The 56313-nt window shown below is 64.0% G+C and carries 56 protein-coding genes and 1 tRNA gene (2 of these 57 running past the window's edge); 16 read left to right on the forward strand and 41 right to left on the reverse strand.

Going from position 1 to position 56313, the window contains the following annotated elements; genetic code table 11:
* The 6 genes from ugpC (P9272_RS12120) to P9272_RS12145 all read right to left on the reverse strand — a co-directional run.
* On the reverse strand, positions 1-542 hold the 5' portion of the coding sequence (gene ugpC / locus P9272_RS12120; RefSeq protein WP_278160721.1) for a sn-glycerol-3-phosphate ABC transporter ATP-binding protein UgpC. The gene continues 526 nt to the left of window position 1, outside the view; only the first 542 of its 1068 coding nucleotides appear in the window; the start codon lies at positions 540-542; its stop codon lies beyond the left edge, outside the window.
* A gap of 3 nt (positions 543-545) precedes the next feature.
* Positions 546-1394 carry a carbohydrate ABC transporter permease gene (locus P9272_RS12125; RefSeq protein WP_128257117.1) on the reverse strand — a complete coding sequence of 283 codons (849 nt, stop codon included), beginning with the start codon at positions 1392-1394 and terminating at the stop codon, positions 546-548.
* Positions 1394-2317, reverse strand: a complete 924-nt coding sequence (locus P9272_RS12130; RefSeq protein WP_278160722.1) for a sugar ABC transporter permease — start codon at positions 2315-2317, stop codon at positions 1394-1396. The genes P9272_RS12125 and P9272_RS12130 overlap by 1 nt, the downstream gene beginning before the upstream one ends.
* Positions 2318-2560: 243 nt before the next feature.
* On the reverse strand, positions 2561-3838 hold the full coding sequence (locus P9272_RS12135; protein ID WP_278160723.1) for a sugar ABC transporter substrate-binding protein: 1278 nt from the start codon (positions 3836-3838) through the stop codon (positions 2561-2563).
* A gap of 27 nt (positions 3839-3865) precedes the next feature.
* On the reverse strand, positions 3866-5068 hold the full coding sequence (locus P9272_RS12140) for a PLP-dependent transferase (RefSeq protein WP_278160724.1): 1203 nt from the start codon (positions 5066-5068) through the stop codon (positions 3866-3868).
* A complete protein-coding gene (locus P9272_RS12145; RefSeq protein WP_278160725.1) occupies positions 5065-5796 on the reverse strand; it encodes a FadR/GntR family transcriptional regulator in 732 nt (243 codons plus the stop codon). The genes P9272_RS12140 and P9272_RS12145 overlap by 4 nt, the downstream gene beginning before the upstream one ends.
* Positions 5797-5812: 16 nt before the next feature.
* On the opposite strand from P9272_RS12145, the gene P9272_RS12150 reads away from it, so the two are divergent.
* Complete coding sequence (locus P9272_RS12150; protein WP_278160776.1) at positions 5813-6037, forward strand: hypothetical protein; 225 nt, start codon at positions 5813-5815, stop codon at positions 6035-6037.
* On the opposite strand, the gene P9272_RS12155 is transcribed toward P9272_RS12150, so the two are convergent.
* The 11 genes from P9272_RS12155 to P9272_RS12205 form a co-directional block, all read right to left on the reverse strand.
* Positions 6032-6691 (reverse strand): DUF2161 family putative PD-(D/E)XK-type phosphodiesterase, encoded by a 660-nt coding sequence (locus P9272_RS12155; protein WP_278160726.1) that lies wholly within the window; start codon positions 6689-6691, stop codon positions 6032-6034. The genes P9272_RS12150 and P9272_RS12155 overlap by 6 nt on opposite strands.
* A 66-nt stretch (positions 6692-6757) precedes the next feature.
* Positions 6758-8035, reverse strand: coding sequence for an L-fuconate dehydratase (locus P9272_RS12160; protein ID WP_278160727.1), 1278 nt, complete (start codon positions 8033-8035; stop codon positions 6758-6760).
* A 48-nt stretch (positions 8036-8083) separates the two neighbouring features.
* Complete coding sequence (locus P9272_RS12165) at positions 8084-8815, reverse strand: SDR family oxidoreductase (protein WP_278160728.1); 732 nt, start codon at positions 8813-8815, stop codon at positions 8084-8086.
* A gap of 16 nt (positions 8816-8831) precedes the next feature.
* A complete protein-coding gene (locus P9272_RS12170; protein ID WP_140687220.1) occupies positions 8832-9278 on the reverse strand; it encodes a MaoC/PaaZ C-terminal domain-containing protein in 447 nt (148 codons plus the stop codon).
* A gap of 12 nt (positions 9279-9290) precedes the next feature.
* On the reverse strand, positions 9291-10364 hold the full coding sequence (locus P9272_RS12175) for a Gfo/Idh/MocA family oxidoreductase (RefSeq protein WP_278160729.1): 1074 nt from the start codon (positions 10362-10364) through the stop codon (positions 9291-9293).
* On the reverse strand, positions 10357-10686 hold the full coding sequence (locus P9272_RS12180) for an L-rhamnose mutarotase (RefSeq protein WP_278160730.1): 330 nt from the start codon (positions 10684-10686) through the stop codon (positions 10357-10359). Before P9272_RS12180 ends, P9272_RS12175 begins: the two co-directional genes overlap by 8 nt.
* A 10-nt stretch (positions 10687-10696) precedes the next feature.
* Positions 10697-11809 carry a mandelate racemase/muconate lactonizing enzyme family protein gene (locus P9272_RS12185; RefSeq protein ID WP_278160731.1) on the reverse strand — a complete coding sequence of 371 codons (1113 nt, stop codon included), beginning with the start codon at positions 11807-11809 and terminating at the stop codon, positions 10697-10699.
* A gap of 1 nt (position 11810) precedes the next feature.
* Complete coding sequence (gene ugpC, locus P9272_RS12190; RefSeq protein WP_278160732.1) at positions 11811-12908, reverse strand: sn-glycerol-3-phosphate ABC transporter ATP-binding protein UgpC; 1098 nt, start codon at positions 12906-12908, stop codon at positions 11811-11813.
* Between the two features lie 5 nt (positions 12909-12913).
* Positions 12914-13780: a carbohydrate ABC transporter permease gene (locus tag P9272_RS12195; protein ID WP_278160772.1), complete on the reverse strand. Its 867-nt coding sequence runs from the start codon at positions 13778-13780 to the stop codon at positions 12914-12916.
* Between the two features lie 2 nt (positions 13781-13782).
* The gene (locus P9272_RS12200) at positions 13783-14679 is read right to left on the reverse strand and encodes a sugar ABC transporter permease (protein ID WP_128257130.1); all 897 of its coding nucleotides are present in this window, start codon (positions 14677-14679) and stop codon (positions 13783-13785) included.
* Between the two features lie 119 nt (positions 14680-14798).
* Entirely contained in the window at positions 14799-16115 is a 1317-nt protein-coding gene (locus tag P9272_RS12205) for a sugar ABC transporter substrate-binding protein (RefSeq protein WP_128257131.1), read from the reverse strand.
* Between the two features lie 167 nt (positions 16116-16282).
* On the opposite strand from P9272_RS12205, the gene P9272_RS12210 reads away from it, so the two are divergent.
* Positions 16283-17071, forward strand: coding sequence for an IclR family transcriptional regulator (locus tag P9272_RS12210; protein ID WP_095817630.1), 789 nt, complete (start codon positions 16283-16285; stop codon positions 17069-17071).
* Between the two features lie 65 nt (positions 17072-17136).
* Positions 17137-17976: an amidohydrolase gene (locus P9272_RS12215; protein ID WP_278160733.1), complete on the forward strand. Its 840-nt coding sequence runs from the start codon at positions 17137-17139 to the stop codon at positions 17974-17976.
* 9 nt (positions 17977-17985) lie between these two features.
* On the opposite strand, the gene P9272_RS12220 is transcribed toward P9272_RS12215, so the two are convergent.
* From P9272_RS12220 to P9272_RS12255, 8 genes are all read right to left on the reverse strand, one after another.
* Entirely contained in the window at positions 17986-18951 is a 966-nt protein-coding gene (locus P9272_RS12220) for an ABC transporter permease (RefSeq protein WP_278160734.1), read from the reverse strand.
* Positions 18952-18955: 4 nt separating this feature from the next.
* Entirely contained in the window at positions 18956-19897 is a 942-nt protein-coding gene (locus P9272_RS12225) for an ABC transporter permease (RefSeq protein ID WP_278160735.1), read from the reverse strand.
* On the reverse strand, positions 19894-20631 hold the full coding sequence (locus tag P9272_RS12230; RefSeq protein WP_278160736.1) for an ATP-binding cassette domain-containing protein: 738 nt from the start codon (positions 20629-20631) through the stop codon (positions 19894-19896). Before P9272_RS12230 ends, P9272_RS12225 begins: the two co-directional genes overlap by 4 nt.
* Entirely contained in the window at positions 20624-21361 is a 738-nt protein-coding gene (locus P9272_RS12235) for an ATP-binding cassette domain-containing protein (RefSeq protein ID WP_278160737.1), read from the reverse strand. The genes P9272_RS12230 and P9272_RS12235 overlap by 8 nt, the downstream gene beginning before the upstream one ends.
* Before the next feature lie 156 nt (positions 21362-21517).
* Entirely contained in the window at positions 21518-22702 is a 1185-nt protein-coding gene (locus tag P9272_RS12240) for a substrate-binding domain-containing protein (protein WP_278160738.1), read from the reverse strand.
* A 25-nt stretch (positions 22703-22727) separates the two neighbouring features.
* Positions 22728-23855, reverse strand: a complete 1128-nt coding sequence (locus P9272_RS12245) for an extracellular solute-binding protein (RefSeq protein ID WP_278160773.1) — start codon at positions 23853-23855, stop codon at positions 22728-22730.
* A 20-nt stretch (positions 23856-23875) separates the two neighbouring features.
* Positions 23876-25036, reverse strand: a complete 1161-nt coding sequence (locus P9272_RS12250; RefSeq protein WP_278160739.1) for a CaiB/BaiF CoA-transferase family protein — start codon at positions 25034-25036, stop codon at positions 23876-23878.
* Positions 25037-25039: 3 nt separating this feature from the next.
* Complete coding sequence (locus P9272_RS12255; protein ID WP_278160740.1) at positions 25040-25591, reverse strand: MaoC family dehydratase; 552 nt, start codon at positions 25589-25591, stop codon at positions 25040-25042.
* A 207-nt stretch (positions 25592-25798) separates the two neighbouring features.
* Between P9272_RS12255 and P9272_RS12260 the strand changes: the two genes are divergently transcribed.
* Positions 25799-26911 (forward strand): lactonase family protein, encoded by a 1113-nt coding sequence (locus P9272_RS12260; RefSeq protein ID WP_128257142.1) that lies wholly within the window; start codon positions 25799-25801, stop codon positions 26909-26911.
* A 13-nt stretch (positions 26912-26924) separates the two neighbouring features.
* On the opposite strand, the gene P9272_RS12265 is transcribed toward P9272_RS12260, so the two are convergent.
* The 3 genes from P9272_RS12265 to P9272_RS12275 all read right to left on the reverse strand — a co-directional run bounded on the left by P9272_RS12265 (position 26925) and on the right by P9272_RS12275 (position 28083).
* Entirely contained in the window at positions 26925-27419 is a 495-nt protein-coding gene (locus P9272_RS12265; protein ID WP_278160741.1) for a hypothetical protein, read from the reverse strand.
* Between the two features lie 15 nt (positions 27420-27434).
* Positions 27435-27510 (reverse strand) — tRNA-Ala (locus P9272_RS12270).
* 177 nt (positions 27511-27687) lie between these two features.
* Positions 27688-28083 carry a TIGR02300 family protein gene (locus P9272_RS12275; RefSeq protein WP_128257143.1) on the reverse strand — a complete coding sequence of 132 codons (396 nt, stop codon included), beginning with the start codon at positions 28081-28083 and terminating at the stop codon, positions 27688-27690.
* 194 nt (positions 28084-28277) lie between these two features.
* Here P9272_RS12275 and aroA point away from each other — a divergent pair, with 194 nt between their 5' ends.
* From aroA to rpsA, 4 genes are all read left to right on the forward strand, one after another.
* Complete coding sequence (aroA, locus tag P9272_RS12280) at positions 28278-29636, forward strand: 3-phosphoshikimate 1-carboxyvinyltransferase (protein ID WP_278160742.1); 1359 nt, start codon at positions 28278-28280, stop codon at positions 29634-29636.
* A gap of 332 nt (positions 29637-29968) precedes the next feature.
* A complete protein-coding gene (locus P9272_RS12285) occupies positions 29969-30319 on the forward strand; it encodes a hypothetical protein (protein ID WP_128257145.1) in 351 nt (116 codons plus the stop codon).
* A 58-nt stretch (positions 30320-30377) separates the two neighbouring features.
* A complete protein-coding gene (cmk, locus tag P9272_RS12290; RefSeq protein WP_128257146.1) occupies positions 30378-31043 on the forward strand; it encodes a (d)CMP kinase in 666 nt (221 codons plus the stop codon).
* Between the two features lie 195 nt (positions 31044-31238).
* Complete coding sequence (gene rpsA, locus P9272_RS12295) at positions 31239-32936, forward strand: 30S ribosomal protein S1 (protein ID WP_128257147.1); 1698 nt, start codon at positions 31239-31241, stop codon at positions 32934-32936.
* Between the two features lie 132 nt (positions 32937-33068).
* Here the strand turns inward: rpsA and P9272_RS12300 are convergent, their stop codons facing one another.
* The 4 genes from P9272_RS12300 to P9272_RS12315 form a co-directional block, all read right to left on the reverse strand.
* On the reverse strand, positions 33069-33776 hold the full coding sequence (locus P9272_RS12300) for an SDR family NAD(P)-dependent oxidoreductase (protein ID WP_128257148.1): 708 nt from the start codon (positions 33774-33776) through the stop codon (positions 33069-33071).
* Positions 33777-33964: 188 nt separating this feature from the next.
* The gene (locus tag P9272_RS12305; RefSeq protein ID WP_278160743.1) at positions 33965-35545 is read right to left on the reverse strand and encodes a 5-guanidino-2-oxopentanoate decarboxylase; all 1581 of its coding nucleotides are present in this window, start codon (positions 35543-35545) and stop codon (positions 33965-33967) included.
* A gap of 87 nt (positions 35546-35632) precedes the next feature.
* Positions 35633-36310 carry a TetR family transcriptional regulator C-terminal domain-containing protein gene (locus tag P9272_RS12310; protein WP_278160744.1) on the reverse strand — a complete coding sequence of 226 codons (678 nt, stop codon included), beginning with the start codon at positions 36308-36310 and terminating at the stop codon, positions 35633-35635.
* Positions 36280-37152 (reverse strand): dimethylarginine dimethylaminohydrolase family protein, encoded by an 873-nt coding sequence (locus P9272_RS12315; RefSeq protein ID WP_128257151.1) that lies wholly within the window; start codon positions 37150-37152, stop codon positions 36280-36282. The genes P9272_RS12310 and P9272_RS12315 overlap by 31 nt, the downstream gene beginning before the upstream one ends.
* A 210-nt stretch (positions 37153-37362) precedes the next feature.
* On the opposite strand from P9272_RS12315, the gene P9272_RS12320 reads away from it, so the two are divergent.
* From P9272_RS12320 to P9272_RS12345, 6 genes are all read left to right on the forward strand, one after another.
* The gene (locus tag P9272_RS12320) at positions 37363-38178 is read left to right on the forward strand and encodes an ABC transporter ATP-binding protein (RefSeq protein WP_112128289.1); all 816 of its coding nucleotides are present in this window, start codon (positions 37363-37365) and stop codon (positions 38176-38178) included.
* A gap of 56 nt (positions 38179-38234) precedes the next feature.
* Positions 38235-39032: a transporter substrate-binding domain-containing protein gene (locus P9272_RS12325; RefSeq protein WP_128257153.1), complete on the forward strand. Its 798-nt coding sequence runs from the start codon at positions 38235-38237 to the stop codon at positions 39030-39032.
* A 195-nt stretch (positions 39033-39227) separates the two neighbouring features.
* Entirely contained in the window at positions 39228-39893 is a 666-nt protein-coding gene (locus P9272_RS12330) for an ABC transporter permease (RefSeq protein WP_278160774.1), read from the forward strand.
* Complete coding sequence (locus tag P9272_RS12335; protein WP_128257155.1) at positions 39893-40702, forward strand: ABC transporter permease; 810 nt, start codon at positions 39893-39895, stop codon at positions 40700-40702. The genes P9272_RS12330 and P9272_RS12335 overlap by 1 nt, the downstream gene beginning before the upstream one ends.
* Before the next feature lie 156 nt (positions 40703-40858).
* Entirely contained in the window at positions 40859-41860 is a 1002-nt protein-coding gene (locus P9272_RS12340; RefSeq protein WP_278160745.1) for an Ldh family oxidoreductase, read from the forward strand.
* Positions 41861-42236: 376 nt separating this feature from the next.
* Positions 42237-43220: a complex I NDUFA9 subunit family protein gene (locus P9272_RS12345; protein WP_278160747.1), complete on the forward strand. Its 984-nt coding sequence runs from the start codon at positions 42237-42239 to the stop codon at positions 43218-43220.
* Positions 43221-43228: 8 nt separating this feature from the next.
* Here P9272_RS12345 and P9272_RS12350 read toward each other — a convergent pair whose 3' ends face one another.
* On the reverse strand, positions 43229-44599 hold the full coding sequence (locus tag P9272_RS12350) for a cytochrome P450 (RefSeq protein WP_278160748.1): 1371 nt from the start codon (positions 44597-44599) through the stop codon (positions 43229-43231).
* 180 nt (positions 44600-44779) lie between these two features.
* On the opposite strand from P9272_RS12350, the gene P9272_RS12355 reads away from it, so the two are divergent.
* Together P9272_RS12355 and gyrB are read left to right on the forward strand one after the other, a co-directional pair.
* Positions 44780-45352 carry an NADPH-dependent FMN reductase gene (locus tag P9272_RS12355; RefSeq protein ID WP_128261425.1) on the forward strand — a complete coding sequence of 191 codons (573 nt, stop codon included), beginning with the start codon at positions 44780-44782 and terminating at the stop codon, positions 45350-45352.
* Positions 45353-45591: 239 nt separating this feature from the next.
* Positions 45592-48063 (forward strand): DNA topoisomerase (ATP-hydrolyzing) subunit B, encoded by a 2472-nt coding sequence (gene gyrB / locus P9272_RS12360; RefSeq protein ID WP_128261424.1) that lies wholly within the window; start codon positions 45592-45594, stop codon positions 48061-48063.
* Between the two features lie 90 nt (positions 48064-48153).
* Here gyrB and P9272_RS12365 read toward each other — a convergent pair whose 3' ends face one another.
* The 8 genes from P9272_RS12365 to P9272_RS12400 all read right to left on the reverse strand — a co-directional run.
* Positions 48154-49551, reverse strand: coding sequence for an NAD(P)(+) transhydrogenase (Re/Si-specific) subunit beta (locus P9272_RS12365; RefSeq protein ID WP_278160749.1), 1398 nt, complete (start codon positions 49549-49551; stop codon positions 48154-48156).
* Position 49552: 1 nt separating this feature from the next.
* On the reverse strand, positions 49553-49975 hold the full coding sequence (locus P9272_RS12370) for a proton-translocating transhydrogenase family protein (protein ID WP_112128301.1): 423 nt from the start codon (positions 49973-49975) through the stop codon (positions 49553-49555).
* Positions 49975-51228: a Re/Si-specific NAD(P)(+) transhydrogenase subunit alpha gene (locus tag P9272_RS12375; protein ID WP_278160750.1), complete on the reverse strand. Its 1254-nt coding sequence runs from the start codon at positions 51226-51228 to the stop codon at positions 49975-49977. The genes P9272_RS12370 and P9272_RS12375 overlap by 1 nt, the downstream gene beginning before the upstream one ends.
* A gap of 86 nt (positions 51229-51314) precedes the next feature.
* Positions 51315-51539 (reverse strand): aa3-type cytochrome c oxidase subunit IV, encoded by a 225-nt coding sequence (locus P9272_RS12380; protein ID WP_128261295.1) that lies wholly within the window; start codon positions 51537-51539, stop codon positions 51315-51317.
* 148 nt (positions 51540-51687) lie between these two features.
* Positions 51688-51837 carry a DUF3096 domain-containing protein gene (locus P9272_RS12385; RefSeq protein WP_278160752.1) on the reverse strand — a complete coding sequence of 50 codons (150 nt, stop codon included), beginning with the start codon at positions 51835-51837 and terminating at the stop codon, positions 51688-51690.
* A gap of 193 nt (positions 51838-52030) precedes the next feature.
* A complete protein-coding gene (locus P9272_RS12390) occupies positions 52031-52723 on the reverse strand; it encodes a hypothetical protein (protein ID WP_278160753.1) in 693 nt (230 codons plus the stop codon).
* 419 nt (positions 52724-53142) lie between these two features.
* Complete coding sequence (locus P9272_RS12395; RefSeq protein WP_128261298.1) at positions 53143-55458, reverse strand: EAL domain-containing protein; 2316 nt, start codon at positions 55456-55458, stop codon at positions 53143-53145.
* Between the two features lie 150 nt (positions 55459-55608).
* A protein-coding gene (locus P9272_RS12400; protein ID WP_278160754.1) for an indolepyruvate ferredoxin oxidoreductase family protein crosses the window boundary here: on the reverse strand, positions 55609-56313 show its 3' end. It continues 2769 nt past the right edge of the window; 705 of the gene's 3474 nt are visible here — the last part of the coding sequence; its start codon lies beyond the right edge, outside the window; it ends in the stop codon at positions 55609-55611.

Below are 56313 nucleotides of genomic sequence, written 5' to 3' on the forward strand. Positions count from 1 at the left end.
TGATGCAGCGCCTTGATCTCGGCCCGCATATGGACGCGCAATTTGGCGTCGAGGTTGGAAAGCGGCTCGTCGAAGAGGAAGACTTTCGGATCGCGCACGATGGCACGGCCCATGGCGACGCGCTGGCGCTGGCCGCCGGAGAGCTGGCGCGGAAGGCGGCCGAGATAGGAGTCGAGGCCAAGCCGCTTGGCCGCGGCGCCCACTCGGCCATCGATCGTCGTCTTTTCGGCCTTCTTCAGCATCAGGCTGAAGCCCATGTTCGAAGAGACGTCCATATGCGGATAAAGTGCGTAGGACTGAAACACCATGGCAATGTCGCGGTCCTTGGGTGCGACGTCGTTGACGAGGCGTTCACCGATGTGGATCTGGCCGCCGGTGACCTCTTCGAGGCCGGCAATCATCCGCAGGAGCGTGGACTTGCCGCAGCCGGACGGGCCGACCAGCACGACGAACTCGCCATCGGCGATCTCCAGATCGACGCCATGCAGGATGCGCAGCGCGCCGTAATCCTTCTCGACATGTTGCAGCGTGACGGAAGCCATCTTTTATCCTTTGACCGCGCCGGCGGTGAGGCCGGTGACGAGATAGCGTTGCAGGAAAGCGAAGAAGACGCAGACCGGGATCAGCGCCAGGATAGAGGCCGCCATCATCTGCCCCCAGTCGACAGCGAACTTGCCGATGAAGGTGAGCAGGCCGACGGCAAAGGTCTTCTGCTCGTCGCTGGAGATCAGCATCAGCGCGAACAGCAACTCGCTCCACGCGGCGGTGAAGACGAAGCCGAGCGTCGCGCCCATGCCGGGCAAGGTGAGCGGCACGATCACTCGGCGCATGGCCTGCGCGCGCGTGCAGCCGTCGATCATCGCCGCCTCCTCGAGGTCCTTCGGGATGCCGTCGAAGAAGGACTGCATGAGGAAGGTGGCGAAGGCGGTGTTGAAGGCGGTGTAGATAATGATCAGGCCGACCAGGCTGTTGGTGAGACCCAGATCGCCCATGATGCGGTAGATCGGCGGGATGACCATGACCAGTGGGAAGGTCTGGGTGAGGAGCAGCAGGATCGCCAGCGTCGCCTTGCCGCGGAAGGTGAAGCGCGACATGGCGTAGCCGGCAAGCGTGGCGATGATGGTGACGAACGCCGCCGTCGACACCGAGACGATGACGCTGTTGAGAAAATACCGCGGGAAGTCGGAGGCTTCGAGCACGGTGGCAAAGTTCTTCAGCGTCGTCTCAGACGGCCAGAAGGTGATGCCTTCGGAATAGAGCAGGCGTTCTGGCGTCACCGAGATCTTCAGCGTCCAGAAGATCGGGAACAGCGCGAAGATCACGTAAGCCGCGATCGCCGCGTAGAGCCCTATGCAGCCGAAGATGCGCGAGGAGGTGGAGCGACCGGCGATCATCAGACGTGCCTCACCAGCGTGCGGCGGATGGCGATGAGCCCGATCGCATAGGCGATCAGCAGCACCAGAAGCAGCACTGCCACGGCCGAGGCATACCCTTTGTCCAGCGATTTGAAGGCGCTGACATAGATGTAGACCGGCACCGTGCTCGTCGAGCCCGCCGGCCCGCCCTCGGTCATGACGAAGATCAGGTCGGCGAAGGTGGCGATCCATATGGTGCGCAGCATGACCGTTATGACGATGGTAGGCGCGAGGAAGGGCAGCGTCACCTTGGTGAAGCGCTGCCAGGGCGAGGCGCCGTCGATGGCCGCCGCCTCATGCAATTCCGACGGGATCGATTTCAGTGCGGCGAGCAGCGTGATGGCGAAGAAGGGAATGCCTAACCAGATGTTGGCGACGATCGGCCCCCACATCGCGGTGGCGGGGTCGGAAAGCACATTGGTCGGCTCGGCCTTCAGGCCCAGCGCGAACAGCCAGTGCGGCAGCGGTCCGATGATCGGGTTGAACAGCCAGGCCCAGGTGAGACCCGAGAGGAAGGACGGCACGGCCCAGGGGAGAAAGACAACAGCCTGCACGACCTTGCGGCCGTAGAAGGGCTTGTCGAGCAGCAGCGCCAGGCCCAGTCCCAGGAAAAACTGAAAGAACAGGCTCGCGACTGTCCACCACAACGTGTTGATCAGCGCCTGGCCAAGCACCTGGTCGGAGAACATCGCCTGGTATTGGGCGAGACCTACGTATTGCGACTTGAAGGCGGAGAATTTGCGGAAGGAGTAGCTGATGCCGATGATCAGCGGCACCAGCAGAACCAGGACCAGCAGGACGATGGCCGGCGAAAGATAGAGCCACGGCTCGATCGCCGCCTTGCTCAGCCGTTGCTTCCGCGGCCGGGCTGCGGATCGGATTTCGGACACTGCGTAGGTCATTGGTTTTTGGCTCTACGGTGAGGTGTGAGTGCCGGCGCAGGCGACAGCGTCCTTCTCCCCGTTCAACGGACAGAAGATGCCGGCAGGCAGATGAGGGGCGGCGCTAGCTTCTCAGAAGTCGGCGCTGCCCCTCATCCGGGCATTTTTGTGCATATCGTTATCCCAAAACCGCTTCGCACTTTTGGGCGACATGCATCGCGTGACACCTTCTCCCCGTTGAACGGGGAGAAGGTGAAGTCAGCGTCACTTCTTGTTCTTCGCCAGCCAGTCTTTCTGTTCCTTGGTCAGGAACGCGGCCCATTCGTCGGCTACCTGCTTGGCCGGCTTCTGGCCGAGCAGAACTTCCTGGAAATTTTTGATCGCCACCTGGTCGACGAAGTTGCCGAGGTTTTCCAGATGGGTCGGCGGCGTCACCATCTCATATTTGGAGCCGTCGCTGAGTTCGGTGAACCAGCCCTTGAACTGTTCGGTCTTGAAATGCGCGTCCTGATCGGCCCCGTTGTGGATCGGGATGACGCCGACTTCCTTGGCCCATTCCAGATTGTCCTTGGGGGAAAGCAGCGTCGCCATCAGCTTCCAGGTCTCGTCCTTGTGCTGCGAGTTGGCGAACATCGCCCAGCCGGCATAACCCAGCGTCGGATAGGATTTGCCGCTCGGGCCGACGGGAAGCGGCGCGACGGCGAAATCGTCGGCGCTCATCTTGTCGGCGATGCCGAGCAGCGCGTCCGGGTCCTGGTTGAGCATGGCGCAGGTGCCGGAATAGAAGCCGGTGACCGTTTCGTTGAAACCCCAGCTCACCGCATCCTTCGGCGCCAGGCCGTTCTTGTACATGTCGGCCAGCATCTGCAGGCCCTTGACCGAGCCTTCATCGTTGATGGTCGAGGTGCCGTCGTCGGTGAAGTAGCCGCCCTTGCCGTCGGCGATGTTCATGAACATGTGCATGCCGTTGAAGGCGCCAGGCCCGCCGCGCAGGCAGTAGCCGTATTTGCCGGGGATGGCCGAGATCTTCTTGGAGAAGTCGACGAACTCGTCCAGCGTTGCCGGCGGATGATCGAGGCCGGCTTGCTTGAACAACTTCTTGTTCCAGAACAGCGCGTTCACATAATAGCCGTAGGGGATCATGAACTGCGTGTTGTTGACGGTCGAGCCAAACTGCTTGGCGCGGTCGCCGAGCGTCTTGGCGTGGGGCCACTTGGCCATGTAGGGGCCAAGATCCTCGAGCTGGCCGTTATTGGCGTATAGGCCCATCCAGCGTTCCGGCATCTCGACCACGTCTGGCGTGTCGCCGGCCTGCACCATGGTGAGGAACTTCTCGAAGGCCTGGCCCCAGGGCAGCGAGACCACCTCCACCTTTATCCCGGGATTGCCCGTTTCGAACTCGGCGATCTGCTTCTTCAGGAATTCGGTGCGCGGCGGGCTGGTGATGACCTCGACCAGCTTGATGGTGGTGTCGGCCAGCGCGCCGCTGGCGGAGATCGCCAGGCCGGCGACGGCGGCAAGCATGAAGGTCAGTCTTTTCATGTTCAGGACTCCCATTTTGAACGCTCGTTATTTTTTTGACTTGTCGAAGGCCTGGGCGATGTCGGCCCAAAGGTCCTCGACATTTTCCAATCCGACATTGAAGCGGATGGTTCGGGCGCTGACGCCGAAGCGCGCCATCGAATTGATGCCCGGCGTCTGCTCGAGCGAAGCCTTTGCCGGCACGACCAGGCTTTCATGGCCGCCCCAGCTGACGCCGATGCGGAAATATTTCAGCGCATCGACGAAGGCCGGGATGTCGACATCCTCGATGACCTCGAAGGAGAACAGCCCGGCATAGCCGGCTAAGGTCTTCTTCCCGGGATGGTTGGAATAGGCGGGATGGTTGACGCGCTCGACCTTGCCATGCGCCTTCAGCCGCTCGGCAATGGTGAGCCCGCTCTTCATGTGATGCGGCAGGCGCAGCGGCAGCGTGCGTAGGCCGCGCAGCAGGAGCCAGCCTTCGAAGGGCGACAGCTTGCCGCCAAGCTGCGAATAGGTCTGCTCGTTGATGTGCTTGATATGGGTGGCAGAGCCCGCCACCACGCCGGCGACGGTGTCGCTGTGGCCGCTCAGATATTTGGAGGCCGAATGCAGCACAAGGTCGACGCCGTGCGTGATCGGCTTCTGGAAGACGGGGCTGGCCCAGGAGTTGTCGATTGTGGTGACGATGCCTTGTTCCCTCGCCAGCCGCGCAAGATGCCCGATATCCTGCAGCTCGAACATCATCGAGGTCGGGCTTTCGAGATAGAGCAGCTTGGCGCCGGGGAGTGCCGCGGCAACCGCGTCTGGATCGGAGCCGTCGACATAGTCGACCTTGATGTTCAGGCGCGGGAACAGCCGCTCGAACAACCGGTAGGCATCGCCGTAGCAGTTGCGCACGGCGACCATGCGCTCGCCGGCGCCGACGAAGGCGAGCACGGTCGCGCTGATCGCCGCCATGCCGCTGGAGAAGCCGCGCGCGGCTTCGGCCCCTTCGAGCGCCGCCACGCGCGCCTCGAACTCCATCACTGTCGGGTTGTCGCCGCGCGAATAGATCGGCTGCTTCCTCCGGCCTGCAAAGGTATCGGCCATGTCTGCGTAACTGGCGAAGGTGAAGAGCGAGGTCTGGTAGATCGGCGGAACCACGGCGCCGCCGGGGAACGGATCGTCATGCGCAAGCAGCGTCGCCGCCTCGCCGAGATAGTCGCTGGCCAGGGAGGCCGGGTCGAAAGTGTTGGGCTGCTCGTTCATCTGCGGTCCGAAAGTTTGAGGTTGGCGGCGCCGCGCTTCAGGTCCTCCTCGACGGTGGCGATGAGCTTCAGCGCCTCGGCGCGGGCACCGTCGGGGTCATGCGCGGCGATGCGCTCGAAAATGGTGCGGTGATAGGGAAAGCTGGCATGGCCGAAATCGCGCACGCCGAGCGGATGTTCCCAGAAGCGGTGGAACATCTCGTACATGGCGGCGATGATCTGCTCGAACAGCGGATTGCCCGAGGCGCGGAAGACCGCTTGGTGGAACTCCCAGTCCTCGTCCGAGGACATGCCGGCGCGGGTCTGGAAGGCCTCCTCCATGAGGTCGAGCTTGTGCTCGATCTCTGCGAGTTCGGCCTTGCCGACACGAATGGCGCAAAGGGCTGCCGCCTCCGCCTCCAGAGCGCGGCGGATTTCCAGCGTCGCCATCAGGCCGGCGAAATCATTGCCGCCGGCCAGCGTCAGCGGCATGTGCAGCATGTCGGGCGAGACAGCGGCCTTGAGATAGGTGCCCGAGCCCTGCCGCCGTTCGACGAGGCCCAGCCCTTCCCAGCGCGTCAGCGCCTCGCGCACCGTGTTGCGGCTGACCTTGAGCCGTTCGGCGAGGATGCGCTCGGTCGGCAGCTTTTCGCCCGGACCCAGAGCCTCCTGCCGCACGAACCCCGCCAACGCCTTCAGCACCGCGTCATCGCGAGCCGTCGTCTGGATCGGGGGCAAGTGATCGGTCAAGCCGGCTGCGCCTAAAATGGTTCAATGGTCCAACCAATTTCTGCATGATCGAAGCAAGAAGTCAACCGGGCCGACTTGGATTTTTCCGGGGACTGATGGCGCGCATCTGGTCAAGGAACTGGAGCCATACCGGCTGTTCATCGAGGAGCCGGTGCTCAGCGAAAATCGCGAGGCGCTGAAGGAGATCGCCGCGATTGGCTCTACAGCCGCTGGGACCTCAAGTCTGTGTTTGAGTTCATAGCGACACCGCCGCAGGCGTGATCGCCATAAGCCCGGCTTCGGTCAGTGCGTAGACGCCGCGCTCTGCCCTGGCGAACCAGCCATAGTAATTATGTTGCAGGATGCTGGCCGCCCGCGGCGAGAGCGTCTTCAGATCGCGCGGACGCTTGGGGCCGTCGATCATGGCGGCGGCGCAGGCAAGCGCCTCCTGCCGATAGGCGGTCATGATCGGCTTCTTGCGCGTGCTGCCGCCGATGGACGGATCTCCCTTGCGGCGATGGTGCTCCTCGACCAGACGCGAGCGCCGTCTGGGATCCCGCCGCGGCGGCAGGGCGGCGGGGCTGAGCAACAGCTCGACCTCGCCCTTCCTGCCGACGCCGAGCAGGCCGAAGCCGAGGCGGCGACAAAGCGCGCGGAAGCGCCGGTCGTGCTCACGGCCCTTGCCGCGCGCCGACATCAAAGCGGCCAGCCAGACCTCGTCACAGGAAGCTGCACGGTCGACGGCCTGCAGGACGAGTTCGAGATTAAATTGCAGCTTCAGCTCGCAGATGACGACTACCGGCGGCTCGCCAGCGCGCACCCCGACCACGTCGCAGCCGCCGATCTCACCCTTGACGGCGAAATCCATGCTCTCGAGGAACCGCTTCACCGGTTCGTACAGGGAGGTTTCCTGCATGGGAGAGGCATAGCCGATTCGCGGCTATCCGGCCCAGCGGAACCATTGCGGTCACGGGCACCGATGTCAGGCGCGGTGCAGGTAATCCTCGATCGACTGCGCCTTCATCTCGATCGAGAAGCCGGGCGCCTGAGGCGGCATATAGGCGGCGTCGCGGATCACGCAAGGCTCGAGGAAATGCTCGTGCAGGTGGTCGACATATTCGATGACCCGTCCATCCTTGCTGCCCGACACCGCGACATAGTCGATCATCGACAGATGCTGGACATATTCGCACAGGCCGACGCCGCCGGCATGCGGCCAGACCGGCAGGCCGAACTTAGCGGCGATCAGCAGCACCGCCAGCACCTCGTTCAGCCCACCCATGCGGCAGGAATCGATCTGCACCACGTCAATCGCGCCGCCGGCGATGAACTGCTTGAACATGATGCGGTTCTGGCACATCTCGCCGGTCGCGACCTTGATCGGCGCCACAGCCTTGCGAATCTTGGCATGGCCGGCGACATCGTCGGGGCTGGTCGGTTCCTCGATGAAGAAAGGCTTGGCGAAGGCAAGGTCCTTGAGCCAGTCGATCGCCTGGTCGACTTCCCAGACCTGATTGGCGTCGATCATCAGGTACCGCTCCGGACCGATGACCTCGCGGGCAATCCTGAGACGACGGATGTCGTCGGCGCGGTCGCGGCCGACCTTCAGCTTGATGTGGTTGAACCCATCGTCGACGGCTTCCTGGCAGAGGCGCCGTAGCTTGTCGTCGGGATAGCCGAGCCAGCCGGCCGAGGTGGTGTAGCAGGCATAGCCTTCGCGCTCGAGCGTGGCGATGCGCCCGGCCTTGCCGGCCTCGGCCTTCTTCAAAATCTCCAGAGCCTCGGCGGGCGTGATCGCATCAGTGAGGTAGCGGAAGTCGACGATGCGCACGATTTCTTCCGGGCTCATCTCGGCGACGAGGCGCCAGACCGGCTTGCCGGCTTCCTTCGCCGACAGGTCCCACACCGCGTTGACCACCGCGCCGACGGCTAGATGCATGGCGCCCTTGTCCGGGCCGATCCAGCGCAACTGGCTATCGCCGGTCACGTGATGCCAGAAACGGCCGGGATCCTGCTTCACCCAGTCAAGATCGAGCCCGACGACGAGATGGCGCAGCGCTTCGATCGCCGCGCAGCAGATCTCGTTGCCGCGGCCGATGGTGAAGGTCAGTCCATGGCCTTTCAGCGACGGGACATCGGTGTCGAGGATGACATAGGCGGCCGAATAATCCGGGTCCGGGTTCATCGCGTCCGAGCCGTCCAGGCTTCGCGACGTCGGGAAACGCAGGTCGAAGGTTCTGAGGTCCGTGATTTTCGTCATTGCTGCCTCTTAGCTGGCCTGCCTCGTCATTCGATCGCCGGAACGGCCTCAGATCGACCAGCCGCCGTCGATGTTATAGGCCTGCCCAGTCGTGTAGGTGGCGCCAGCGAGATAGACGGCAAGGTCGGCGATCTCCTCCGGCGTGCCGATCCTGCCCATCGGCTGGCGGGCTATGAAGGCCGCGCGCGCCGCCTCATAGTCGCCTTGCGCCTGCATGCGGCCCTGAAGCGAGGGGCTCTCGACAGTGCCCGGGCAGACGGCGTTGCAGCGAATGCCCTTGGCGACATAGTCGGCGGCGATCGATTTGGTGAGGCCGATGACGGCCGCCTTGGTGACGCCATAGGCGAAGCGGTTCGGCACGCCTTTCGGGGCGCCTGCCACCGACGCCATGTTGATGATCGAGCCGTCGCCGCGCTCCAACATGCCGGGCAGAACGGCGCGGATGGTGCGGATCATGGCGCGCACATTGAGGTTGAAGGCGAAGTCGAGTTCCTCGTCCTTCATCTCCAGGATCGAGCCTGCATGGACGAAGCCGGCGCAGTTGAACAGGACGTCCACGCGGCCGATTTCGGCGAAGGCGGTCTTCACCGCCTCGTCGTTCAGCACGTCGAGCTTTCGCGTCATGATGCCGGAGGTCTTTGCGAGCTCGGCCAGGGCCGTCTCGTTGATGTCGGTGGCGTGGACGGTGGCGCCGGCCTTGGCGAAGGCCAGCGCGCTTGCCCGCCCTATGCCTTGCGCGGCCGCCGTGACGACCACGACCTTGCCTGTGATGTCAGCCATGTTTTATCTCCGTCTTTCAGCCGGGCCGTCGCTCGACGATGTAGATGTGATCCGCGGCCAGCACGACCTCGTCGCGCTGGTTCAAAACCTCGACGCGCTCGATGATGCGTCCGGCGTTTGGCCGTTTCGGGTCGTCTTCCTTGGCCGCGATGGTGGTGCGGGTGCGGATCGTGTCGCCGATAAAGACCGGCTTGATGAAGCGCAACCGGTCGTAGCCGTAGGAAAAAGCGACCGGGTTGATGACGCTCGCTGTCAAGCCGACGCCGACCGAAAAGACCAATGTGCCATGCGCGATGCGCTGGCCGAAGGGCGTCGTCTTCATGAACTCAGCGTCCATGTGATGCGGGAAGAAATCGCCGGTGTGGCCGGCATGGACGACGAAATCGGTCTCGGTGATGGTGCGGCCGCTGGTGAGGCGCGACGAGCCGATCTCGTAATCCTCGAAATAGGTGGTCTGTTCCATGTCCGGCCTAACTTACGGCTTTGCGGCTAGCGGCGTTGCCGGCGCGGCGCTCGACTTATAGGCGGCCTCGACCAGCGCCATGGTGTGCCAAGCGTCCTCGACGGAGCTGACAAGCTCGGCGTCCTCGCCAGCGGCAAAGCGCTGGACATTGGCCATGCGGCCGACAAAGGCATCGGGGAACCATTCGCCGGCGAGCGGTATGGCGGTCCAGTCCGACCCGCCTTTTGCATAGATTTCCAAAATATCCGGCTCGCCGCGAGGATAGTCGAGGTTGAGGCCGAGCTTGACATAGGCAGCACCCTCGGTGCCGCAGATGCGGAACTCGCAGGCCTGGTGGCGGCGGCCAAATTTGTGGTCGTGATTAATCGAAAGTCCGCAACGCACCGTATCGCCATAGTCGAGGATGGCGCTGGTGCGGGTCTGCGCGACCTTGTGATTGGGATGGCCGAGCGTCTTGGCGTGCACGCCCAGCGGATTGCCTAGAAGCTGGCGGATCAGGTCGAGATAATGGATCGAATGCATGGCGATCTCGACGCGCGGCGCCTTCAGCAGGAATTCCCAGAGCTGCCAGGGCGTGTCGAGCGCCAGCAGCGCATCGAAGTCGACGACCTCGCCCAGCCAGCCCTTGGCGATGGCGTCCTTCAGCGCCAGCATCATCGGCGCGAAACGGAGCTGAAAGTTGACCGCGGCCTTGAGCTTCTTGGCGCGGCAGATTTCGAGGATCTCGGTCGCCTCGCCGAGATAATTGCCCATCGGCTTTTGGATCAGCGCCACCGCGCCATCAGGCAAAGCCTTAAGCACCTCGGCGTGCCGGCCCGGCGGTGTGGCGAGATCGAAGATCGCGTCCTTCACCGTCGCGGCTTCCTCGATCGAACGAAACGCCTTCACGCCCCATTTGTCGGCGAGCTTCTGCGCCTTCGCCTGGTCCGGATCGTAGAGGCCCGAAATCGGGAAGCCGCCCTTGCGATAGGCGGGGAAATGAGCGTCGCCGACGATCGAACCGGCGCCGAAGGTGACGATCGGCCGCGGCTCCGACGGCTTCGGCCAGGACTGGGCCAGCGATGCCGGATCGAAGGCATCAGTCATGATGGAAGACCTCATCCATCGACGCCCACCACTCGCCTTCCTTTCGGGTTTCGAGCGGCTCCTGGCAGGGCATGCACACCGACCACCATTCCTGCGTCTTCGGGTCGGCCGCCATCTTGGCCATGTCGGCGGCGTAGTCGGTGCCGTGATATTCGAAATAGGAGAAGAGCAGGTTCTCCGGCCGCTTCAGATAGATCGAATAGTTCTTGATGTTGCAGGCCGAGATCATGGCGAGAACGTCCGGCCATACGGCGGCATGAAGGCGGACATATTCCTCGACCTTCTCGGTTTTCAATCCAAGCACCATGCCCATGCGCTGCATACCCGCCTCCCTATTTCACGATCGCCGTGGTGAATTCGGCGATGCTTCTTGCCTTGACCGCGTCCCAGTCCCAATCGATGCCGATGCCCGGCTCGCTGGGCGCCAGAGCATGGCCATCCTCAATGCACATCTTGGCGCCCGTCAACTCATCGAGCTGCGGAATATACTCGATATATTTGCCGTTCTGGATGGCGCAGACCAGGCTGACATGCAATTCCATCAGGAAATGAGGGCAAACCGGCATGTCGAAGGCTTCGGCCGCATGGGCCACTTTCAGCCAGGGCGTGATACCGCCTATGCGTCCGACATCGACCTGGATGATGTTGGCGCCGCCCTTTTGCATATACTCGCGGAAATGCCTGATCGAATAGAGCGACTCGCCGACGGCGATCGGCGTCGCGGTCGAATTCGACAACCGCACATGGCCGTCGATGTCGTCGGCCGGCAGCGGCTCCTCGATCCAGGCAAGGTCGAGCTCGCGCAGCCGCTCGGCGCGCCGGATCGCCTCGTCGACGGAAAAACCCTGGTTGCAGTCCGTCATGATCTCGTAGGCGTCGCCGACCGCCTTGCGCACCGCCGCCAACCGCGAAAAATCCTCGGAGCCGTGCGGCTTGCCGATCTTGACCTTCGAGCCGGTAAAGCCCCTGGCCTTCGCTTCCAGGGCGTCGTCCACCAGCGCCTGCGTCTCGATATGCAACCAGCCGCCTTCGGTGGTGTAGAGCGGACAGCGGTCCTTGGCGCCGCCGGCGAGCTTCCAGAGCGGCAGGTTCTGTTTTCTCGCGCGCAGATCCCAAAGGGCGGTGTCGATCGCGGCCAGTGCGATAGCCGTGATCGCCCCGATGGTGGTGGCATGGGTGGCGAATTCGAGATCGTGCCAGATCGCCTCGATCTGGTCGGCATCACGGCCGATCAGGCGCGGCGCGAGATGGTCGGCCAGAAGCCGCATCACCGACGAGCCGCCGGTGCCGATCGTGTAGCTGTAGCCCGTCCCCGTCGCACCGTCGGCATCGGTGATGGTGACGATCGGCGTTTCCTGGCTGACGAAGCTCTGGATGGCGTCCGTGCGCTTCACCTTCGGCACGAGGTCGACCATGCGCAGCTCGATTTTTTCGATTTTCGCCATGTCAGGCCCTCAGCGACTTGCCGGTTTCGGCGGAGAACAGATGCGCGCGGCTCAGGTCGAAGCTCATGCCGATCCTGTCGCCGGCTTTCAGCGGCTTGGGATTGAGCATGCGCGAGACCCAGTCGGCGCCGTTGAACTCGGCGAAGACCAACGTTTCGTTGCCGAGCGGCTCGGTAATGCTGACCGGCAGATCGACGCGGTGCACTTCGGTTTCGCCGCCCGAGCTCAGGCCGTGACCGGTCGGGTAGAAATCATCCGGACGAATGCCGAACACGACGTTGTCGCCGGCCGCCGTCTTCGACTTGAACTGTCCAGGCAGCGGCAGGCTGTCGCCGCGGCTGAAGACAAGCCTGCCGTCGCTCACCGTCGCCTCGTGCAAATTCATCGGCGGCGAGCCGATGAAGCCGGCGACGAAGCGGGTGGCGGGACGGCTGAACACCTCGTCCGGCGTGCCGACCTGCTCGATATGGCCGGAGCGCATGATGACGATGCGGTCAGCGAGGGTCATCGCCTCGACCTGGTCGTGGGTTACATAGATCACCGTCGACTTCACCTTGGCGTGCAGCTTCTTGATCTCGGTGCGCATCTGCGTCCTGAGCTTGGCGTCGAGGTTAGACAGCGGCTCGTCGAACAGGAAGACGTCGGGATCGCGCACGATGGCGCGGCCCATGGCGACGCGCTGGCGCTGGCCGCCGGAGAGCTGTGAGGGCCGGCGGTCAAGCAGCTCGTCGAGGCCGAGGATGGCGGAGGCTTCCGCCACGCGCCGGTCCATGTCGTCCTTGGCCGCTCCCGCGATCTTCAGCGAGAAGCCGAGATTCTCGCGCACCGTCATATGCGGATAGAGCGCGTAGGACTGGAACACCATCGAGATGTTGCGCGAGCGCGGCGGCAGGTCGTTGACCACCCGGCCGCCGATGTCGATGTTGCCGCCGCTGATGTCCTCAAGGCCCGCGATCATGCGCAACGTCGTCGACTTGCCGCAGCCGGAGGGGCCGACCAGCGCGATGAATTCGCGGTCGGCGATATCGAGATCGATACCGTGCACGATCTGCATATTGCCGTAGCGCTTGGTGAGCTTTTTCAGCGAAACCGTTGCCATGAAGTTCAACCTTTCACCGCGCCGGAGGTGAGGCCGCCGACGAGGTGTTTCTGGACGATGTAGGTGAGGGTCAGCGCCGGGATGATCATCACCACCGCCAGCGCGCACATGCCGCGCCAGTCGATGGTGAACTCGGCCGTGAAGTCGAGCAGCCCGACGGGCAGTGTCTTGGAGTTGACGGAACGGGTCAACTGCGAGGCCAGCGCGAACTCGTTCCAGCAGGTGAGGAAGGCAAAGATGGCGGCCGAGGCGATGCCCGGACGCGCCAGCGGGAATTCGACCTGCCAGAAGGCCTGCCAGCGCGTGCAGCCGTCGATCTGGGCTGCTTCGGCGAGATCCTTCGGCACCTGGCGGAAAAAGCCGTCGATCAGCCAAATGGTGAAGGGGATGTTCAGCGCCACATAGGCGAGGATCATGCCGAAATGCGTGTCGATGATGCCGAGCCGCGCATAGACGAAGAAGAGCGGCAGGGACATGGCGATGCCTGGCACGGTGCGGGTCAGCATCAGTCCGAGGAACATCCCCGACTTGCCGCGGAAGCGGTAGCGCGCGAAGGCATAGCCGCCGGCCATGCCGATGGCGACCGCGATCACCGTCGAGGTGACCGAGATGATCAGCGAGTTGCGGAAGTAGTCGAGCACCGGAATGCCGCCCTTGCCGATGCCGCTGAACATGGCGACATAGGCATCGAAGGACATTTCCTGTGGTATCCAGACCGGCGGCTTGGCCATGATCTCGACCGTGGGCCTGAGCGACGACAGCACGATCCAGATGCCTGGCAGGCAGATCACGAGCATGGCCAGGAAAAGGCCGACGCGATGCGCGACGGTCAGCGCGCGGCGTGTGAGGCGGGCGGAGGCGTTCTCGTCCATCATCACCACTCCGCGCCGATCTGCGCGCGCGCCGCGGCGAGCTTGTTGTAGAAATAGACGGTGAAGGCGATCGACAGCAGGATCGAGAAATAGGCCATGGCGTTGGCCAGCCCCATGCGAGCGTCGCTGTAAGCGGTTCGACCGACCAGCGTCCACAAAAGCTCGGTGCGGCCGGCCGGACCGCCATCGGTCATGATCTTGACGATGTCATAGGCGCGCGCGACGTCGAGCGAGCGGATCGTCATGGCGATGTAGGCGAAGGGCATGACGAAGGGCCAGGTCACATAGCGGAAGGTCTGCCAGGGCGTGCAGCCGTCGACGCGGGCCGCCTCGATGGGCTCCTTGGGCATGGCGAGCAGACCGGCCAGGATCAGGATGGCGAAGATCGAGGTCGACGACCAGACTTCTGCGATGGTGATGGCGGTGAAGGCGAGGTGGCTTTCGATCAGCCACGGGATGGCGTCCTGGGTTATGCCCAGCGACTGCAGCGCGTTGTTCACCAGGCCGATATTGTCGTTGAACATGAATTTGAACTGGAAGCCGACCAGGATCGGCGAGAACATCATCGGGAACATCATCAGCGTGCGCAGGATGCGCTGGCCGCGGGCCGCCTTCTCGACCAGCATAGCCAGGCCGAGGCCGAGCAGCATTTCGAGGTTGAGCGCGATGGTGAGCAACAGAACGGTACGACCGAAGGCCCACCAGAAGTCGGGATTGCTCAGGATCGAGATATAGTTACGGAAGCCGATCAGCACGAAGAAGGTCTCGGGCCGGGTCAAGCGGAAGGGCGTGAAACTGGAATAGAGCGACAAAAGCAGCGGCACGAGCACCACCGCCGCCAACACGACGAAGGCCGGCAGCAGCAGGAGAATCGGCGCGGATGGCTTGAAGCCCTTCATCGGGATCCTATCAGCGAGGTGAAATGATCCAGCCCCGGTCGATACCGAGGATGGCATATTTTGCGAGGCTACGCGGCCGCCTCCCCGGTTCGCGGGGAGGCGGTTGAGGGCGCGGCTGCCTAGAGCTTGCCGGCGTCCTGGAGGATTTGCGTTGCCTTGGCGGCAGCGTCGTCGAGCGCCTGCTTCGACGTCTTGTCGCCAAGGATGGCGGCCTGCAACTCGGGATAGACGGCGTTGGAAATCTCGATCCATTCCGGCGTCTGAGGAACCGGGAAGGCGTTCTTGGCGGCTTCCTGGAAGGCCTGCAGCACTTCGGTCTTGTACGGATCGGACTTCGCCTGCTCGAGATCCCATTCCCAAACCTTGGTTCGGGTGGGCAGCGGACCGGCAGCGGCTTCCAACTTCTGGCTGTCCTCATTGGTCAGCCACCAGACCAGCGAAGCGGCGGCTTCCTTGTTGGCGCAGTTCTCGGTCACCGAGAAGCCATGCGCGCCGGACCAGCCGGAGCGCTTGCCGGACGAGCCCTTGGGCTGGACCTTGACGCCGACATTGCCGGCGACCTTGGACGACTTGGGGTCATTGAAGAAGCCGGCCCAACCCGGCCAGTCGAGGTTGATTGCCACGGTGCCGGAGGCGAAGCCCTGTCCAAGATCGTCCCACAGATAGTTGGTGGTGCCCGCCGGCACGGCCTTGGCCTTGTAGAGCTTGACGAACCAGTCGAGCGCCTTGACGCCGGCCTCGGAATTGAACGCCGGCTTGCCGTCCTTGTCGAGATATTCGCCGCCATCGGCGATCACCATCTCGTAGAAGCGGCCGTTGATCGCCTCTTCCTTGCCGGCATATTGCGTGCCGTAGAAGTCAGGCGGGCTGGCGAAGAATTCGGCCTGCTGCGCCATCTCGTCGAACGTGTCCGGCGGAGCGAGCTCCTCGCCGTATTTGGCCTTATAGGCTTTCTTCTTGGCTTCGTCCTGGTAGAGGCTCTTCTGGTAGTAAAGCGCCGAGACGTCGAACTGGGCGCGCGGCAGCATGACCAATTTGCCGTCCAGCGTCCCGGCGGCGATGTTGGCCGGCACGAAGGCGTCGATCTCCTCCTTCGGCAGCAGCTTGGCGAGATCGGTATAGATGCCCGGATATTGCGGCGCGAACGATGTATGATTGGAGCCGACGCACCAGGTGATCGAGTTGGAGGCAATGTCCGACTTGATCTCCTTGTCGAGGTCGAAGTGGTTCTTCTTCGACAGGATATTGACCTTGGCGCCGGTCAGCTTCTCCCATTCCGGAATGCGCTCGTAGAGCTTCTCGTATTGCTGGCCGCCGATCAGCTTGGCGTCGATCGTGACACCCGGAAATTTGCCGGGCAGATCGGCTGAAAACGCCGTGCCGCCCAGCAGCAAACCGGCCAGGCCGGCGGAAATGCCCAGAAGCAGTCTCGTCATGTTCTCTCCTCCCACGAACTCGCGGCGACGGCCGGCCGGATGCGCAGCGGATCACCTGAGCTTCATTCATATGCAAATAGCATTTTCATTCCCGGGTCAAGCCGATTATGCTTCCAGCGAGACGAGCTTCATGCATATATGCAGGAGAAAATTCACTGGAGGGGCAGTTGGCCGAGGAAGAAGACGGGGACCGCTACCGCGCGCCGGCGCTGGACAAGGGGCTGGACATCCTCGAGCTGCTGGCGAGCGTGGACGGCGGTCTGACCCAGGCGGAGATCGCCAAGCGACTCGACCGCAGCCCGAACGAGTTCTACCGCATGCTCGACCGCCTGGTGCGGCGCGGCTATGTCACCAAGATCGACGGCGACCGCTATTCGCTGACGCTCAAGCTTTTCGGGCTGGCGCAGCTACACGCGCCGGTGCGTCGTCTGGTGTCCTACGCGACGCCGATCATGCGCGACCTGGCCGAAACCTCATGGCAGGCCAATCAATTGGTGGTGTTCGACCGCGGCGCCGCCGTTGTCATCGCCCAGCAGGAAGCGCCGCGCTACTGGGGCATCTCGATCCGGGTCGGCTCGCATATCAGCCTGTTCGACACCGGCTCCGGCCATGTGCTGCTTGCCTTCCGCTCGCCCGAGGAGCGCAAGATGATGATCGCCGAGCATCTGCAGAGCACCGAACAGCTCAATTTGACGCCCGAGTTCTTCGCCCGCCTCGACCAGGTGCGCGACCGCGGCTACGAGATGATGGCTTCGCTGCAGACCGCCGGCGTCTACAATCTTTCGACACCGGTGCTCGGACCTGACGGTAGAGCCATCGCAGCGCTGACCATCCCCTATATCACCCTCGTCAATGCGCCTACGGCGCCGGACATCACACTGACGATCCGGCATTTGCAGGATGCCGCCGCAAGACTGTCGCAGCTTGCCGGGTCGGATGTCCCGCAGTCGTCGTAACTTCCTATTTGAATAATGCATTTTTAGGCGGGATATTGCCTGGCACAATGAGAGGAGACGCCGCCATGATCATCGACACGCATCTGCACCTCATCGACCAGAGCGCATTGCGCTATCCTTGGCTGGCCGGCGTGCCGGCGCTGAACCGCGATTTCTCCTATCAGGAATACGCGACCGATGCGTTGCGTTCCGGCATTGAGGCTGTGCTGCACATGGAGGTCGATGTCGACCCCGCCGACATCGCCGCTGAGACCGCTTACGTGAAGTCGCTCGCCGGCCAGCCAGGCAGCCTGCTTCGTGGGGCGATCGCCTCCTGCCGGCCCGAAGAGGCCGGTTTCGAGGCCTATCTGGAAACGGTCGAGGCAGACCCGTTCGTCAAGGGTTTCCGCCGCGTGCTGCATGTCGTGCCCGACGATGTCTCGGAAGGCACGCTGTTTCGCCAGAACGTCAAGCGGCTGGCCGGCGCCGGGCTGACCTTCGACCTGGTGGTGCTGCCGCATCAGATCCCGAAGGCGATGGCGCTTGCCGACCTCGCGCCCAACGTCCAGTTCGTCCTCGACCATTGCGGCGTGCCCGACATCAAGGGCAATGCCGAGCATCCCTGGCACGAGCATATGGAGGCGATCGCCAAGCGGCCCAACGTAACGGCCAAGATCTCCGGCGTCGTCGCCTATGCCGATCCGGCGAGTTGGACGGTCGATACGCTCCGGCCCTATGTCGAGCACACGATCAGCAGCTTCGGCTGGGACCGCGTGATCTGGGGCAGCGACTGGCCGGTCTGCACGCTGGGCGGCGGGCTGACGACCTGGATTGCCGCCACGCATGCGCTGCTGGCCGGTGTCAGCGATTCAGAGCGTATCAGCTTGTTATCCGGCAATGCGCGACGGTTGTGGCGGCTTGCATAGTCGCTCGATTTAAATTGTTGCCCGTACATGGCGCTCGCGGCCGTAGAGCGAGACCAGAAGCAGGATGACCAGGCCAAGCGCGGCCTGCACCGTCGACGGCCGGAAGCCGAGGCCGATCAGCAGCGTGTTGATTTCGGTCAGCACCAGGACGCCGGCGATGGTGCCGAGATAGCTGCCGCGGCCGCCGACAAGCGCGGCGCCGCCGACCACGACGGCGGCGATCGTCTGGAACAGATAGGGCTGGCCGACATCGCCATAGGCCGAGCCGGTGAAGCCGAGCAAAAGCACGCCGGCGACCGCCGCGAAGAAGGCGCTCGCGGCATAGGTGAGGATCCACATGCGCAGCGGATCGATCAGCGCCAGGGGCGCCGCCTCAGGGTTGCTGCCGACCGCGTAGAGGCGGCGCCCATAGGGCGTGCGGGCGAGCACCAGCACGATCAGCGCTGTCAGAACCACGAGGCTGGGCACCAGCAAGGGCACAGGCAGGGGGCCGACCGAACCCCCGATCGAGACCAAGCTGGACACGACCTGCGGCGCCGAGCCGGAGGGGAAGCCGCCGGTCCACAACAGCACGGCGCCCTGGACGATCATGCCGATGCCCAGCGTGACGATCAGCGGATGGATGTTGAGTCCGCGCGAGATCAGCCCGTTCAGCGCGCCGATCGCGATGGCAAGGACACCGACGAGGACGCAGACCAGGGCGAAGTTCCAGCCCTGGCCGTAAAGCTGCGCCGCCACGACATTGGCGAAGCCGATGACGAACGGAATGGAAAGATCGATCCCGCCGAGGATGACGACCAGCGTCTGGCCGATGGAGGCGACCGCCAGCAGCGAGGCGATGACCAGCAGCGCGCGGATGGCAAAGGGTGCCGAATAGCCGGGAATGAGCAGCGTGCCGGCTATCTGCAGCAGCAGCGCCATCGCGAAGGCGCCGGCGATGCGGGCATTGGTGGACTGGAACCAGTTGCTTGTCATCCGGTCAGCCTTTCCGCTTCGACAGCCGTTCCTGCACCGCCGTCAGAACCACGGCGACGACGAGGATAAGGCCATAGGCGATCTGCAGCACATAGGTTGAAACGTTGAAGGTGGTGAGCAGGCTCTGCAGCAGGAAGATGTCGATGGCGCCGATCGCGGCGCCGCCCAGCCCGCCGCGGCCGCCGGCGAGGCTGACGCCGCCGAGCGCCACGGCGGCGATCGCGATCAGCGTGTAGGTCGGACCGATATTGGGGTCGGCCGAGCCGATCAGCGAGGTGAGCATCAGCCCGGCGGCGGCCGCGAAGAGCCCGGTCACGACATAGGCGATGAGCCGCACCCTGGTCACCGGCACGCCGGCCGTATAGGCGGCGCGGTCGTCGCTGCCGACGGCCATGAGCAGGTCGTAATAAGGTGTGCGGCGTATGAGAAGCCAGCACAGGCCGATCAGCGCCAGCGGCATGATCGAGAAGGGCCCGGCCATGGCCTTCAGCCAGTCCGGCGCCGGACCGATCGGCGCCGGCAGGATGGTGAGCGTGACGCCGGTGAGGATCAGATAGGTGCCGAGCGTCGCAACGATCGGCTGGATGCGGACGATCGTCGCAAGCGCGCCGTTCGCGGCGCCGACCGCCGCCCCGACCAGCAGCGCGGCCGGAACGATGATCCATGGCGACGAAATGCCGAGATTGAGGAACAGCACCTGGATGACCAGGGCGTTGACGAAGCCCATCAACGGGCCGACGGAAATGTCGATGCCGCCGCGACCCGCCAGGATGACCGGCGCCGAGGCGACAGCCGCGCCGATCAGAGGGGCGGCGAGCCCGAGCAGCGTGCCCCAGGACGAAGGCTGAAAGCGCGCCGGATTGAGCACGACATTGAGCACGAGCAGGACGACGAGCATCACCGCGGCAAAGCCGACGCCGCGCAGCTGGCCAAGCACCGGGCTCATGCGGCGCGTCCGAACATGGCGGCGATCACCGCCTCGGTGGTCATGTCCGCGCCCGAGAACTCGGCCGACACGCGCTGCTCGCGGAAAACCAGCACACGGTGGCAGAGAAGCAATATCTCCTCGATCTCGCTGGACAGGATCACCAGCGCCATGCCCTCGGCGGCAAGGCCGCGGAAGACGTCATAAAGGACGTGCCGGGTCGCCACGTCGACGCCACGCGTCGGATCGTTGAGCAAAAGGAAATTCGGCTCCAGCGCAAGGGCGCGGGCAAGCAGCACCTTCTGCTGGTTGCCGCCGGACAGAGTTGTGATCGCCGCGTCGGGACGCGGCGCGACGATGCTGAGTCTTTGCCTGTAAGGCTCGTAGCGCCGGCGCCGCGCCGCGAAGCTCAGCAGGCCGAAACGACGGTCATTCGACACCGTGGAAATCGCGAAATTATCGAGCACCGACTGGGTCGGGAAGATACCGGTCGAACGGCGATCGCGCGGCAGATAGGCGATGCCCCCGGCGACGGCCTTGCGGAAGCTGGTGATCGAGCCTGCCTTGCCGTCGATGGCAATCTCACCAGCCACCGGCCGATCGAGTCCGGCCAGCGCGCGCAGGAAGCGTTCCTGGCCATGGCCGTCGAGGCCGGCAAGACCGACGATCTCGCCCGGCACGATGGTCTGGCTGATCGGATCAACACCGGGCGCGATGACAAGCCCGCGCATATGAAGAGCCTTCGCCTCAGCCATGCGCCAGCTCCGCTGCCGTTTGTGGCGCCATCGCGGCCAGAAGGTCGGCCGGCGTCGAGGCGCCGCGCTCCTCTGTCTTCACCACGCGGCCGGCGCGCAGGATCGATATGCGGTCGGACAAAGCCATCACCTCGTCCATGCGGTGCGTGATGAACAGGATCAGCGTGCCCGCCCCGGCCATCGCGCGCATCAGCGAAAAAACCGACTCGCGGTCGGCGAAATCCAGTGCGGCCGTCACCTCGTCGAGAATCAGGACACGCGGATTGCGGATAACCGCGCGGGCGAGCACGACGAGTTGCCGCGCGGCAAGCGGCAGCTCGCCGCACGGTCGGTCGAGATCGATCGGCGTCACCGCGAAGCGGCCGAGGGCAGCCTGCGCCCGGGCTCGACGCTCGCCCCGCGGCACGGCTCGCCGCCAAAGACCGTCGAGGCCAAGCAGGATGTTGTCGGTCACCGAACGGTCGGGCGCGACCAGCACCTCCTGGAAAACAGTGGCGAAGCCGGCGGCCTGGAAGGCGGCGGGCTGCGCGCCCGAAAACGCCTTGCCGTCGAGCCGGATCGTGCCGCCATCCGGCTGCACGATACCGGACAAGAGCTTCACCAGCGTGCTCTTGCCCGAGCCGTTCTCGCCCAGGATCGTATGGATCGTGCCGGGACGGAAGGCGATCGACGCCCCGGCCAGCGCGACGGTTTCGCCATAGCGTTTGGAGACGCCTTGGACCTCGAGCATTTCTCTTCCCAAAATGGAGAAGCCGGCCCCTAGAGCGTTCACCGTTTCACGGACACGGCGAACCACTCTATATTTTCGTTTTGACGCAATTCCGGACGGAAAACCGCTTCACACTTTTCCTGGAATTGCTCTAGCGAGAACCGGCTTCATAAAACGTCACTTGGCGCAGGCGTCCGGCACCTTGGAATAGTCCCAGCCTTTGGTCGGCGCGGGATTGGCGAAATAGGCGTCGAGCACGTCCTCCGGCATCGGGTCGCTCGGCGGCACCGGAAAGACCGAAACGGCATCCGGCGTCATGCAGTCCTTGTACCATTTGTCGAGCTCGGCGGCGTGCACCGGCGGGATCGGGATCAGCAGCGTGTTGAGCTTCGGCTTCTGACCGTCGAGCATGCGCTCGCCGACGCGGAACAAAGTCTGCGCCGTCCAGCCCGGCAGCACGGCATGGCCCTCGAAGCGATACTTGTCGGGATTTGCCTTCCAGTAGCCGAGCGCATCGCCGGTAATGGAGCCGGTGATCAGCGGCGCCGGGCGGCCGGCTTCAGCGAAGGCCTCGGCGACGACGCGGCTTTCGCTGCCGGTCGTCCACACCGCGTCGATCGGCGCCGGATTGGTGGCGATCGCCTGCAGCACCACCGTCTTGGTGACGTTGGCCGTCCAGTTGCCGTTGACGGTGCGCGCGACCTTGAGGCCTTTGTTCTCCGCGAGCGCCTTGTCGGCGCCCTGCTTTTCCTGGACCACGATCGGATGACCGGCAATGCCCTCGACCACCAGCACGCTGGCATTGGGCTTCGCCTTGCCGATCGCCGTCATCATGTCATAGCCCCAGCGGGCATAGTTGGAATCGACATTGATGGCGTTGGGGCTGGTGATGGAGCCCGCTGCCGTGATGAACGGGATGCCCGCCTTGGCGGCTGCGTCCACCGCATCGTCGAGCGCCGTCGCCGAGCCCGGGATCGAGGTGATGATCGAGCATTTCTTGTCGATGAAGGCGCGGATCTGGTTGATCTGCTGGCTTGGGTCGTTGTTCGAATCCGACACCTCGAAGCTCGACACCGTGCCGTCGGCGATGAGGCCGTCGACCAGCCGCTTCAGTTCCTTGGTCACCGAGACGCGCCACGGATTGCCCTGGTAGCTCTCCGAGTGGCACCATTTCCACGGCTTGGGCGGCGGCGTGAAATTGTCCCAGGCCGAGGGCAGCACCTTCTGCGGCGCGCCGTCATATTGCGCCTTGAGATCGGCGGGCAAGCCGTCGATCACCGACTTGACCTCAGTGGCATGGGCGGCGAACGGGATCGAGACTATGGCAGTTGCGGCGAGCAGGCCGCGTATCAGGCTGGTCATTTTTTCCTCCCTTGGTGCAGTGAAACTAACCGGCGGCGGCCGGCGCGAAACTCTCCCGGAACAGGCGATTGATGTCGGCGACGACGCGGCGGGCGTCCTGCCTGCCGGCAAGGCCCTCGTTGATACGATCGGAGGCCTGCTGTTGGAACGCCATGTAGCCGTCATGGCGAGGGCGGACCCAGGCGCCTTCGAGCGTCGCCCTCGTGCCGCGATAAAAATTGCCAGTCGCCGCGTTGACCGCATCGTCTTCCCAGGCGGCGGCATGGCCAGGCTGGCCGCCGGCGGCGGCGTAGGGCCCGCGCTGCACGTCGCCGCTGGCGATCCAATAGGCGAAGTCGATCGCCGCCTCGCGCGCGGCGGAGAAGGCGGAGACGGCAATGCCGGTTCCCCCCAGCGCCGAGCCTAGCGGACCGTTGCCGCCAACGACCGGCATATCGGCAAAGGCGAGGCGATGCGGCCGGAAACCCGCCACCGCATAGGGGACATAGCCATAGATCAGCGGCGCGCAGGCGGTGCGGGAATTGGCATCCACCATCCTTTCGAACACCGCGATCGGGTCCATCGCCAGGCATTGCGGGTCTACCAACGCCGCGATCTCCCTCAGCATCTCGAAAGCGGTTTCGCCGGTCTCGCCATCGACAAGGTCGGCCGAACCGTCGACCGTGCACGGCCGGCCAAGATCGGCTGCAAGCGTGTAGAAGCACATCAGCGAATGCGGTGGTCGCAACGGCAAGAGAACGCGGCCCTCCTCGGCAAGCGCCAGCACTTCGGTCCAGATCGTGGGCGCTGCCTCGATGAGATCGGGCCGCCAGGCCTGCACCTGGGTGGCGGCGTCGATCGGGAAAGCCCATTGCCGGCCCTGCCAGGTGTAGCTCGGATAGGATTTGCCGACGCTTCCTCTCGCCAGCGCTGCACGTTCCGCCTCGCGTCCGGCCACATCGAGCGGCGCTAGGCACTTTTCGGCGGTGATCTGGCCGACATGCGGGTGATCGATTACGATCAGATCATAGGCGCGGGCGAGCTCCTCCACCGGGAAGGATTCGAAATCCTGCAGCGAGCGCTTTTCCCAGTCGATCGAGACACCGGTCTTTTCCTGCCACAGCGCCGAGCACGCCACCATCGGGTCGTAGCCGCGCGGATGGCTCCAGGTCATCCCCTTCAAAGAAACACCGCTCACAGGCCGAACTCCGCACGGATCTTTTCGCTGTGCTCGCCGATACGCGGAGCAGCGCGATCCACCTTGGCGCGCGCGCCGTCAACGCGCAGCGGCGAACGCGTGGTGAGGATCGAGACATTGTCCTCGCGCGTCACGGTCTGCAGCATGTCGAGCGTCTTGAAGCCGTCGTTTTCCATCAGCTCCGGCCAGGTCAGCACCTTGGCGCACCAGACATCGGCGGGCTCGAGGATAGCCAGCCATTCATCGGTGGTCTTTGCCTCGATGCGTTTGGCAATGATCGCCTTGATCTGGTCGCGGGCAGTGAACCAGGTCGCTGGCTTGTCGCGGAACGGGTCGAGCTCAGGCAAGTCGAGCAGATCGGCAATCTTCGGGATCGGCGTCATGGCGATCGCCAGATAGCCGTCCTTGGCCGGATAGACACCGTAAGGCGCCGAGAGATAGGCATGCGCGCTGCGGAAGGACGAGCGCTTCGGCAGGCGGCGACCGTCATTGAGATGCGTGGTCAGCACCTCGAACTGGAAATCGACCAGCGCCTCGAGCAGGCTGGTCTCGACATGGCCGCCTTGGCCGGTGATGCCGCGTCGCACCAGCTTGGCCAGGATGCCTTGGGCGCAGGCCGCGCCCGCCAGCATGTCGGCTATGGCAAGGCCGAACGGCACCGGCCCCTGCTCCTCGTCGCCGTTGAGCCACATCACGCCGGAGCGCGCCTGGGCCAGCAGGTCCTGCCCTGGACGCTTCACCCATGGGCCGTCCTCGCCATAGCCGCTGATCGAGGCATAGACCAGCCGCGGGTTGATGGTGCTGACATGCTCATAGTCGAGGCCGAGCCGTTCGATGACGCCCGGCCGGAAGTTCTGGATGAGCACGTCGGCCTTGGCGATCAGGCCGCGCAGCGCGGCGAGGTCGGCCTCGTTCTTGAGGTCGATGGCCAGGCTCTCCTTACCGCGGTTGATGGCATGGAAGATGGTGGAATCGCCGCCGATCTCGGTGTCACTGAGATAGAGCCGGCGCGACAGGTCGCCGCCGTCCGGCCTCTCGATCTTGATGACGCGCGCGCCGAGGTCGAGCAGGCGCAACGAACAGTAGGGACCAGACAGGAACTGGCTCATGTCGATAACGACGAGGCCGGTCAGCGGAAGTTCAGCGTCAGCGGCCACGGTTCACTTCTCGGTCTTGCCGACGAAATCGGCCGGGTTCTTGTATCTCACCGTCTGCAGATGCTCGCAGTAGAGCACCAGCTCTCCTTCACCCTTGAAGATTTCATAGCTGGCGCGAATCAGGCCCATGTCCTTGTAGCGCGGCTTTTTGTCGAGGTTGGTGCGGATCGAATAGATGGTGTCGCCGATGAAGACCGGCTTGATGAAGCGGAGCTTGTCATAGCCATAGGAGAAGGCGTTGACGCAGTTGGTGGCGACCAGGCCGAGCCCGGCCGAGAACACGAAGGCGCCGGCCACCAGCCGCTGGCCGAAGATGCCTTCCTTCTCGGCGAACAACTGATCCTGCACGTATGGGTGGATGTCCAGCACCAACGTATTGAACAAATGGCTTTCGCCCTCGGCGATGGTGCGGCGGAGCGAGCGGATTTTGTGGCCGGGCTGCCAGTCCTCGTAGAACCAGTTTTCCGAATTCCAGACGGGGATGTCGGCATGCGCCTCAGGCATGTCGGCCGGATGCGTCGAGGCGACACCGACGGTCGGCGAGAACGCGCTCATGATCCTCTCCGGGAGCTTCCGGTGCGGCCTGCAAAGCGTTTCCGGGCACGATGCCGGATGGCGAGACGTCGCATGATCGCTTTCCTCCCGTCAATTTTCTTTTGTGAATAATATTTTCACATATGGGATTGCCTTGCAAGCGACGATCGGCCAAATTTTCTACGGTCCAGCATCGTGGAGGATGCCGCCAGCCATGGGAGGAAGATCATGCAAAGCGCCTGTCTTGTCTTTGTCGGCAGCCTCAACCGCGAGGCGCCCTATTTCCAGGGCGCGCGCGGCGTCGGCCTCGGCGTCTACGCCTTCGACGAGGCAACGCTTGCCATTCAAGAACTTGCCGAGACCAATGAGGTCGACAATCCGACCTTCCTGTCGGTGACGCCGGACGGGACGCTGATCTATGCCAATTCCGAAGTCTTCGCATGGCGCGAGGGAACGGTCACGGCCTATCGCTTCGACCGCGCCACCAATTCACTCGCCTATATCAACAAGCAGCCATCGCTCGGCAGCATTACCGCGCACAACATGATCACTCGCGACGGCAGCAAGCTTCTGGTTGCGAATTACGGCATGGGGAGCGGCGGCCCCGACAAGGCGGTCGCGGTGTTCGGCTTTGCGGCCGACGGCGGCTTGACCGCGCCGCTGGCAAGCGTGGCGCATTCCGGGACCGGCCCCAATGCCGAGCGGCAGGAGCGGTCGCATGCGCACAGCGTCACCGAGACCATCCAGGGTGGCGTCGCCATCGTCGCCGATCTCGGCATCGATCAGCTGGTGTCCTACCGGATCCAGCCCGACGGCGCGCTGGTGAAGCTCGCGTCCTCGATGCTCGCGCCCGGCGCCGGGCCACGTCATGTCGCGCTGCATCCGAACGGCCGCTTTGTCTTCGTCATGAACGAGCTGGACTCGACGGTCGTGTCGCTGGCGCTTGAGCCGTCTTCCGGCAGGCTCGAGCTGATCGACACCCAGCCGGCGGTTCCCGGAGAGGCACGCGCGCACAATCACTGCGCCGACATCCAGATCTCGCCGGACGGGCGCTTCCTCTACGGCTCCAACCGGGGCCATGACAGCGTCGCCATCTTCGCCGTCGATCAGCAGTCGGGAAAGCTCCACACAGTCGACTTCACGCCCTGCGGCGGCGCGACGCCGCGCAACGTCGCGCTGTCGCCATCCGGCAAGCACCTGTTCTCGGCCAACCAGAACGCCGACCGCATCTCGATCTTCGCACGCGACGAGCAAAGCGGCCGGCTGACCGACACCGGGCAGACCATCGAGATCGGAACGCCGATGTGCGTGCGGATCACGCGGGACCCGGCTCAATTCTAACGGCTGGCGTTGCCTACTGGCTGACCCGGGCGAACGTGCCTGCATAGGTCTGACCGGCGAGCGCATAGGTGACGTTGAGTGTTCCTGGCGACGGCATCGTTGCAGTGATGTCGGCGCCGTTCGGGAGACGCCCGAGCTTCAACGTATTGCCGACGATCCTGCCAGAGCCATCGGCGACGCCCGACTTGTTGTCGGCGAGGTCGCCCCAAGCATAGCTCACCGTCACCTGCCCGCCCGAGGAGACCGTCAGCACCGCCAGCTTGCCGTCATACATGCCGTTGAGCTGGCCCGCCCAGATGCCGGAGAAGGCGGCGTATCTCGCCGGAACGCCCTTGCCGGCCGGAACGACCGCCACCGTTTGATCGAGCACCGCCGAATTCGACAAGGCCGGAGCTGGCGTGACAGCTGGCGCCGGTTGCGGATCGGTGACGGGCTGCGAGCCGGCGACAGGCTGAGTCTCGGGAGTCGACTGGCAGGCGACGAGCGCGAATGCCGTAAGGCCGAGCATCAGAGAAAGACTGTTTGGTGGAGCCAATCGGAATCGAACCGACGACCTCTTGAATGCCATTCAAGCGCTCTCCCAACTGAGCTATGGCCCCACTCCCGGCAGTCAGCCGGCGCCGTTTCCGGCGAAGAGATCCGGCGCAGTCAGGAACCGCGCCGTCGTTTAGTGCTGGCGGCTTCTAGCGCCGCCTTCGGTCAAGATCAAGCCTCGAAAGACCGCTTTTTCGTCACAGGCGAAAATCGCCGGCAAACCAATCGCGCCGAGGTCTAAATCAGACCTCGTCCTCGTCGTCGCCGACGCCGATCATGTCGGAGACGTCATCGTCCTCTTCCTCTTCGTCGGCAAGGAAGGTGTCGTCGTCATCATCGCCGAGATCGACATCGTCCTCATCGTCGCCGAGATCGGGAAGGTCGTCGCCGCCGCCCTTGGCCTCGTCATCGGCTTCCTCGAGCGAGACGACTTCGGCGCCTTCTTCCTCGTCGCCGTCCAGTTCCTTGTCGGCGACTTCCTCATCTTCCTCGATGGCGGAAATCTTGCCTTCGTCGAAATAGGAGCGCGGATAGCTCTTGCCGGTATAGGGCGAGACGATCGGATCCTTGTTCAGGTCGTAGAATTTCCGACCCGTTTCGGGGTCGACACGCTTGGTGCCAAGTTCAGCTTTTGCCACGTCAGGCCTCGTCAAAAAAAGAAGGGTCCCCTTAACCGCAGTTTCCCGCGCTGTCAAAGCCAAAAGACATGCGCCCGAAACCCGCTTTTCAAAGGCTTGCGCCAAGGGGATGACCATTGCCGCGCGCCGTGATACGAGACCGCCGCATCACGACGAACCGGGCCGGCCAGCCGGCTTTTCATTTGGAAGACAAAATGTCTCATTCCGCCGCCGCTAAACCGGCCACGGCCCGCAAATCCCCTGCCCTTGCCGGCACCGCCCGCGTGCCGGGCGACAAGTCGATCTCGCACCGTTCCTTCATGTTCGGCGGCCTTGCCTCGGGCGAGACGCGCATCACCGGCCTGCTGGAAGGCGAGGACGTGATGCGCACGGGTGCTGCCATGAAGGCGATGGGCGCGCATATCGAGAAGAACGGCGCCGAATGGGTGATCCGCGGCACCGGGAACGGCGCGCTGCTGCAGCCGGAAGGCCCGCTCGATTTCGGCAATGCCGGCACCGGCTCGCGCCTCACCATGGGCCTCGTCGGCACCTATGACATGGAGACGACTTTCATCGGCGACGCTTCGTTGTCGGGTCGGCCGATGGGCCGCGTGCTCGATCCGCTCCGCCAGATGGGCGTGCAGGTGCTGAAGGCGGCACCCGGCGACCGCATGCCGATCACGCTGCGTGGCCCGAAGCATGCCGCGCCGATCACCTATCGCGTGCCGATGGCGTCGGCCCAGGTGAAGTCGGCGGTGCTGCTTGCCGGCCTGAACACTCCCGGCATCACCACGGTGATCGAGCCGGTGATGACGCGCGATCACACCGAAAAGATGCTGAAAGGCTTTGGCGCCAATCTGACCGTCGAGACCGACGAGCGCGGCGTGCGCCACATCTTGATCGAGGGACAGGGCAAGCTCACCGGGCAGACCATCGCGGTGCCCGGCGACCCGTCCTCGGCCGGCTTCCCGCTGGTCGCGGCGCTGATCGTGCCGGGTTCGGATATCGTGATCGAGAACGTGTTGATGAACCCCACCCGAACCGGCCTGCTTCTCACATTGCAGGAAATGGGCGGTCGGATTGATATCCTCAATCCGCGCAATGCCGGCGGCGAGGACGTGGCGGACTTGCGCGTACGCTCCTCCGACCTCAAGGGTGTCGTGGTGCCGCCGGAGCGCGCCCCGTCGATGATCGACGAATATCCGGTGCTGGCGGTCGCGGCGAGCTTTGCCGAGGGCGAGACGCTGATGCAGGGCCTGGAAGAATTGCGCGTCAAGGAATCCGACCGGCTGGCGGCGGTGGCCAATGGGCTGAAGCTCAACGGCGTCGACTGCACCGAGGGCGAAGCTTCGCTCGCCGTGCGCGGCAGACCGGGCGGCAAGGGGCTTGGCGCTCATCCCAATGGACCGGACACGGCGGTGAAGACGCATCTCGACCATCGCATCGCCATGAGCTTTCTGGTCATGGGACTGGCGACGGAAAAGCCGGTGACGATCGACGACGCCAACATGATCGCGACGAGCTTTCCGGAATTCATGGGACTGATGAAGGGACTGGGCGCGGAGATCGAGTGATCCTGGCAGGGTCACTCGCTGTAAAGGAAGTATTGATCTGCAGCCTGCATTATTCCCACTGACAGTGGTATGCCGTGGATATTGCGAATTGTTTTTGGCTGATGGGAAAATCACCACCGTCAAAGAACTGGCCGACGGTCGATTTGCATATTCGCGCGGGGCAACAAAGCCCGCGGCGATTGTGACCAAAGAGCAACTCGAAGATATCCAACGCCTTAACGCGACACGTATCGCGCTTCCGTTTAGTTTTGGCTCTCGGAGCCGTTATCATTTTTATCCTCACTAAGGATGACCTTCCGCTTCCCGCGTCCGTGGCGGTCGGTGCGGTTGCGGTGGCGCTTAGCGTCTATGTCATTACCGCGATGACAAATCGAATTGCGGAGATATTGAACGCAGCTCCGCACGAGGCAGCGTTACCTGCCCGCATCCCTCTTTCGGCGTTCTTTGTTGATCTTTTGAGCTCCAGCAGTAACCTCGATGTGCTAGTGGGCAAATGGTTTTGGGGCTGCATGTGCATCGCTTCCATCGTGGTGCCGCCGGCAAAATACCTAAAGTCCGAGAATATCGGTTGGACCGATGCCCTCGCCATGTTGGCTTTTTGCATTTTTTCCTACGTCTTGTTCAGAGCGTTTTCGGCGGAGCGCCAGCGCAGGAAAGATGCAGCAGTTACCGACAAGGCCTGATCGTAAGCGTTCAATTTCATCCTTGATTTAAGGCCGCGCCTCGGCTTCAAGCACTAACATGCTGACCGCTGACCCAGAAGCTGGTTTCACCATCGCCATCGACGGCCCCGCGGGCGCGGGCAAGGGCACGCTGGCCCGCCGTCTCTCCGACCACTACCGGCTGAACCTGCTCGACACCGGCCTCACCTATCGCGCCGTCGCGCATAAGCTGCTCGAGCTCGGCCTGCCGCTCGACAATGTCTCGGCGGCGGAAACCGCGGCGCGGCAAGTCGATCTGTCGAACCTCGACCGTACCGTGCTGTCGGCGCATGCGGTAGGCGAAGCAGCCTCAAAGGTCGCGGTCATTCCCACGGTGCGGCGCATCCTGGTGGAGAAGCAGCGGGCCTTTGCCAAGGCGCCGCCGGGCGCGGTGCTCGACGGCCGCGACATCGGCACGGTCGTGTGCCCCGACGCCGACATCAAGCTCTATGTCACGGCGAGCGCCGAAGTGCGTGCCAAGCGCCGGCTGGCCGAGATCGAGAGCATGGGCGGCAGCGCCGATTTCGCCACCATCCTCGCCGATATCGAGCGCCGCGACGAGCGCGACATGGGTCGCGCCGACTCGCCGTTGAAGCCGGCGGGGGACGCGCACTTGCTTGATACCAGCGAAATGGCTATAGAAGCCGCGTTTCTGGCGGCGATGGCGATCGTTGATGAGGTCCTTGCCAAGAGAAACAAGGCCTGATGGGGCTTTTTCGGTTGCCTCGGGCGGCGAAAATACCCATATCGGGCACGAACCAGCCTGCCAGCATTCTTCATGCGCCGGACTTGCCGCTTCAAAAGCGGCCAAGGGCTCTTCAGCCCGGAACGCCGGCAGGCTCACGCAACGCTAACCCACGGCGCCCGCTCCGCCAGCGCGCGGAGCATTCCAGGAGAAACAATGTCAGTAGCTAATCCGTCTCGCGACGATTTCGCGAGCATGCTCGAAGAATCTTTCACCGCCGGCCATTCCGGCGAGGGCCAGGTTGTCCGGGGCACGATCACCGCGATCGAAAAGGACATGGCCATCATCGACGTCGGCCTCAAGGTCGAAGGCCGCGTGCCGCTGAAGGAATTCGGCGCCAAGGGCAAGGAATCTTCCCTCAAGGTCGGCGACACCGTCGAAGTCTATGTCGAGCGCATCGAGAACGCGCTTGGCGAAGCCATGCTGTCGCGCGAGAAGGCTCGCCGCGAGGAGAGCTGGGTGCGCCTCGAAGAGAAGTTCACCAAGGGTGAGCGCGTCGAAGGCGTCATCTTCAACCAGGTCAAGGGCGGCTTCACCGTCGATCTCGACGGCGCCGTGGCGTTCCTGCCGCGCAGCCAGGTCGATATCCGTCCGATCCGCGACGTCACCCCGCTGATGCACAACCCGCAGCCCTTCGAGATCCTCAAGATGGATCGCCGCCGCGGCAACATCGTGGTGTCGCGCCGCACCGTGCTCGAGGAGAGCCGCGCCGAACAGCGTTCGGAAATCGTGCAGAACCTCGAGGAAGGCCAGGTGGTCGAAGGCGTGGTCAAGAACATCACCGACTACGGTGCGTTCGTCGACCTCGGCGGCATCGACGGCCTGCTGCATGTCACCGACATGGCATGGCGCCGCGTCAACCATCCGACCGAGATCCTCAACATCGGCCAGACGGTCAAGGTGCAGATCATCCGCATCAACCAGGAAACCCACCGCATCTCGCTCGGCATGAAGCAGCTCGAGTCGGATCCGTGGTCGGATATCGGCACGAAGTTCCCGATCGGCAAGAAGATCAAGGGCACCGTCACCAACATCACCGACTACGGCGCGTTCGTCGAGCTGGAGCCGGGCATCGAAGGCCTCATCCACGTTTCGGAAATGTCGTGGACGAAGAAGAACGTGCATCCCGGCAAGATCCTGTCGACGACCCAGGAAGTCGACGTGGTCGTGCTCGAGGTCGATCCGGCCAAGCGCCGCATCTCGCTCGGTCTCAAGCAGACGCTGGAGAACCCGTGGGAAGCCTTCGCGCGCAACCATCCGGTCGGCAGCCAGGTCGAGGGCGAGGTCAAGAACAAGACCGAATTCGGCCTGTTCATCGGCCTGGAAGGCGACGTGGACGGCATGGTGCACCTCTCCGACCTCGACTGGACCCGTCCGGGCGAGCAGGTCATCGAAGAGTACAATCGCGGCGACATGGTCAAGGCGCAGGTGCTCGACGTCGACATCGAGAAGGAGCGCATCTCTCTCGGCATCAAGCAGCTGGCCCGCGACACGGTCGGCGAGGCGGCCAGCAGCGGCGAGCTGCGCAAGAACGCCGTCGTCACCTGCGAGGTCATCGGCGTGAAGGACGGCGGTCTGGACGTGCGGCTGGTCGACAGCGGCATCGAGACCTTCATCAAGCGTTCCGACCTTTCGCGCGATCGCGACGAGCAGCGCCCCGAGCGCTTCACCGTCGGCCAGAAGGTCGACGCCCGCGTCATCGCCTTCGACAAGAAGACCCGCAAGCTGCAGGTCTCGATCAAGGCGCTGGAAATCGCCGAGGAAAAGGAAGCGGTCGCCCAGTACGGCTCGACCGACTCGGGCGCCTCGCTTGGCGACATTCTTGGCGCGGCGCTGAAGAAGCAGGGCAACTAAGCCAAGCTTCCTGTCGAACAACAAAGCCCCGCCGGATCGCTCCGGCGGGGTTTTTCTTTGTCGGGATATGAGAGCAGTTCCAGGAAAAGTGTCAGCGATTCTCCGTCCGCAATTGCGTAAGAGGGATAGCCGTCAGGCCCTGCCGTAGAGCGGGACAAGCGTGCCGCTCATGGCCTGATTGGCGGGCGAGGCAAGATAGGCGATCGCTTCGGCCGCGGCCTCCAGGCTGACCCATTTGCTGAAATCGGCGTCCGGCATGCTGTCGCGATTGGCCTGCGTGTCGAGCGTCGAAGGGGCCACCGCATTGACCAGTATGCCCTTGTGCTTCAACTCCTCGGCCATCGCCACCGTCATTGCCGCGACCGCCGCCTTGCTCGCCGTATAGGCAACCATGCCTGAACCTTTGCGCGGTTCCAGAGCCGCCCGCGCGGTGACGTTGACGATGCGGCCGGCTGTGTTGGAGGCCAGCATCGAGCGCACCGCGGCGCGGCTGCACAGGAAGGCCGTGCGGGCGTTGGTGTCCATCATCTCGGCGAAAGAGGCCGACTCGATTTTTTCGACCGGCGCCATGGTGAAGCCGCCGGCAAGATGGATCGAGGCCCAGAGCTCGGGCACCTGATGGTAGAAAGCTTCGACCTTGGCGGAATCCGACAGGTCGACATTATGCGCCAGATGCACGCTGGCATGGGCTGCGTAGGGAAAATGCGGCGGGGCCGCCGCATGGGCATTGGGCACATGGCAGATGGCGCCTTGCTCCAGCAACCTGCCGACAACCGCGCCGCCGAGCGCCCCAGTGCCGCCCGTGATCACGACATGCCTGCCATTAAGCGTTTCCGTCATACTTCGACCGCTCCTGTCATTTTTTTATGATTATATCTTGGGTTATGCCGCCCCAGGCTCGAACGTCGCGCCTTTCACGCTGTCACTCAATTGAAATATCGGCATGGCTGACGCAGCGTCTTTGCATGTGTCGGGCCACGGCGGGCGGCGCCAATCGCCAGCGCGCCGGCACCGTCCGCACCAGCCTTTCAGTCGACGGTGATTTCGATGATGCGCGGCTTGCCGGTCGCCCGCGCCCGCTTCAGCGCCTCGGCAAGACCACCGACCCCAATCAATCGCTCGGCCGCGATGCCATAGGCCTCCGCGAGCTTGCAGAAATCCGGCGGCGCCGGCGAGACGCCGACCGGCTCGACGCCGACATCGAGCATCGAAGTCTCGATCTCGCGATAGCCGCGATTGTTCCAGACGACGAAGATCACCGGCGTGTCGGCATCGAGCGCGGCGCCGATCTCCGGCAAGGTGAACTGGAAACCGCCATCGCCGGTGAGGCACACCACGGGGACTTGCGGAACGGCAAGCGCTGCGCCGATGGCCGCCGGCGGACCATAGCCCAGCGCGCCGAAGCCAGTCGCGGCGTTGAACCAGCCGCCGGGACGGTCGTGGTCGTAATAGAGGTTGGCGGCATAGATCGGCTGGGTCGAATCGCCGACGATGATGGCGCCCGGCAGCGCATCGCGGATCATCTCCACCGCGCGCACCTGCGCCAGGTATTCCGGCTTCAGTTCGGCCCGCGCGGCCTGGCGCGCCGCGGCCGCGCGAGCCTCACCGTCTTTGGCCGCAGGCTGACCGGGCCCGATTGCCGACAGCAGAGCCTCAATGCCTTCGGCGCAGTCCGCCTGGATGCCAACCGTCACCGGCCGGCGCGCGATCTGGTCGGCGCCGATATCGATGCGGATCAGGTTCCCGGGCAGCACGAAGCCGCCATCGCCATAGCCGTCATAGTCGGTCGGGCCGAACTCGGTGCCGGCGGCAATCACCAGATCGGCGCCGGCCATCAGCGCGCGCACGGCCTTCAGACTCGGACTCGCTGGCACGCAAAGCCGATGGCCATGCAACAGGCCGCGCGCATTGGCGGTCTCGACGACGGGGGCGCCAAGCGTCTCGGCCAGGCGCCGCAGCGCCGCGTCGGCCTTCCTGGCGCCGCCGCCCGAAAGGATCAGCGGGCGGCTTGCGGCTTTGATCAACTTCGCCGCCTCGGCGACCGCTGCCGCGTCCGGCGACGGCGGCGCGGCGTTGCTCAATGCTGCCGCGATGCCGTCGGCGGGCTTGACCATGACGTCGGTGGGGATCTCGATATGGACCGGGCCCGGCCGCGCCGACGAGAACAGCGCGAAGGCGCGGGCGAGCGCACCCGGCAGTTGCGCAGCCTCGGTGATGCGCTCGGAAGACAGCGCCACCTTCTCCATCATGCCGCGCTGGTCCGGCAGTTCATGCAGAAAGCCCAGACCCTTGCCCAGCGTATCGGTGGCGTTGACGCCGGAGATGACCAGCATCGGCACGGAATCGGCGCGCGCCTGGCCCATGGCGGTGATGGTGTTGGTTAGCCCTGGCCCGGTGATGACGAAGGCAACGCCTGGCCGGCCGCCGGCGCGCGCATAGCCGTCGGCCATGAAGCCGGCGCCCTGCTCGTGACGCGGCGTGACATGACGGATCCTCGAACGCGCCAGGCCGCGATAGAGCTCGACCGTATGCACGCCGGGAATGCCGAAGACGGTGTCGACGCCATGCGCCTCGAGCAAGGTGATCAGCGCTTCGCCGATGGTGGTCATTGGTCTTCTCCCGTTACAGCGGGTCACTGTTCCAGCGACCCGCTCTGTCTCTTCTTTCTTACGCAATTCCGGACGGAAAACCGCTTCTCACTTTTTTTGGAATTGCTTTTCCGGCGCGAGGCCGAGCTCGGCCTCTATGGCTTTGATGCCGATCGCCGCCAATTCGCCAGGCGAGAACATCTCGCCGGCCAGGCAGCCTTCGATCCAGAGCCCGTCGATGATCGCGTTGATCGCGATGGCATGGTGGCGCAGTTCGTTTGCGTCCGGCTTGCGCCGCTCGGCGGCGAGCACTTCAGCCACGACCGCTTCCACCTCATTGCGAAAGCCGAGATAGCCCTCGCGGTGGGCGCGGGCGAGCGTCGGATCGGCGCCGGCACGGCCGATGAAGGTCGCCCAGAGCGAGAATACTCGCTGGTCGATGATCGGCGCGTTGAGGTTGGCGGTGACAAAGGCCGCAAGACGCTGGCGCGGCGAGGCGTTTTCCATGACCAAAGCCGCTTTCGCCTGCTCGGTCATGCGGCCCATCAATGCCGCATAGGCCTCCTGCAGCAAGTCTTCCTTACCAGGAAAATAGTGGCGGATCAGCCCGGCGGTGACGCCGGCCCGCAAGGCGATGGTGCGCAAGGTGGCGCCCTCAAGGCCATGCTCCGCAACGCTGTCCAGGGTCGCGTCGATCAGGTCCTGCCGCCGCCGCTCCTCGCCCTCGCGGCGGAACTTGCGGCGCGACGGCGCATTCATTGGCGCAGGATCGGCCGCGTCAGGCATGTCGGCCCGCCTTCGCAAGCGATGCATAGCGCATCCGCCTCGAAGATTTCGACCGTGCAGCCGGCGGCTTCCATCGCGGCTTTGGTCTTGGGAAAGCCGGCCACGGCAATGACCTTGGACGGGCTGGTCGGCAGCACGTTCAAGCTAAGACCGTTGGACACGGCGAACTCTTGCGGATCGCCTTCGACCAAGCGGATGCCACGCGCCTTCAGCATCTGATAGAACGGGGCCGGCAGAAGCGGTGAATAGACCAGGGCGAGGTCGTCGGCCAGGGGGCTGATCACCGACATCAGATGCAGGCACGCCTCTTCGCCCTGCCACAGCGGCAGGTCGAAGCCGTAGACGGAAATGCCCAGCGGCGTCAGGAGGTTGGCAACCTGCTGGATGCCTTCCTGATTGGTGCGAACACCGCGCCCGATCGCCAGCGTGCGGGCATCCACCCATACACAGTCGCCGCCTTCGACCTGGCCGGGCGGCTCGACGCGGCCGAGTATCGGAACACCAAGCCTTCTATATGTTTCCTCGTGCAGCGAGGGCTCTTTGGCGCGCAATGGCTTGCCCATGGACAGGATCAGCGCGCCGCGATCCGTCATCAGCGATGGGTCATGCGTGAACACCGAATCCGCGAGACCGTCGGCCTTGTCCTCGATCCACTCGATCTCGGCGCCGGAAGCCGCCACCAGATCGGCAAGGACCGCGTGCTGCGAGGCCGCCTTCGCCGGGTCAAAACCCGGGCCATAATGCCAGGCAGCCCTGTCAGCGTCTCGCATGGCGTTGACCGCCGAACGCATCAGCACGCGCCGCAGCGGCGCCGCCATGGACTGTGATCCGAAAGCGCTCATCGATGCCCTTCTAAGATGAAAAAAAGTGAAAAAATTTCATGAAAGGCTATTTATACACTTGCACAACAACGCCGCAAGTGCCGTAATGAGCGGGATTGACGGGCTCGCGCTGTCGGGTCCATGCTGAGGTCTGGAGCGGGCAGTACAGCGTATGTTGATTAGCCGGATGGACGTTCGACGACCTGCCTTGGACCGTATAGAGGTCGCCCGGTGAGCGTGGCGGACGCTGCCCCAGTCCAATCCGGCAAGGCGCAAAGCGCCGCCGCCGAAGCCATCCATGTCGAGAACTTGCACAAGAAATTCGGTCAGCTGCATGTGCTGAAGGGCGTTTCGCTGTCGGCGCGGGACGGCGAGGTGGTTGCCATCATCGGCGGCTCCGGCTCCGGCAAATCGACGCTCTTGCGCTGCATCAACTGCCTGGAAAACCCGACCAGCGGCATCATCCGAGTCAATGGCGAGGAGATCAAGCTCAAGGCCGACAGCCACGGCCATACCGTTCCGGCCGACCGCCGGCAGATCGAGCGGATCCGCTCCCGGCTCGGCATGGTGTTCCAGAATTTCAACCTGTGGAGCCACATGACGCTGATCGAGAACGTCATCGAGGTTCCGGTGCATGTGCTCGGCGTCAAGCGCGACGAAGCGATCGCCCAGGCCGAGAAATTGCTTGCCCGCGTCGGGCTGGCGGAGAAGCGCGACGTCTATCCGGCCTTCCTGTCCGGCGGCCAGCAGCAGCGCGCCGCTATCGCCCGGGCGCTGGCGATCAATCCCCGCGTCATGCTGTTCGACGAGCCGACGTCGGCTCTCGATCCGGAACTGGTCGGCGAGGTGCTGAAAGTGATCGGCGACCTGGCGCGCGAGGGGCGCACCATGGTGCTGGTGACGCATGAAATGAAGTTCGCCCGCGAGGTCGCGACGCATGTCGTCTACCTCTACAACGGGCTGGTCGAGGAGGAGGGTCCGCCAGAGCAATTGTTCGGCGCCCCCAAATCCGAAAGGCTCAAACAATTCCTCCGCAATGTCGGCTAGGAGCCGGCATCAAGCGGGGCGAAAACCGGGAACGACAACAAACTGGGAGTCCTAACATGAAGACTGTTCTCAAGACATTCGCGGCAGCGCTGCTTCTCGGCGTCGCGGCGATGGGGGGCGTGGCCAAGGCCGAGCAGGTCAAGATCGGCGTCGCCGCCGAGCCCTACCCGCCTTTCACCTCGCCCGACGCCAGCGGCAAATGGGTGGGCTGGGAGATCGATTTCGTCAACGCCGTCTGCGCCGAAGAGAAGCTCGACTGCGTGATCACGCCGGTTGCCTGGGACGGCATCATCCCGGCGCTGACCACCAAGAAGATCGACGCCATCGTCTCCTCGATGTCGATCACCGACGAGCGCAAAAAGACGATCGACTTCTCGGACAAGTACTACAACACCCCGACCGCAATCATCGGGCCGAAGGACCAGAAATTCGGCGCCACGCCTGACGATCTCAAGGGCAAGGTGATCGGCGTCCAGGTGTCGACTGTGCATGCGGTCTATGCCAAGAAGCATTTCACCGGCGCGCAGGAGATCAAGGAATACCAGACGCAGGACGAAGCCAACAACGATCTGGCCGCCGGCCGTATCGACGCGGTGCAGGCCGACTCGATTGCGCTCGGCGAATTCCTGAAATCCGACCAGGGCAAGGCCTGCTGCGACCTGAAGGGCATGGTGGCCCCGGACGACGAGGTGCTTGGACCGGGCGTCGGCGCCGGCATCCGCAAGGAAGACACCGCGCTCAAGGAAAAGTTCAACGCCGGCATCAAGGCGATCCGCGCCAACGGCAAATATGACGAGATCTCGAAGAAGTATTTCGACTTCGACATCTATGGCGGCACCCCGCAGTCGAACTGAACCCTCTAGCAAATGAGTGAGGGCATGGCGCACACGCCATGCCCAATCCTTGCCACGCACGCCTGCCGCTGACCTTGGCTTCAGTGGCTCGCCAGCTATCCGGGGGCGAAGCTGATCGACGCCTTTCTTCCGGCCTCCGCGGCCGGCATCATCGAACTCCTGTCGCCGGTGGCGCCCGGCTGGGGCGGCACGCTGCTGGTTGGCCTGCTGCATTCGCTCGAGATCGCCATCGGCGCCACCTGCCTTGGCCTGCTGATCGGTACCGCCGGCGCCTTCGGCAAGCTCTATGGCGGCCCGGTGACGCGCGATCTGCTCGCGGTCTACACCACCGTGGTCCGCGCGGTGCCGGAACTGGTGCTGATCCTGCTGCTCTATTATGCCGGCACCGACCTCATCAACCAGGTGCTGGCGGCGATGGGCTATAGCCGTGTCGACATCAGCGGGCTGGCGGCCGGCATTTTCGTGCTGGGTTTCGTCCAGGGCGCCTACTCCACCGAGGTCATCCGCGGTGCCATCCTCGCTATCCCGCAAGGCCAGATCGAGGCCGCACGCGCCTATGGCATGCCACCCGGCCTTATGCTGCGGCGCATAACCATGCCGGCAATGCTGCCCTTCGCGATCCCCGGCCTTGCCAATCTGTGGCTCATCGCCACCAAGGACACCGCGCTGCTTGCCGTGGTGGGCTTCTTCGAACTGACGCTGGCGACGCGCCAGGCGGCCGGCGTCACCAAGGCTTATCTGCTCTTCTACGTCGCAGCCGGCGTGCTTTACCTCGCGGTGACACTCTTCTCCAACCTGATCATCGGCCGCGTCGAGACCTGGTCGCGGCGCGGCATGCCTTCCGTCAAGGAGGCGCGCTGATGTCGGCCGAAGCCACCGCGATCGACATGGCGGCGCGCGCCTCGATCTGGCTCAAGCCGCATCGCATCGTGCTCATCCTGGTCGCCTTGGCGCTGGTCCTCTGCGCGGCCTTCTTCATGCGCTGGGACTGGCTGCCGCAATATTGGGAAATGGGCCTGATGGGCATATGGCGGGCGCTCTGGATCCTGGCCGTCACCTGCGCGCTGGGCTTTGCGCTTGCGGTGCCGCTCGGGCTCGCCCAGGCCGGCGGACCGATCTGGTTCTCGGCACCGGCCAAGGTCTTCTGCACCATCATCCGCGGAACGCCGCTGCTCCTGCAGCTCTGGCTGCTCTATTACGGACTCGGCTCGATCTTCCCGCAATATCCGTGGATCCGCGAATCGTGGCTCTGGCCGTATCTCAGGCAGGCCTGGCCTTATGCCGTGGTGGCGCTGACCTTCTCCTTCGCCGGCTACGAGGGCGAAGTTATGCGCGGCGCCTTTGCCGGCGTGCCGCGCGGACAGCTGGAGGCCGCCCGCGCCTTCGGCATGAGCCGCTGGAAGATCTTCCGCCGCATCTGGCTGCCGCAGGCCTTCTATCGGGCGCTGCCGACCTTGACCGGCGAGACCGTGCTGCAGCTGAAGTCGACACCGCTGGTGGCGACGATCAGCGTCATCGACATCTTCGCTGTCTCGTCCAAGGTGCGCCAGGACACCTACCTGACTTATGAGCCTTTGCTGCTTCTGGCGCTGATCTATATGACGATCACCGGCATTCTCGTCTTCGTGTTCAGCCGGATCGAGGCGCGGATTCCGGTGAAGATCGGATAGTAGGGGAGTAGGGAAGTAGGGGAGTAGGGGAGTAGGGGAGTAGGGGAGTGTTCAGCTCGATGCGCATTCACATTTCCATGCCCATTCGCTATTCGCTCCATAATTTCCCCCTACTCCCCTACTTCCTTATTCCCCTACTCCCTCAGGACAGCCACCATGCAACTCACTCTCGAGCAGGCAACAGGCCTATGTAGGATGGCGGCACTAGGCGCCGGCGCCAATGAGGAGGCGGCGCAGTCGCTGACCGCTTCCACCATCGCGGCCGAGGCCGAAGGCCTGTCGACGGTCGGATTGTCGCATTTTATCGATTATCTGGAGGCGCTCGAAGCCGGCCGCATTGACGGCAATGCCGATCCGGCAATCACCAGGCCGGCGCTCGCCGTCTATCTTTCGGATGCGCGCGGCGGGCTTGCCCATACCGGCTTCGACCGGACGATTGACGACCTAATCAAGGCGGCAAGATTGTTCGGCGTGTCGATCTTCTCGCAGAAGAACGCCTATACATGCGGCGCGCTCGGCTATTTCACCGGGCGGCTGGCTGAGCAGGGGCTGGTGTCCTTCGCCGCCACCAACGGGCCGGCCCTGCTTGCAGGCTCAGGCTCGGTCAAGCCGGTCTATTGCACCAACCCTATGTCCTTCGCCTCGCCTGCCGCCGACGGGCCGCCGCTGGTCATCGACCAGTCGTCGAGCGCTACCGCCTTCGTCAACATCCGCAAGGCGGCCGAGGACGGCAAGAAGATCCCCGAAGGCTGGGCGCTTGATGCCAGCGGCAACCCCACCACCGACCCGGCAGCGGCGATGAAGGGCGCGATGCTTGCCTTCGGCGGCCAGCGCGGCGCCAACATCGCCTTGATGGTCGAGGTGCTGGCCGCCGGTATTTCCGGCGCCAACTGGTCGCTCGATGCGCCCTCATTCACCGGTGGCAAAGACAGCCCCGGCACAGGCCTCTTCGTTCTCGCCATCGAGCCCAAGCTGCTCGATCCGGAATTCGAGCAGCGCATGAGGGACCAGCTCGACCGGCTGCGGCGGCGCTATGGCGTGCATATTCCCGGTCGCTCGCGCGCCGAGGCCGCGGAGAAGGCAAAGGCGCGCGGCATCACCACGTCCAGGGCGGTGGTGCAGCGCATTTCGGAATTCGCCGAGCGTTATTCGGCCTGATTTTTCCGGTGCGAATGAACCTTTTCCCGGCCTGACAGCACCCCCATCCGGCATCCCACGCCGCGAACCGGCTGGTTGGCTTCGTCCGGCTCGCGGCTGGCGGTGCGCCGCGCCGGGCGTTCACGGCGGGACGGGCGTGCTTGCTTCACGCCAGCTTGATACCGTCTCAGTCAGGCCGCCTCGTTGGGCCCTGTTTCGACGTGGACACTGCCCGTAAAACCCCGCTTCAGCGGGTTTTCCGTTTTCTTCAAACGCGGCGGAGCGGCATTCTGGGCAAGTGCAAGATCATGGCAGTGGCGACCTCCGGTCGCTCTTTGCCTTTGGCGAGAAACGGATTATGAAACGGCTTCAGCCAAGCATTCGCGCGGAGCCAGTCATGACCGAAATCCTGCAGACCCCCAAGCTCGTCGTCGTTTTCGGCGGCTCGGGCTTCGTTGGTCGCCATGTCGTGCGTGCGCTTGCCAAGCGCGGCTATCGCATCCGGGTCGCCTGCCGACGGCCCGACCTTGCCGGCCACGTGCAGCCGCTCGGCAATGTCGGTCAGATCCAGCCCGTGCAGGCCAATGTGCGCGTGCGCTGGTCGGTCGACCGCGCCGTTCAGGGCGCAGACCACGTCGTCAACCTCGTCGCGATCCTGCATGAGACCGGCCGCCAGAAATTCGGCGCCGTGCACGATTTCGGCGCGCGCGCCGTCGCCGAGGCCGCACGCTCGGTCAGCGCCGGCCTCACCCACATCTCGGCGCTCGGAGCCGATCCGAATTCCCCGTCCAGCTACGCCCGCACTAAGGCGCTCGGCGAAAAGGCGGTGTTCAATACGATTGCGGACGCCGTCATCTTCCGCCCCTCGATCAATTTTGGCCCGGAGGACTCCTTCTTCAACCGCTTCGCCAACATGGCGCGCTACTCTCCGGTGCTGCCACTGATCGGCGGCGGACAGAATAAGCTGCAGCCAGTCTATGTCGGCGACGTCGCCGAAGCGGTGGCGCGCTCGGTCGACGGCAATGTCAAGGGCGGCCAGGTCTATGAGCTCGGCGGCCCGCAGGTGCTGACCTTCAAGGAATGCATGGAAGAGCTGCTGACGGTCATCGAGCGCCGCCGCCTCCTGGTGCCGGTGCCGTGGTGGGTGGCGAACATCCAGGCCTCGATCCTCCAGCTGCTGCCCAATCCGCTCCTGACCAAGGATCAGGTGCTGCAGCTGCACGAGCACAATGTGGTCTCGGACGAAGCCGCCAAGGCCGCCAGGACACTGGCGGGGCTAGGGATCCAGCCGCAGGCGATCGCCACCATCCTGCCCAGCTATCTCTGGCGCTTCCGCGCCGCAGGCCAGTTCCAGCAGCGCCGGCCGATCGCCGATCGTTAGAAATCGGCCTACGTCCGCCGGGAGACCTGCATCGGCAGGCCGCCCTGCGGTTGCGTGGTCAGCTTCTGCACCGGCCACGGCCGCGTCTCGGCCGTCACATCAAAGCGGAATCGCGACAACAGGATCGCCAGCGCGACGATCGCTTCCTGCATGGCGAAGCTGGCGCCGATGCAGACACGCGGGCCGGCGCCGAAGGGCAGGTACTGGAAGCGATCGATCTTGTCGCGGTTTTCCGGGTGGAAACGCTCCGGCATGAAGGCGTTCGGCCTGTCCCAGAGTTTTCTGTGGCGGTGCACGACCCAAGGCATCACCAGCACGGCGGCGTATCTCGGAATATAGAGGCCGCTCCAGGTCTCCGGCTCGATCGGCTCACGGTTGATGGAGGGCGCCGGCGGATAGAGCCTGAGCGCCTCCTCGAAGGCCGCGCGGGTGAAGGGCATGGCGTCCAGCCACTTGGTCGGATCGGGCTCGCGCGCCAGCACGGCGTCGATCTCCTGCTCGACCTTGTCGCGCTCCCAAGGTGCTTCGGCCAGGCAATAGATGGTCCAGCCCAGCGCCCGCGCCGTAGTCTCGTGGCCGGCGCCGATGAAGGTGATGATGTTGTCCTCGACTTCGGCGCGGGTCAGCCCATCCGGCCCTTCGGCGCGCAGCAACAGCGTGAGAAAGTCCTGCGGCACCCCGCCCGGATCCCGCTTCATCCGCTCTTCGCGCATCCTCACCGTGTCGGCGACGATGTCGCGGAAATAGGCCATGGTCTTGCGGCCGCGGATGCGGGTAAGGCGCGGCAGCCATTCCGGCGCGCGCAAAAGGTCGAGCGGGTCGACGCGGCCCATGGTCTCGAACAGGCGATCGATCTCCTTGGCGAAGCTGCCCGGCTCGCCAGCGATCTCGCCGGAAAACAGGGTCTCTGCCAGAATATCATAGGTGAGCAGCGTCATGTCATGCGCGACATCGGTCGTGCCGCCTGCTTCATAGCGGGTGACGAATTCCAGCGTGCGCTTCAGCATCGGCCCGGCGAAGCCGAAGATGTGGCGCGGCGTGAAAACCGGCGCAATTGCCTTGCGCGAGCGCTTCCAGACCTCGCCCTCGGCAGTCAGCAGTCCGTCGCGCAGGATCGGCCGCAGGATCAGCTGGCGTACGGTCGCCATCTTGTAGTTCCTGGCGTTGTCGATCAGCACGTGGCGGATGAGGCCGGGATCGTTGGCGACGATCAGATGTCCGCCGACACCATTCGCCGAAATCCAGGGTTCGTTGTAGGTGTGCTCGCCCCACAATTCGAGCGGGTTGCGGTAGACGATGCGCATCATCTCCAGCGTCGAAGGCGGCTCTGTGCGTGGCTTCGGCGCCGGCGGCACGAAGGGGGCGGGCTTGGTGTCCATGGAGATGCTCCGCTGTCATCGCCAATGTAGTGCCCGGCAAGGCCGGCGTCCATGTGACCGGACGGCAGCACACCATCAGCGACATCGCCGGAACGTGACCGCATCGGCCAATAACTGCTTGTTGTCGGCGGCAGCCTGCGTTAGTCACCAATGGATACCGCCAAAGCAGGAGCCCCTCCCGTGAAGCATCGGTTGAACATCATCATCGGCAGCACACGGCCTGGACGCGCCGGCCCGATCTTCGGCGAATGGCTGGAAGGATTCGCGCGCGAGCACGGCAAGTTCGAGCCGGCGCTGACCGACATCGCCGCGTTCAACCTGCCGATGCTCGACGAGCCGCACCATCCGCGTCTGCGCAAGTACGAAAACGACCACACCAAGGCGTGGTCGAAGGCGATCGACGCCGCCGACGCCTTTGTGTTCGTGGCGCCGGAGTACAACTACTTCGTGGCGCCCGCGATTGTGAACGCCATCGACTACCTGCTCCATGAATGGCGCTACAAGCCTGCGGCGATCTTCAGCTATGGCGGCGTGTCCGGCGGATTGCGCGCGGCGCAATCGCTGAAGCCGTTGCTCACCTCCGTCGGCGTCATGCCGATCCCGGAAGGCGTGGCGCTACCCGCCTATGCGACGTTGCTCGATGAGCACCGGGCTTTCCACCCGAGCGAGCAGGTGCAGGGAGGAGCTAAGACCATGCTCGATGAACTGTTGCGCTGGAGCGAAGCGTTGAAGGCATTGCGCGCCGCCGCATAGGCAAGAAATTCTCCGGTGCGGCACTCGCGAGCCGCGTTTCGGCGCTGCTTTCGCGGTCGGACGCTCGCCTGATAAGGCCAGCATCTCATGCAGGCGTGGAAAGACCGCTCGCCAAGTCGGCAAAATGGCCGCAAACCTTGGAAAAGCAACCGTTTGCGCCTATATCTAGGACATCAAAACGGCGCGATTCGCGGCCATTTTTCCGCGCCGGACCAGCGACATCAATCAGACAGGTTTTCATGAGCGATCAGACCGAAAGCGCCAATGGCGCGGAAGCCGAGTACGGCGCCGATTCCATCAAGGTTTTGAAGGGGTTGGACGCGGTGCGCAAGCGGCCGGGCATGTATATCGGCGACACCGACGACGGCTCGGGCCTGCATCACATGGTCTATGAGGTGGTGGACAACGCCATCGACGAGGCGCTGGCCGGCCATGCCGACCTCGTCTCGGTGACGCTCAACCCCGACGGTTCGGTCACCGTCATCGACAATGGCCGCGGGATTCCTACCGATATCCACCCCTCGGAAGGTGTTTCGGCGGCCGAAGTGATCATGACGCAGCTGCATGCCGGCGGCAAATTCGACCAGAACTCCTACAAGGTCTCAGGCGGCCTGCACGGCGTCGGCGTCTCGGTGGTCAACGCACTTTCCGCCTGGCTAAAGCTCAAGATCCGCCGCAACGGCGAGATCTTCGAGATGAGCTTCACGCATGGCAATGCCGACGCGCCGTTGAAGGTGACCGGCAGCTACGTGCAGGACAAGCAGCCCGGCACCTATGAAGGCCGCAGCGGCAGCGAGATCACCTTCTTCCCATCGGCCGAGACCTTCACCATGGTCGAGTTCGATTACAACACGCTGGAACACCGGCTGCGCGAGCTCGCCTTCCTCAATTCCGGCGTGCGCATCGTGCTGACCGATGCACGCCATGCCGACCTCGTGCGCCACGAGTTGCACTATGACGGCGGGCTGGAAGAATTCGTCAAATATCTCGACCGCGTGAAGAAGCCGCTGATCGAGGCGCCGATCGCCATCCGCGCCGAGCGCGACGGCATCACCGTCGAAGTGGCGATGTGGTGGAACGACAGCTACCACGAGAATGTGCTGGCCTTCACCAACAACATTCCGCAACGTGATGGCGGCACGCATCTGGCCGGCTTCCGCGCGGCGTTGACCAGACAGATCACCGGCTATGGCGAGTCTTCCGGTCAGACCAAGAAGGAAAAGGTGTCGCTAACCGGCGACGACTGCCGCGAAGGCCTGACCGCTGTTCTCTCGGTCAAGGTGCCGGACCCGAAATTCTCCTCGCAGACCAAGGACAAGCTGGTCTCCTCCGAGGTGCGCCCGGTGGTGGAAAGCCTGGTCAACGAGGCGCTGGGCACCTGGCTGGAAGAGCATCCGAGCGAAGGCAGGGTGGTGGTCGAGAAGGTCATCCAGGCGGCCGCGGCGCGCGAAGCCGCGCGCAAGGCGCGCGACATCACGCGCAAGAGCACGCTCGGCGTCACCTCGCTGCCCGGGAAGCTTGCCGACTGCCAGGAGCGCGATCCGGCGAAGTCGGAAATCTTCATCGTCGAGGGTGACTCGGCCGGCGGCTCGGCCAAGGGCGGCCGCTCGCGCCAGAACCAGGCGATCCTGCCGCTGCGCGGCAAAATCCTCAATGTCGAACGCGCGCGCTTCGACCGCATGCTCTCCTCCGACATGATCGGCACGCTGATCACCGCGCTCGGCACCTCGATCGGCAAGGACGAGTTCAACGCCGACAAGCTGCGCTACCACAAGATCATCCTGATGACCGACGCGGACGTCGACGGCGCCCACATCCGCACGCTGCTGCTCACCTTCTTCTTCCGGCAGATGCCGGAGCTGATCGAGCGCGGCCATCTCTACATCGCCCAGCCGCCGCTTTACAAAGTGACCCGGGGCAAGAGCTCGCAATATCTCAAGGACGAAAGCGCCTATGAGGAATATCTGATCGGGTCCGGGCTGGACGAGGCGTCGCTGGTGCTGGCCTCCGGCGAGGTCCGCACCGGACAGGACCTGCGCAGCTCCGTCGACGACGCTCTGGCGGTGCGCCAGCTGATCAACGGGCTGCACACGCGATACAACCGCAGCGTCGTCGAGCAGGCGGCGATCGCCGGCGCGCTCAACGCCGATGTGCTTGCCGATCTTGGCCGCGCCAACGCCATGGCCGAGCGCGTCGCGCAACGGCTGGACATGATCGCGGAGGAGACCGAGCGCGGCTGGACCGGCCGGCTTTCGACCTCCAATGACGGTTCGGGCGGCTATGTCTTCGAGCGCACCGTGCGCGGCGTGAAGGATGTGGTGCAGCTCGATGCTGGCCTGATCGCTTCGGCCGATGCGCGCCAGCTCGATCGCTACGCGCCGCGGCTTTCGGAAGTCTATGGCGAGCAGCCAACGCTGCGCCGCAAGGAGACCTCGGAGCTTGTTTCGGGACCGCTGGCGCTGCTCAACGCGGTGTTCGCTTCCGGCCGCAAGGGCCTCACCATGCAACGCTACAAGGGCCTTGGCGAGATGAATGCCGAGCAGCTCTGGGAAACCACGCTAGACCCCAATGTGCGCTCGCTGCTGCAGGTCAAGGTCAACGACGCGACCGACGCCGATTCACTGTTCTCGCGGCTAATGGGCGACGAGGTCGAGCCGCGGCGCGAGTTCATCCAGGACAACGCGCTGTCGGTGGCCAATCTCGACATCTGAGTGCAAGTCACACATTCAAAGAAGAAAGGCCCGGCGTCTGCCGGGGGCGGCGTCTGCCGGGCCTTTCTCTTTTGACGCCTTCAATCAGGCTCAGTGATCCATCGCCTTGACTATTTCCTCGGTCATCTTCTTGGCGTCGCCGAGCAGCATCATGGTGCCGTCCTTGTAGAACAGCGTGTTGTCGATGCCGGCATAGCCGGAGCCGAGCGAGCGCTTGACGAAGAGGCAGGTGCGGGCCTTGTCGACGTCGAGGATCGGCATGCCGTAGATCGGCGAGGACTTGTCGTCCCGGGCGGAGGGATTGGTGACGTCGTTGGCGCCGATGACATAGGCGACGTCGGCCTGCGCGAATTCGGAGTTGATGTCCTCCAGCTCGAACACTTCGTCATAGGGCACGTTGGCCTCGGCAAGCAGCACGTTCATATGGCCGGGCATGCGGCCGGCGACCGGATGGATGGCGTATTTGACCTCGACACCGTTGGCCTTGAGCTTGTCGGCCATCTCACGCAGCGCGTGCTGCGCCTGGGCGACGGCCATGCCGTAGCCTGGCACGATGATGACCTTCTGCGCGTTCATCATCAGGTAAGCGGCGTCGTCAGCCGAGCCCTGCTTGACGGTGCGCTCGATACCGTCATCGGCAGCGGCGGCCGTCTCGCCGCCGAAGCCGCCGAGGATGACCGAGATGAAGGAGCGATTCATGCCCTTGCACATGATGTAGGACAGGATCGCGCCGGACGAGCCGACCAGCGCGCCGGTGATGATCAGCGCAAGGTTGCCGAGGGTGAAGCCAAGCGCTGCCGCCGCCCAGCCCGAATAGGAATTCAGCATCGACACCACGACCGGCATGTCGGCGCCGCCGATCGGTATGATCAGCAGCACGCCGAGCACCAGCGAGGCGGCGACGATCAGCCAGAAGACCAGCTTCGATTCGGTGGCGACCAGAAGCACGATCAGCACCACAAGGGCGACGCCGAGCGCGATGTTGATCAGGTGGCGGCCACCGATCATGATCGGCTTGCCGGACATCCGGCCGTCGAGCTTCAGGAAGGCGATTACCGAGCCGGTGAAGGTGATGGCGCCGATGGCGACGCCCAGGCTCATCTCGACCAGCGCCTGGGCATGGATATCGCCCGCCGTGCCGATGCCGAAGCTTTCCGGCGCATAGATGGCGGCCGCGGCCACCATGACGGCGGCGAAGCCGACGAGCGAGTGGAAGGCGGCGACCAGCTGCGGCATCGAGGTCATGGCGATGCGGCGCGCGGTGACGGCGCCGATACCGCCGCCGATCGCGAGGCCGAGCACGATCAGGCCGAAGCGGCCGGCCGAGGGTGTCGCCAGGGCCAGCGTGGTGGCAATGGCAATGCCCATGCCGATCATGCCGTAGAGATTGCCCTGCCGGCTGGTGGTCGGATGCGACAGGCCGCGCAGCGCCAGGATGAACAGGATGCCGGAGACGAGATAGAGGAAGGAAGCGAGATTGACGGTCACGTCACTTTTCCTTCTTCTTGTACATGGCGAGCATGCGCTGGGTCACCAGGAAGCCGCCGAAGATGTTGACCGAGACCAGCACCAGCGCGACGAAGCCGAAGCCCGCCGCAAGGCCGGAAGCGGCGATGCCGACGGCGAGCAGCGCGCCGACGACGATGACCGAGGAGATGGCGTTGGTGACGGCCATCAGCGGCGTGTGCAGCGCCGGCGTCACCGACCAAACGACATAATAGCCGACGAAGATCGCCAGCACGAAGATGGCGAAGCGGAAGACGAAGGGATCGATGGCGCCGCCCGAGAGCGCGTGCGCGGCATTGCCCGCAGCCTCGGCGCCAGCAGGCGCGTTGGCAAGATCCTGCACCGCCAGCCGTACGGCGGCGGTCGCCTGATCGAGTTGGTCGAGAGCTTTCTGCAAGGCGTCCATCACGCGGTCCCCTTAGGCTTGGCTGCGGCCTTCTTCTTTGCCGCCGGCTTCGCGTCGGCGGCTTCGGCAACCATGGCCGTCGCCGGAATGGCCGCCGGCTCGGTGCGCGGCTCTTCGGCCGCCTTGGCGAAGTTCGGATGCACGACCCGACCACCGTCGGTCAGCATCGTCGCCTTGACCAGCTCGTCATCGCGCTTGATGGCGAGCGTCTTGCTCGTCTTGTCGACCATCGTCTCGACGAAGGCGTAAAGGTTCTTGGCGTAGAGCAGCGAGGCCGAGGCCGCGACACGGCCCGGCACATTGAGATGGCCGACGATCTTGACGCCGTTTTCCGTCGTCACGACCTTGCCGGGAACCGCGCCCTCGACATTGCCGCCGCGCTCGACCGCAAGATCGACGATCACCGAACCCGGCTTCATCGAGGCGACCATGGCCGCCGACACCAGCTTCGGCGCCGGCCGTCCAGGGATCAGCGCCGTGGTGATGACGATGTCCTGCTTGGCGATGTGCTCGGCGGTGAGCGCGGCCTGCTTGGCCTGGTATTCCTTCGACATCTCCTTGGCGTAGCCGCCGGCCGTCTCGGCCGCCTTGAACTCCTCGTCCTCGACCGCCAGGAACTTCGCGCCGAGCGACTGCACCTGTTCCTTCACCGCCGGCCGCACATCGGTGGCGGTGACGATGGCGCCGAGGCGGCGCGCGGTGGCGATCGCCTGCAAGCCCGCGACGCCGACGCCCATGATGAAGGTCTTGGCGGCCGGCACGGTGCCCGCCGCGGTCATCATCATCGGCAGTGCGCGATCATATTCGGCGGCCGCGTCGATCACCGCCTGGTAGCCGGCAAGGTTGGCCTGCGAGGACAGCACGTCCATCACCTGCGCGCGGGTGATGCGCGGCATGAATTCCATGGAGAAGGCGGTGATGCCGGCCTTGGCCATGGCGGCCACCGCGGCATCGTTGCCATAGGGGTCCATGATGGCGATCACGGCGGCGCCGGATTTGTAGCCCTTCAGCTCGGCATCCGTCGGCCGGCGCACTTTCAGCACCACGTCGGCCTTCGACGCATCGGTCGCCTTGCCGATCGCGGCACCTACCGCAGCAAAATCCTGGTCGGGGATGCGGGAGCCAAGGCCGGCGCCCTTCTCGACGATCACGTCGAAGCCGAGACCAGCCAGACGTTTCACCGTCTCCGGCGAGGCCGCGACGCGCGGCTCGTTCGGGTCAAGCTCACGAGGGATGAACACTATTTGTCCCACCGGACGATCCTTTCGGCTGGAACCTTGATTACGCAAGGCGTCGGCCGGGACGTCCGGCGACGTCGAGGGCGATGGGCTTGGGAAGTCTACCGCAGAATAAGAGTGCCGATGGCCGTGATCAGAATGAACACGATGAGGCCCGAGAAAAAGCCGCCGACGAAGAAACCGAAGGCCATGGCGATGAGGATGGCGGCGCAGACCAGCGAGCCGTATTTGGCAAGGCTGAGGAAGGCCTTGTAGGTGCGATCGTGCTCGGCATAGTCCATCTGCGCGCCAAGCTCGACTGGACCGGCGGGCGTGTGATCAGCCATGGAAGTACCCCTTCGAAAAAGCCTTCGAGGCACATAGCGAAAAGCCGAACCAAGAGCAATGGCGCTATTGCCGCACAAGCTGCGACAACAGCCTCAAATGAAAGTTGAAATCGAAAAGGGAAGCCGTCCGCGCCGCGGACGCGGGATCTCAGCTGGCAAGGTGGGGAAACAGGCCGAGCAGGCGGACAACGATCAGGTAAAGCGCGACAATGTAGTTAAGCAACCGGGGCATCACCAAGATCAGCACACCGGCGATCAGCGAGATAAGCGGCGTCAACGCGATTGAATGGATGGTCATTCCGAGATCCTTTTCTATGACGGGCGCGGACGCCCGTCAGGCGGGGCTGCGGAGAGAGCGAGGTTCACCGTTTCACGGAAACGATGAATCTCGCTATCTCGTTGTTTGACGCAATTCCGGACGGAAAACCGCTCACACTTTTCCTGGAATTGCTCGAATAACGGCGCAGCCGGCGAAAGGTTCACCCCTGCGTTCAGGCAGCCGTGCGAAAGAATTTCGCCGTCGGCACAATCGACAGAGGCGTCAGCCGGTTGATGGCCGGATTGCCGAACATGAGCCGCTGCTCCATCGGCGTCGATTTGAAGAACGGTAGCCGTTCGAGCGTCCGGCGCATGTTTTCGCCAGCCGGAATTTCGAACAAGGCAATCGAGGCAAGAACGCCCGGAAACTGCTTGGCCTCGCTCCTCTGCACGGCATTGAAGAAACGCGCGTAGAACGCGGAATGCTCGAGCTTGACCGGCGTCAGCACCGAGTCCTGACCGAAGTAGCAAGAGGCGACCATGGCGATCCTGAGAGTCAGGAAAGGCAGCACCCCCGGCGCCGGCGCGCTGTCGGGATCGGTTGCGAAGCGGGTTCCGTCAATGAACGTTTCGCCGCGGGCGAGCCGTGGAAGCAAGACTTCGGGATAGGCATCGATCGAAGGCGAGTATGGCTGCTCACTGGAAATATAGTGGAAGCGCAGTGTGCTGACCAATTCACCGTAACAATAGACGCCGAACCGGTAGGAATTGGGCAGATTATCCCAGCGATCCTCAAACATTCCACTGGCGATCGGGCCACACATACCTGAGCGCAGATAGGAATTGTAGCGAAGCCGGTAGATCGCCTCCAGATCTTCACCCCCGGTGATGAGACGATATTCGACATGATCCAGCAGTTGCATCATGGATCGGTTGAGTGCCGAGTCCATCCTAGCGCTGGCGTCAGCCGACGCACTCTTCCTCGCAACATCCATCGTCAGTCCCTCGAACCCCGCCTGGAAATAGGCTATTCGAGTTGAAATGAGACACAAGCTGAAAATTCGATATTGCTGATTTACCGCTTGTTAACCTTAATAGCCGCGGCCGTTAGACCGGCTCGCACACAAGAAAAGCAAACACCACAGCCGGCGGTTGTCCGGACCGACCTGACGACGGTTATTCGAATTACTCGAAAATCAAAGCTGGACCCACCAAGACCCAGCGGGCCTGATCCGCGCCAGAACGATCGCCAATCTTGCGAGAAGGTTTCGCAGTTTCGCGGAAACGGAGAGCTGCTTGATCTCTTGCAATTACCGGCGAAAAACCGCTTACACGTTTCCCGGAATTAGCTGGCTGTCCGTTTGCCGGCGATATGCAGGTCCGCGGCAAATGGCCATGTGACGCTCGACATCGTCTCGATGCCCGACGCGCTCAGCGCGGCGCCGAAGAGGAAGCCCTGCACGAAGTCCGGCTTGACCAGATGAACCAGCGTCTTCAGCTGCTCGAAGGTCTCGACCCCTTCGATGGTGACCGAAAGGCTCAGCGTCCGGGACAGGCCGACAATGCCCTTCAAAAGATCCAGCGACTGCCGGTTCTGGTTCAGATCGACCAGGAACGAGCGGTCGATCTTGATCTTGTCGAGCGGCAGCTTGTGGAGATAGCTAAGGCTGGAATATCCGGTCCCGAAATCGTCAAGCGCGATGCGAACGCCAAGCGCCTTCAATTCCTCGATCGACTCGCGCGTCAGCGACTTGTCGTCGAGCAGGGCGGTCTCGGTGACCTCTATCTCGAGCCGGTGCGCCGCAAGGCCCGACTTCGCCAAGGCTTCCCTGACCTTCTGGACGATATCGCGGCTGCGGAAGTCCTTGGCCGAGAGGTTGACCGACACGCTGGTCTGTGCCGGCCATTTGGCGCATTCGGCGCACGCGGCCTCCAGCACGAACGTGCTTATGTCCGAAACGATGCCCATCTCCTCGGCGAGCGGAATGAAGACGCTGGGCGAGATCGGGCCGAGGTCGGGATGGTCCCAACGGCAGAGCGCCTCGCAACTGGCGATGCGCATGGTGCTGACGGCCACGATCGGCTGATAGACGACGCGCAAGTCCCTGGCCTGCACGGCGTTGCGCAGATCGGCCTTCATCAGCTGGCGATTGCGGAAAGCGGCATCCATGGCCGCCTCGAACAGCCGCCAGCTGTTCTTGCCGAGCTCCTTGGCCTTGTAGAGGGCAAGATCCGCCTTGACGATCATGGCGTCCGCGTCGGTATCCTTCACCTTGGACAGCACCGCGCCGCCGCTGGCCTGGATGCGCAACCCGTGGCCGGCGACATCCACTTCGCCCTGCAGGTCCGCGAATATCTGGTCAAGCAGGGTGCTGAGATGGCTCTCGTCCTCGACGCGATCGAAGAAGACCATGAACTCGTCGCCGCCGAAGCGGCTGACGGTGATGCCGGGTCCGGCGATCGCCGCGAGACGCTCGGCCACGGCATAGATTAGCCCGTCGCCCACCGGATGGCCGAGCGTGTCGTTGACGCTCTTGAAGTCGTCGAGATCGAGCACGGCGAGGCCGCAGAGCCGGTCCTGGTCTCCGGAGGCCATGGCCTCGCCGACCAACTCATGGAAATAGGCGCGGTTCGGCAAGCCGGTCAGATTGTCGTAGCGCGCCATGAAGCGGATCTTCTCCTCCGCCTCGACACGGGCCGTCACGTCCTCGAAGGTGATGACGCCCAGCTCCTGACTGCCTTCACGGGCGGAGAATTCATAATGCTGGCCGTTGGCGAGCGAGACCAGCACCTTGCGGTCGCGGCCTTCGCGCAAGGCGCGGGTCAGCTGCGCCTCGATGTAGCGGCAGTCTTTCGGCGCCAGCATGCCGCCGGCGACGCCGCGCATCAAAAGCCCATGGATCGAGCGCCCCAGCAAGGCGTCGCCCGATTTCAGCGACATCAGGCGGGCGGCCTCGGCATTGGCCACGGCGACGCGCCCGTCTGGCCCCAGCATGACCAGGCCATGCGACATTGTGTTGAGCGCGCGATCGAACCGGCGCGTCAGGTTCCTGGCCTGCTTGTGCCCGATGACGGCGGAGAAGAGCACGTTGCGGACATGGTCGGCGCTGTTGATGGTGATGAATGTCAGCGGGATGATCATCAGGCCGAGCAGGACCGACGGGAAATCCATGCGCAGCAACAGCCCGAGCGCCGCCGGACCGATGAAGGTCACGGAGAATATCCGCACCATCTGCGGGGAGCCGTAGTTGCGGCCGACAACCGTGACCAGGGTCGCGATCGTCAGCGATGTCGCGGCCAGCTCAGCGAAGGGATCGGGATAGACGTAGATCGATATGAAGCACAGCGAACCGAGACCGAGACCCTGAAGGCTGCCTTTAAGGATGTAGTTGCGCTCCCACCGCCGGGCTTCCTCGACATTGGCGATGGTGCCGCCTTTCTTCAGGAAGCCGCGTATGCCAACGTAACGGAAAAGGCTGATGGAGAGCAGGCCGAAAGAAAATGCCAGAAACAGCGGATTGAGCGTCCGCCAGTAGATCATGAATCCGAGGATCCAGTAGCAAACGCCACCGATCACCAGCATGTGGGCGTTGTCGAACAACGACCGCACAAACTGGATATAAACATCCGCCGGGATGTTCTCGGTCTTTGTTCTACCCATGCCGTTGGCCCAACACTACGCCTTGTCATGCCACACCCGCCTTAAGAAAGGCTTAGAACGGCGCTTCATGCCGGTTGCAGAGGGTTGAGGCCGGCGGGACAGATCAGGAAATTCAGGGGATTCCGGGGGCGCCATCAAGGCCCGGCGCGATCACTCCGCCGCCCGAAGCGATGGCTCCGCGGGCGCTTGCATCAAACGCTCGATCAGCCGCGAGCGCTCGCCCGCCGCTTTGCTGGCGCCGGCCTGCCGGACATGGCCATAGCCGCGGATGAGAGCCGGCACGGAGGCAAGGGCTGTGGCGGCCTCGATCCGTCCCGGCGCCAGCGCGCCGACGATGAGGTCGAGATCGGCTTCGTATTCCCTCAATGCTTGCCGTTCCATGCGCCGCTCGGCCGTGTAGCCGAAAAGGTCCAACACGGTTCCGCGCAGGCCCTTCATCGCCGCCAGCAGCCGAAAGCCCTTCAACATCCACGGGCCGAAGCTCGATTTCCTGGGCTTGCCGTCATTGCCGCGGCGGCCGAGGATCGGCGGCGCCAGATGGAATTCAAGCTTTTCGTAGCTCTGGAACTGCTTGGCCAGGTCGGCGGCGAAAGTGCCGTCGGTGTAGAGCCGCGCCACCTCATACTCGTCCTTGATCGCCATCAGCTTGAAGAGGTTCCTGGCGATGGCCTCGGTCACCGCGGTCGAGCCCGGCACGGCCCTGGCTTCAGCGGCACGCAACGCCGCCACGCGGTCGGCGTAGCGCCTAGCGTAGGCGGCGTTCTGATAGGCGGTGAGGAAGGCGACGCGGCGAGCGATGACATCGTCCAGCGTCTCGGCCCGTTTTGGCGCCGGCTTGCCGGTTTGAGCGACAAG

The organism is Mesorhizobium sp. WSM4976, assembly GCF_029625685.1.
Lineage (GTDB): Bacteria > Pseudomonadota > Alphaproteobacteria > Rhizobiales > Rhizobiaceae > Mesorhizobium.

Bases quoted from the DNA above. Each gene is read 5' to 3' on its own strand.
- P9272_RS12175 (WP_278160729.1), bottom strand. From the start codon at position 10,364: ATGACTGATGCCTTCGATCCGGCATCGCTGGCCCAGTCCTGGCCGAAG.
- P9272_RS12230 (WP_278160736.1), bottom strand. From the start codon at position 20,631: ATGGCTGAGGCGAAGGCTCTTCATATGCGCGGGCTTGTCATCGCGCCC.
- P9272_RS12255 (WP_278160740.1), bottom strand. From the start codon at position 25,591: ATGAGCGCGTTCTCGCCGACCGTCGGTGTCGCCTCGACGCATCCGGCC.
- P9272_RS12170 (WP_140687220.1), bottom strand. From the start codon at position 9,278: ATGGAACAGACCACCTATTTCGAGGATTACGAGATCGGCTCGTCGCGC.
- gyrB (WP_128261424.1), top strand. From the start codon at position 45,592: ATGAGCGATCAGACCGAAAGCGCCAATGGCGCGGAAGCCGAGTACGGC.
- aroA (WP_278160742.1), top strand. From the start codon at position 28,278: ATGTCTCATTCCGCCGCCGCTAAACCGGCCACGGCCCGCAAATCCCCT.
- P9272_RS12305 (WP_278160743.1), bottom strand. From the start codon at position 35,545: ATGACCACCATCGGCGAAGCGCTGATCACCTTGCTCGAGGCGCATGGC.
- P9272_RS12125 (WP_128257117.1), bottom strand. From the start codon at position 1,394: ATGATCGCCGGTCGCTCCACCTCCTCGCGCATCTTCGGCTGCATAGGG.
- P9272_RS12380 (WP_128261295.1), bottom strand. From the start codon at position 51,539: ATGGCTGATCACACGCCCGCCGGTCCAGTCGAGCTTGGCGCGCAGATG.
- P9272_RS12140 (WP_278160724.1), bottom strand. From the start codon at position 5,068: ATGAACGAGCAGCCCAACACTTTCGACCCGGCCTCCCTGGCCAGCGAC.
- P9272_RS12335 (WP_128257155.1), top strand. From the start codon at position 39,893: ATGTCGGCCGAAGCCACCGCGATCGACATGGCGGCGCGCGCCTCGATC.
- P9272_RS12345 (WP_278160747.1), top strand. From the start codon at position 42,237: ATGACCGAAATCCTGCAGACCCCCAAGCTCGTCGTCGTTTTCGGCGGC.
- P9272_RS12195 (WP_278160772.1), bottom strand. From the start codon at position 13,780: ATGGACGAGAACGCCTCCGCCCGCCTCACACGCCGCGCGCTGACCGTC.
- P9272_RS12130 (WP_278160722.1), bottom strand. From the start codon at position 2,317: ATGACCTACGCAGTGTCCGAAATCCGATCCGCAGCCCGGCCGCGGAAG.
- P9272_RS12265 (WP_278160741.1), bottom strand. From the start codon at position 27,419: ATGCTCGGCCTTACGGCATTCGCGCTCGTCGCCTGCCAGTCGACTCCC.
- P9272_RS12245 (WP_278160773.1), bottom strand. From the start codon at position 23,855: ATGACCTGGAGCCATCCGCGCGGCTACGACCCGATGGTGGCGTGCTCG.
- P9272_RS12315 (WP_128257151.1), bottom strand. From the start codon at position 37,152: ATGAGCGCTTTCGGATCACAGTCCATGGCGGCGCCGCTGCGGCGCGTG.
- P9272_RS12340 (WP_278160745.1), top strand. From the start codon at position 40,859: ATGCAACTCACTCTCGAGCAGGCAACAGGCCTATGTAGGATGGCGGCA.
- P9272_RS12325 (WP_128257153.1), top strand. From the start codon at position 38,235: ATGAAGACTGTTCTCAAGACATTCGCGGCAGCGCTGCTTCTCGGCGTC.
- P9272_RS12395 (WP_128261298.1), bottom strand. From the start codon at position 55,458: ATGGGTAGAACAAAGACCGAGAACATCCCGGCGGATGTTTATATCCAG.
- P9272_RS12350 (WP_278160748.1), bottom strand. From the start codon at position 44,599: ATGGACACCAAGCCCGCCCCCTTCGTGCCGCCGGCGCCGAAGCCACGC.
- P9272_RS12135 (WP_278160723.1), bottom strand. From the start codon at position 3,838: ATGAAAAGACTGACCTTCATGCTTGCCGCCGTCGCCGGCCTGGCGATC.
- P9272_RS12165 (WP_278160728.1), bottom strand. From the start codon at position 8,815: ATGGCTGACATCACAGGCAAGGTCGTGGTCGTCACGGCGGCCGCGCAA.
- P9272_RS12185 (WP_278160731.1), bottom strand. From the start codon at position 11,809: ATGGCGAAAATCGAAAAAATCGAGCTGCGCATGGTCGACCTCGTGCCG.
- P9272_RS12220 (WP_278160734.1), bottom strand. From the start codon at position 18,951: ATGACAAGCAACTGGTTCCAGTCCACCAATGCCCGCATCGCCGGCGCC.
- P9272_RS12310 (WP_278160744.1), bottom strand. From the start codon at position 36,310: ATGCCTGACGCGGCCGATCCTGCGCCAATGAATGCGCCGTCGCGCCGC.
- P9272_RS12150 (WP_278160776.1), top strand. From the start codon at position 5,813: ATGGTTCAATGGTCCAACCAATTTCTGCATGATCGAAGCAAGAAGTCA.
- P9272_RS12260 (WP_128257142.1), top strand. From the start codon at position 25,799: ATGCAAAGCGCCTGTCTTGTCTTTGTCGGCAGCCTCAACCGCGAGGCG.
- P9272_RS12370 (WP_112128301.1), bottom strand. From the start codon at position 49,975: ATGGACGCCTTGCAGAAAGCTCTCGACCAACTCGATCAGGCGACCGCC.
- P9272_RS12390 (WP_278160753.1), bottom strand. From the start codon at position 52,723: ATGATGCAACTGCTGGATCATGTCGAATATCGTCTCATCACCGGGGGT.
- P9272_RS12155 (WP_278160726.1), bottom strand. From the start codon at position 6,691: ATGCAGGAAACCTCCCTGTACGAACCGGTGAAGCGGTTCCTCGAGAGC.
- P9272_RS12225 (WP_278160735.1), bottom strand. From the start codon at position 19,897: ATGAGCCCGGTGCTTGGCCAGCTGCGCGGCGTCGGCTTTGCCGCGGTG.
- ugpC (WP_278160732.1), bottom strand. From the start codon at position 12,908: ATGGCAACGGTTTCGCTGAAAAAGCTCACCAAGCGCTACGGCAATATG.
- P9272_RS12205 (WP_128257131.1), bottom strand. From the start codon at position 16,115: ATGACGAGACTGCTTCTGGGCATTTCCGCCGGCCTGGCCGGTTTGCTG.
- P9272_RS12200 (WP_128257130.1), bottom strand. From the start codon at position 14,679: ATGAAGGGCTTCAAGCCATCCGCGCCGATTCTCCTGCTGCTGCCGGCC.
- cmk (WP_128257146.1), top strand. From the start codon at position 30,378: ATGCTGACCGCTGACCCAGAAGCTGGTTTCACCATCGCCATCGACGGC.
- rpsA (WP_128257147.1), top strand. From the start codon at position 31,239: ATGTCAGTAGCTAATCCGTCTCGCGACGATTTCGCGAGCATGCTCGAA.
- P9272_RS12160 (WP_278160727.1), bottom strand. From the start codon at position 8,035: ATGACGAAAATCACGGACCTCAGAACCTTCGACCTGCGTTTCCCGACG.
- P9272_RS12385 (WP_278160752.1), bottom strand. From the start codon at position 51,837: ATGACCATCCATTCAATCGCGTTGACGCCGCTTATCTCGCTGATCGCC.
- P9272_RS12240 (WP_278160738.1), bottom strand. From the start codon at position 22,702: ATGACCAGCCTGATACGCGGCCTGCTCGCCGCAACTGCCATAGTCTCG.
- P9272_RS12235 (WP_278160737.1), bottom strand. From the start codon at position 21,361: ATGCTCGAGGTCCAAGGCGTCTCCAAACGCTATGGCGAAACCGTCGCG.
- P9272_RS12300 (WP_128257148.1), bottom strand. From the start codon at position 33,776: ATGACGGAAACGCTTAATGGCAGGCATGTCGTGATCACGGGCGGCACT.
- P9272_RS12215 (WP_278160733.1), top strand. From the start codon at position 17,137: ATGATCATCGACACGCATCTGCACCTCATCGACCAGAGCGCATTGCGC.
- P9272_RS12180 (WP_278160730.1), bottom strand. From the start codon at position 10,686: ATGCAGCGCATGGGCATGGTGCTTGGATTGAAAACCGAGAAGGTCGAG.